Raw genomic sequence first — 57,671 nt, forward strand, 5'->3', positions numbered from 1 at the left:
GTCCGATCGACCGACGGAACAGTACGTCGCCCGCGATTACGTAGCCTTCCTTACGGTTGTAAAAACAGATGCTGCCGGGAGAATGGCCGGGACAGAAGAGCACCTCGAAACTATTCTCTCCCAAACGGACGGTATCTCCTTCGTGAATGAAGTAGTCCGGGGCGGGGGAGGGCGTCATGGGGGGTATGCCGTATGCCTGGACGATCATGGGCGCCGCCTCCAGCACTTGTTCCTCCAGGGGGTGAATGCCCAGTTGCAATCCATACTGCTGCACTACGAAAGCGTTGCCGAACACGTGATCGAAGTGACAGTGGGTGTTGATAAGCTTTACGGGTTTCAAACCAAGTCGATCGATGGTCGCTACCAGTTCGCGTTCCTCGGCCGGGGTGAAGCAGCCGGGGTCGAAAATGATGGCTTCCTTGGTGTCGGTATCGTAGACGAGGTAGGTGTTTTCCTGAACGGGATTTTGGGTGAGGCTGACGACGGTGGTCATGGATCGTAGTTCGGTTGGGGTTTAACGAAGAACGGCAGACCGACCGGCAATCCGGAGAATGCCAGGCGGGTCTGCCGTTTGCTGAAAAATGGTGCTCCCGCGTTCCCGCCAGAGCAGGGCCGCGTGCACGTACGGAGGATCGGCCTAGCTGTTCATGGTTGCCAGGAATTCCTCGTTGCTGGTGGTATTCTTCATGTGGCGCATCAGGAACTGGAAGGCTTCCTCCGGTTTCATGTCGGCCAAGTGGTTGCGTAGGATGAACATCCGCTGCAGGACGTCGCGGTCAAGCAAAAGATCGTCGCGGCGGGTGCTGGAACGGGTGAAGTCGATGCTGGGGTACATCCGCTTGTTGGCCAGCTGGCGGTCGAGTTGAAGTTCCATGTTACCGGTACCCTTGAATTCCTCGAAAATAACCTGGTCCATTTTGGAGCCGGTATCGATGAGGGCGGTCGCCAGGATGGTCAGCGAGCCACCGCCGTCGATGTTACGGGCGGCGCCGAAGAACTTCTTGGGTTTCTGCAGGGCGTTAGCCTCCACACCACCGGAAAGCACCTTGCCGGAACTGGGTTGTACGGTGTTGTAGGCACGCGCCAGACGGGTGATGGAGTCCAGCAGAATACAGACGTCGTGGCCGCTCTCTACCAGGCGCTTCGATTTTTCGAGAACGACGTTGGCCACGCGAACGTGGTTCTCCGCCGGTTCGTCGAAGGTGGAGCTGATGACCTCGGCCTTTACGCTGCGCTTCATGTCGGTGACTTCCTCGGGGCGCTCGTCTACGAGCAGAACGATGAGGTAGGTCTCGGGGTGGTTCTTGGCAATGGCGTTGGCCACGTCCTTAAGCAGGAAGGTCTTACCGGATTTGGGCTGGGCGACGATGAGTCCCCGTTGTCCTTTACCGATGGGCGCGAAGAGGTCCACTAAACGCATGCCGTAGTCCTTACCGTGGGTGGAGCCGGAGAGCGTGAACTTCTCGGTCGGGAACTGGGCGGTCAGGTAGTCGAAGGGAACGCGGTCACGAATGTCCTTCGGGTCGAAGCCGTTGATCTTTTCGACGTCGAGCAGGGCGAAGTACTTCTCGCCTTCCTTGGGGGGCTTGACGGGACCACGCAGGGTGTCGCCGGTACGGAGGCCGAACGACTTGACCTGCTGCTGGCTGACGTACACGTCGTCGGGGCTGGTCATGTAGTTGTAGTCCGGCGACCGGAGGAAACCATAGCCGTCGGGCATCATTTCCAGGATACCCGTGGCGCTGATGATGCCGTCGAGTTTGTACTCCGGTTGGCCGCCGCGACGGTTTTCGTTGCGGTTGCTGTTGCCGCGGTCACCGCCGCGGTCGTTGCTCCGATCGTTCCGTTGCTGGGGCTGATCGTCGTTGCGGGGGCTCCGACGCTCGTTGTTTCCTCCTCCCCGGCGGTTGCTGTCGTCGCGTTCCTCTACGCGGCCGCGATTGCCGTAGCGGTCGTTGCGTTGCTGTTGCTGCTGATCGTCGTTGTTGTCACCGCCCCGTCCGCGGCCACGGCCGCGATTGTCCTGACCGTCGTCGGACTTTTCGTTGTTACGGTTGCGATTACCGTCCTGCTTGTCGTCGGACTTTTCGTTGCGGCTGCCGCGGTCATCCTTCTGGGAAGAAGATTCCTCGCGCATGCTGCGGCGGCCCCGGCTGCGGCCACGGGTGGGTTTGTCGTCGTCGGATTTACCGGACTCGCGGTTGTTGTTTTTGTTATCGTCGTCGCCGTCGTTATCGTCCTTATGGTTGGAGCGGCCGCGGCCCCGTACGGGGCGTTTGGGCTCGTCGGAGGTATCGGCGGAATTGTTGTTGCGGCTGCTGCGGCGGCCCCGGCTGCGGCCGGATTTTTCGTCTTTCTCTTCCTCGGCGGATTCCTCGTTCTTACGGGCGGCGGATGCGGCGGCGGCGGCGCGGCGGTTGGGTACGCGGTCGGTATCGGAGGCGGCCGGCGGTTCGCTGACGCTCTCGGTACCCTTCACGGCCTGCTGTTCGAGCAGGGTGAGGATGAGATCTTGTTTGTTGAGCTTTTTGTAGGACTTGAGGCCAAGTTTTTCTGCATAGTCCCTTAATTCGGGAACCAGCATGCTCTGTAGTTGCGCTATGCTAAACATCTATTGGGATAGTACGTAAGGGGGGGTGGTAGAGAAGGCGGCGTTCCCAATGATCGGGAGGTGCCAAGTGAGAATTAGGAAACCGATGGTTAAGGGCGGGCTTCCCGAGCGGAAGCGTAGAATAGGCCCTTGGTGCGGAAAGGATGAAAGTCGACCGGCGGGAAGGGCAGAAATGCCACCTCCAAGGTCTGCGCGCGGAATCGCTTGCCCCACAAAGCTACAACCTAATTTCGGAATGTGCTGTGCCGGCGGCGACCGCTCTGCAACTAAATACATCTGTCGTAGCATATTGTTCGGCGGGGGAGCTACTTCGGGGTCCTTTTCCGGCTACTTACCTTTGGCCCCTCAAACAACGTAATTATGCTACAGGTACAAACATTGCGCGACGAACGCGACCGGGTACTCACCGGACTGGAAAAGCGCAATATCCCGGACGCGGCCGCGAAGATCGATGAGATTACGGGCCTGGACGACCGCCGCAAGGAACTGCAGGCGCGCAACGACGCACTACTGGCGGAGCGCAACCAACTCTCGCGGGAGATCGGGGACCTGTTTAAATCCGGAAAAAAAGAAGAAGCCGGTACCCTCCGCGACCGGGTCAACACCATCAAGGAAGAGTCGGCCACCACGGAAACCGCTCTCGCCGAGGTGCTGGTCGAACTCGACGACCGGCTCGTGCAACTGCCCAATGTGCCCCACGAACTGGTCCCGGCCGGCGCCACGCCGGAAGACAACGAGGTATACCGGGAGTATGCGGGGGAGCTCCCCACCCTGAGCGATGACGCCAAGCCCCACTGGGAACTGGCCGAGGAGTACGGCATCTTCAGCCTCGAGCTCGGTGTACGCACCACGGGTAGCGGCTTCCCGGTCTTTACCGGTCAGGGCGCTCGTCTGCAACGCGCCCTCGTAAATTTATTCCTGGACCGAAATACCGCCGCGGGCTACACCGAGTACGCTCCGCCCCTGCTGGTCAATGAGGACACCGCCCGCGCCACCGGCCAGCTTCCCGACAAGGAGGGGCAGATGTACCACGTGCAAACCGATGACCTTTACCTGATCCCCACCGCCGAAGTGCCCCTCACCAATCTCTACCGCGGCGACCTGCTCGAACCCGATCAGCTCCCCGTACGGCTCACCGGCTATACCCCCTGCTTCCGGCGGGAGGCGGGCAGCTACGGCAGCCACGTGCGCGGGCTCAACCGGGTGCACCAGTTCGATAAGGTGGAGATCGTACAGGTGACCACCCCCGAAGAGAGCTACGCCAAACTCGACGAAATGGTGGCCCACGTCGGCGGTCTGCTCGACGAGCTCCGGCTGCCCTACCGGATCCTGCGCCTCTGCGGCGGCGACATGGGCTTTACTTCCGCCATGACCTTCGATTTCGAAGTGTGGAGCGCCGCCCAAAAGCGCTGGCTGGAAGTGAGCTCGGTCTCGAATTTCGAAACCTTCCAGAGCAACCGCCTCAAACTACGCTACCGTACCGAGCGGGGCACCCAGCTCGTCCATACCCTCAACGGCAGCGCGCTGGCCCTGCCACGCATCATTGCCGCCCTGCTGGAGAACAACCAAAGCCAGGAGGGTATTCTACTTCCGGAAGTGCTGCATCCCTACGTCGGGACGGACCGGCTGCAACGAATTAATTAAGGCAGTGCTTACTTTTGCGCCAAAGCGAAGAAACAATGGAAGATCTACTCAGCGACCAGCTTGAAGAATCGAAAATGCTCATGGAAGAGGCCATCGAGCACCTCGAACGCGAACTCGTCAAAGTGCGTACCGGTAAGGCCAGTCCGGCCATGCTGCACGGCATTATGGTGAACTACTACGGCGTGCCGACCCCCATCAACCAGACGTCCAGCATCAGCACCGCCGATTCGCGCACGATCACCATCCAACCCTTCGATAAGTCCAACCTGCCCGCCATCGAGAAGGCGATCTTCGAGGCCAACCTCGGCGTGACCCCCCAGAACGACGGCCAGCTGATCCGCATCAACGTACCGCCCCTTACCACCGAGCGCCGCCAGCAGCTAGCCAAGGTCGTGAAGGCCGAAGGGGAGGAAGCTAAGATCTCCATCCGCAACGCCCGCCGCGACGCCATGGAAAGTATCCGTAAGGAAGTGAAGAACGGTTACCCCGAGGACGCCGGTAAGCGCATGGAGGAGAAGGTGCAAGGCTGGACGGACTCCCTGACCAAGCGGGTCGAAGAGGTCGTCGAACACAAGGAGCGGGAAGTAATGACCCTCTAGAACACCACGTGCCGGTAAGCGCCCTGCTCCCGCGTCACGTGCGCCGTAGCGTGGCGCGCCCGCCACTCATCCGCGACGTACGGAGGGTTGGAGCCATCCACCACCACGGGGATGTCGGGGAGCGTATGGGAAAGATTCCCGGGCCGAAAGCCATTACGCACGACGATGAGGTCTACTTCCGGCAGCCCGCTGCTAAGGTTGGCCGGCCGGTCGCGGTCCAGGACCAGCACCCGCCGGTCGAGCAGGCGCAGGAGGGGATAAGCTACCGCCGTCGCCGTAAGGCTGGTATCCGTAGAGAAATCAAGCCGTCCCGTAAAGTCCGCCCCCAGCTGCTCCCGCCACGGAAGTACGTTATAGGTTAATTGATCCGCGGACAGGCTGTCCGTCATCGCCACGCCGCGCCGACCGTCGTACACGTCGATCAGGGTAGTGTAGGGTAGATGGTAGATCGTGAACTGCGGCGGGGCGGGGGAGAGTACGGGGCGCAGCATTCCGTAGCCGGCCAGCAGCGCGACCGTGCCCATGACCGCCCAGCGCGCGCGGTGACTGGGCCGGAAGGCAAGGTAGGCCAGGCAGCCGATCAGTGCGGTCAGAAGAAGGGCGGAGAGCAGGTCGAAGCCGGTAAATTTCAGGGTGGCGCCCGGGAGCTTGCGGCAGTAGAAGATGAATTGGTTCTGTAGACCAACGACCCAGCGCAGCAGGCTACCGGTAGGCTCCAGCAGGCCCCCGGCCGCGCCCACGCCCGCCAGGAAGCCGTGAAACAGGCCTAGCCCGAGGACCAGGTAGGCAAAGACGATCACCAGCGTACCGCTCAGCATGAAGTAGACCGGGAACTGTCCGAAATAGTATAGCGCCAGCGGCAACGTACCTAACTGGGCCGCCGTGGACACCGCTATGGCGTCCCAGGCATACCGCAGGGGGCCGGGCAGGTACACCCACCGCTGGATCCGCCGCGTAAAGAGCGCGATGCCCGCCACCGCCGCGAAGGACAACTGAAAGCCGACCTGGAAGAGTTGCTTAGGTTCCACGACGAGCATCAATAGCGCCGCGATGGCCAGCAGGTTGAAGACGTGGTTGTTGCGGTTCAGAGACTTGCCGAGCACCACTACGGTCACCATCAGCGCGGCCCGCTGGACGGAAGCGCTCAGTCCGGTTACCAGGGCGAAGTACCATACCAGCAGTACGGTGAGCACGGCCCCCAGGATTCGCCACACCCGCCGCGGCGGAAAAAGGAAACGCAACAACTGGGTGGCGATCAGGGCAAGGATACCGACGTGCAGCCCGGACACCGCCAGCACGTGGATGGCCCCGGTATCGGCGTAGGCAGATTTCACCTCCGTCTCCAGGAGATCGCGTTTACCCATGATGAGGGCGGCGGCCACGGCCAGGTCGTCGCCACGGAGGTAAGGTTGCAGGCTGGCGAACCAGGCTTCCCGGGAGCGGTGGCCGATGATCCGCAGGGGATGGCCCGCCTGGCGGCCTATGCGCGTCCACTCGCTGCTGTCGGAGAAACTTTGGTGAAAGATGTTCTGGTTGGCCAGGTAGGCCGCGTAGTCGAAGGCTCCGGGATTGAGGGGGCCGGACGGTGGGGCGATCGGGGCGGCCAGCAGAAGATCGTCGCCTACCGTCACGGTGTCCGCGGGCAGGTAGGCCAGTAATTTCCCGTGTACCGGATGTAGCCGTCCCTCGGTGAGCATGCCGGTGATGCGTAGTTCGGTAGCGGTCCGTCGCTCGCCGGGGCGTACGGTGGTTACGGTTCCGCGCAGCTGAGTGCCGGGGGTGAGGTGGTGACCGAAGTGCCGCCCGTCGTTGGGGGGATGGCGCGCGCTCGCGTACCAGCCGCCGAAGGCGACGATTGTCAGCAGAATAAGGGCGGAGGAAAAGGTCGCCAGTCTGCCAGCGGGGCGGGGCCGCAGGAGCAGTATAAGGGCCAGGGAGCCGAGGCATCCGGTAGTGACCAGAAAAGTCTGCTGGTATCGATAATCCAGTAAGCAGGCACCTAGTATGCCGCAGGCCAGTGCGAGAACGGGCAGCAGGAGGGGCACGCATGCCCACGGAATGGCCGGTCTTTGTGGGTTGCCTGGGGTGCTCACCGGCCGGAAGGTAGTATTTTTGGGCCTTGAACCTGTCCGGTATGCACCAATTAATTACGCTTTTCCTGTGTTTGCTCTGCTCCTGCGTTACCGCCCAGGAACGACTTACGCTGAGCGAAGCAATACAGCGGGGGCTGGAGAACAACTACCAGATTCGCATTGCCGTCAGTGAACTGGAGGTCGCGCGGAACAACAACGACTACGCGCTTACCCAGAAGTATCCCACCATTTCCCTGGGAATTAATCCGGGCGTTGGGTACCGCAATCAGAGCAACCCGGCCAGCATCGTAGTGCAGAGTACGACCACGAGTTACACCGTAGGGCCGAGCGCCTCCCTGAACTGGGTGATCTTTAACGGCGGGCGCATCCGCATCAATAAGGAGCGTCTGAAAACTCTCGCCGATTTGAGTGCCGGTCAGTTGCAATTGCAGATCGAAAACACCGTACAAGACATCATCAACGCTTACTACCAGGCCGTGGTGCAGCGGGAGCAAATCGACGTTCGCGAGCGGGTACTGGCCCTGAGTCGCGATCGTATCGAGTACCAGAACGTACGTAAGGAATTCGGCCAGGGGGGCACCTTTGACGAGTTGCAGGCCCGTGATGCTTATTTATCGGATTCCACGAATTTGGTGGTGCAGCGCGTGACTTACCGCAATGCCGTACGCAACCTGCTCCAGGTCATGGGCAACGACGAGTTGGACGGGGAAGTGGAGCTCACCGACGACCTGGTCTACGATCCGACCGACTACGACCGCGCCGCTCTGGAGGCCCAGTTGCTGGCCACCAACCGCAGCCTCCAGAACCTCCTGATTAACCGCGACCTGGCCGCCCTCCAGACCCGGCTCGTCGAGGCCGAACGTAAGCCCGTCATCGGCTTTGGCGGGGCGGCGGGCTACGACGTAGCGGTGCAGACCGGCACGCAGACCTTCGAGTTCGGGGGAGACCAGCCCGGCCGGCAACAGGAATTGCCCGGCGTGGCGGCCCGTACGCTCTCCGGAAGCGTGGGATTCACGGCCAGCTATTTGCTCTTTGACGGGGGGAACCGTAGGGTACGAACCCAGTCCGCCCGCCTGCAGGAAATTACCGCTCAGCTGGACTACCAGTCGGCCCAGCAGCAACTGCGCGCCGCCCTGCTGAACACTCTGGCCCTGTACGAAAATCAGGCGGAGATCATTGGCATCACCACCCAGCTCATCGAGAACGCCGAGCGCAATATCGAGATCGCCGAGGAGCGTTTCCGGGGGGGCACCATCAACAGCTTCGACTACCGCCAGATCCAGCTCAACTACGCCAATGCCGAAACCCAGCGCCTAAATGCCCTGCTCAACCTGAAGAATACGGAGACGGAGCTGCTGCGGGTGACGGGGCAGATTGTTAGGTGAAGTGGTAGGTTGGTACGGTGGTAAGATGGTACCACCCTACCAACCTACCACCGTACCACGCTACTACCCTACCTTACACCCATGATTGCATACGTCAGCGGCACCGTAGCCCACAAGAATCCATCTTTCGTGGTGATTGAGGCGGGGGGGATTGGTTACCACGTCAACATCAGTCTGTATACCTACACTAAGATCGAGGGATCGGAGACCGTGAAGTTGTTGACCCACTTTCACGTGAAGGAAGACCAGCAGACGCTGTTCGGCTTTTACGAGGAGCAGGAGCGGACCCTGTTCCGGCTACTGATCTCGGTGAGTGGAGTGGGGCCGGCTACGGCGCTGGTGGTGCTGTCGAGCATGAACGCCGACGAGCTGCGGTCGGCGGTGATCGGGGAGGACGTAAGTACGATCCGGAAGGTAAAGGGCATCGGGCCGAAGACGGCGCAGCGGATTATCCTGGACCTGAAGGATAAGATGATCAAGGAAAGCGGGGAATCGCCGACAATGCTTTCCGTCCAGAGCAATACGCTACGGACCGAGGCGTTATCTGCCTTGGTTAACCTGGGCTTTGCCCGGCCCTCCGTACAGCGCGCGCTGAACCGGGTGCTGGCGGCCCACCCCCAAACGGCTACGCCCGAGGACCTGATCAAGCTTGCGCTGCGGGAACTATCCTCCTGATTGCGGCCCGCCATTTTTTTTTGACTACCGCTCGCTACCCTAACTGCATACCGGGGTTTAGGAAGGATTGCATCGTATGAACAAGACACTACCGCTACTCTGTGTTGCCCTGGTTTCGCTTAGCTTTACCTACGTCCCTTACCGGACGGCAACGGACGCCGCGTGGTATGAGTCCGGCACGTACGATCCGTTCCTGAACGTGCTCACGGATACCCTTCCCCCCCTGCGCGACCGTCAGCGCGACTTCATCACCGACCCGAATACCAACCCCGTCGATCTGCAGGATCCCGCCGCGGTGGAGAAGACCGTCGAGTACGATCCGGCCACCGGTCGCTACATCGTGCGCGAACGCCTGGGCGACATCGACTTTCGCCCGCCGACCTACCTCACCTTCGACGAGTACTTCGAGTACCGGGCCAAAGAGGACCAGCGGAAGTACTTCAACAACCTGGCCGGCGTCGGTAACCCCGACGAAAGCGTCAACATCGGCGACCCCCTGGCCGACATCGAGATCGATCCCGACCTGGTGAGCAACCTCTTCGGCGGCACCGAGATCAGCATTCAGCCGCAGGGGAGCGTGGACCTGAGTTTCGGGCTGAACTACCAGTACCAGGACAACCCCTTCATCGTCGAGCGCTTCCGGCGCAATACGATCTTTGACTTCGACATGGACATTCAGATGAACGTCACCGGACAGATCGGCGACAAACTCAAGCTGAATACGAACTACAATACCGGAGCCAACTTCAACTTCGACAACCAGATCAAGCTGGACTACAACAGCGAGGCCTTCGGAGAAGACGACATCATCCGTAAGATCGAGGCCGGCGACGTGAGCCTGCCCCTGCGCGGTACCCTGATCGAGGGCGCCCAATCGCTGTTCGGACTCAAGACCGAGTTGCAGTTCGGTCACCTGCGCCTGACGGCTATCGCCAGCCAGCAACGCTCCCAGCGCGAAAAGCTGACCATCGAGGGCGGCAGCCAGCTGGCCCAGTTCGAAGTCTACGCCGATGAGTACGACGAGAACCGCCACTTCTTCCTGAGCCACTATAACCGGGAAGTGTACGAGCATGCCCTGGAGAACCTGCCGCAGATCCAGACGCTCTTTCACCTGGAAAATATTGAGGTCTGGATCACCAACGATCGTAATGAAGTCCTCGATGTCCGTGACATCGTGGCCTTCGCCGACCTCGCCGAACCCACCCGCCTGACGAACCCCAACGCCGTCGGCAAATTCCCGACGCCCCGCTACCAGGAGATCTGCGACGGCCGCCCCCTTCCCGAAAACGGCGCCAACGACCTCTACGGCCGGCTGGTCGCCGAGGGGGAGAACCTGCGCGACATCGACCGCTCGGTGTCGGTGCTGCAGTCGGCCCGCTTCGGGCTGGAGCAGATCCGCGACTTTGAAAAGGTATCGGCGCGCAAGCTGAATCCCCGCGAATACACCGTAAACCCGGAGCTGGGCTTCATCTCGCTCAACATCAACGTACAACCCGACCAGGTGGTGGCCGTGTCCTACCGCTATAAGTACAACGGAGAGATCTTCAAGGTCGGCGAGCTCTCGGTCAATACCGACAACAGCAGTACGGATACCAGCAACTTCTCCAACCAGGTCCTGTACACCAAGCTGCTCAAGTCCTCCACCCAGCGGGTGAGTGAGCCGGCCTGGGACCTGATGATGAAGAACGTCTACTCCCTCGGAGCCTACCAGGTGAACCAGGAGGACTTCCGGCTCGACGTGCAGTACGAGAACCCCGGTCAGGGTTTCCAGCGCTTCCTGCCGGTCGACGTGGATCTGCCCGGCGGTACCTTCAACCCCATCCCCGGCGTCCCCCTCATCCGGGCCTTTAACCTCGACCGCCTGAACACCCAGGGCGACCCCCAGCCCGACGGGGTGTTCGACTTCGTGCCGGGCATCACGATCAACCCGGCCACCGGGCGCATTTATTTTCCCGTCCTCGAGCCCTTCGGTAGCGACCTGGCCGCCCGCCTGCCCCCGGAGGTAGCCCCCCGCTTCACCTACCAGGAGCTGTACGACTCTACCCTGTTTCAGGCAAGGGAGTATCCGGAGAAGAATCGTTTTGCTATTCGCGGTACCTACAAATCGACCGTACAGTCGGAGATCAGTCTCGGTGCCTTCAATATCCCCCCCGGCTCGGTGCGGGTGACGGCGGGCGGCGCCCTGCTGGTGGAAGGGCGTGACTACACCGTCGACTACAGCACCGGTCGGGTGCGGGTACTAAACGATGCCATCCTCAGTTCGGGGGTTCCCATCAACGTGAGCTTCGAGGACAACACGATCTTCAGCCTGCAGACGAAAACGATGCTCGGCCTGCGCGCCGACTACGAGGTCAACGACAATCTGGCCGTCGGGGGCACCTTCATGCAGCTCTTCGAGCGCCCCTTCACCCAGAAGGTGAACATCGGCGAGGACCCCATCAACAACCGCATTTACGGCTTCGACGCCACCTTTAATAAACCCTCCGGCTGGTTGACCCGCACCCTCGATAAGCTGCCCTTCTTCAGCACCAACGCCCCCTCCAACGTGAGCGTGACGGCGGAAACGGCCATCCTCGATCCCGGGCACAGCAAGGCCATCAACCTGAGCCGGACCGAAAAGGGCGGAATCGTCTACCTCGACGACTTCGAGGGCACTTCCAGCCCTATCGACCTTATGACGCCCGTACAGCGGTGGTACCTGGCCTCCGTACCCCAGAACGACGGCTCGAACAACAACCCCCTTTTCCCGGAATCCACTCAGGAGGGCCTCGTAAGCGGTGCCAACCGCGCGTCGCTGAGCTGGTACCGCATCGACCAGAGCGCCCGCCAGGCCGGAGCCGGGGATGATCAAAACGTTTACACCAGCCGGGTGCCCCAGCAGGAGGTGTTCCCGAATACCGACCTGGGCAGTCAGCGCGGATTGTTCCAGTTCTTTACCTTCGACCTGTCGTACTACCCCAACGAACGGGGCCCCTACAACTTCGACCCCCCGCAGGGGTATCCGGGCTTTACCGCCGGGGCTCTGCCCGACCAGGGGGACCCACTCGTACCCGTGAAGCTGCTCGATCCGAAGAGTCGGTGGGGCGGAATTATGCGGGAAATGACGACTACCGACTTCCAGTCGTCCAACATCGAATTCATCGAATTCTGGATGCTGTCGCCCTTCCTCGACCCCACCAACCCCTCGCAGGCTGCCCCCGACGCCCGGGAGAAACAGGGAACGCTCTACTTTAACCTTGGCAACGTCAGCGAGGATATCCTGAAGGACAGCCGTAAATTCTTCGAGAACGGCCTGCCGACGCCCGTCAACCCCCGCCGGCCCGTGGATCAGACCGTATGGTCGCGGGTGCCCGTCGCCCAGCAGATCACCCAGGGCTTCGACAACGACCCGGAGAGCCGCCGGGCGCAGGACGTAGGACTCGACGGGGCGGACGATGCGCTGGAGCGGACGCAATTCGCGGATTACCTGGCCTCCTTCGCGGGAAGCCCGACCGTACAGCAGCGCCTGGCGGAAGACGTCTCCAACGACAACTTCTACTACTTCAACAGCGACCGCTACGCGGAAAACACCAGTCTACTCACCCGCTACAAGAACTTTAATAATACCCAGGGCAACTCGGCCGCCAACGAGAACACCGCCAGTAACCTGCGCCAGTCGGCTACCAACCTGCCCGACGATGAGGACCTCAACCAGGACAATACCCTCAACGAGTCGGAGAGCTACTTTCAGTACGAGATCCCGCTGGTGCAGTCGCGCCTCAATCCCCGCGAACTCGATCAGGAGACGACCCCCTTCATCACCGACCGCATCGAGGACCCCGCCAGCAGCCGGATCTGGTACCGCTTCCGGGTGCCCCTGAATACGGACGACAAGACGGCCGTCGGGGGCATTCAGGACTTCCGCTCCATCCGGTTCATGCGGATGTTCCTGCGGGAGTTCGAAGCGCCGGTGACCCTGCGTTTCGCCGAGTTCGAACTGGTCCGCAACAGTTGGCGCCGCTACAACCGCCCCTTCCAGACCGGTCCGATCATCGGCGGGGAGGACAATACGGAGTTCTTCGTCGATGCCGTCAACATCGAGGAGAACAGCCGCCGCCAACCCTTCAACTATGTCCTGCCGAACGGTATCCGCCGGGAGAACAGCATCGGCATTCAGAGCCTGCTGCAGAACGAACAGTCGCTGTCGCTGAAGGTGCAGAACCTCCAGCCGAGCGATAGTCGGGCCGTATTCAAGTACACGGATACCGACCTGCGGCTCTACGAGGAACTGAAGATGTTCGTGCACGCCGAGGCCACGGGGCAGAGCCGCTTCGAGCGCCCGGAGGACGGGGAGCTGCGGCTATTCCTGCGGATGGGTTCCGACTTCGAACAGAACTACTACGAATACGAAGTACCCCTCTCGCTGTCGGACACGGCGGGTCTGGCCGGACTCAACCCCAGCGGAACGGCCTACGCGGATTCCGTCTGGCTGCCCGAAAACGAAGTACAACTCCCCCTGGAGATCCTCACCGCCCTCAAGCTGGAGCGGAACGGCAACAACATCTCCAGCGAGGCCACTTACGAGCAGCAGTACTCGCCGGCCGAGGGCATCAACCACACGATCCGCATCAAGGGAAACCCCAACCTCGGCTTCGTGAAGGTCTTCATGATCGGGGTACGCAACGAAAAAGATCTGGATAATAATGGGGTCAGCGCCGAAGTGTGGGTCAACGAACTCCGCCTGGAGGGACTCGACGAGCGGGGCGGGGTAGCCGCCGTAGCGCGGGCCGACGTACAACTCGCCGACCTCGGTAACCTCACCGCGGCCGTCAATTACAGCAGCGTCGGATTCGGTGCCCTGGACAACAGCGTGCTGCAGCGCAACCGGTTCAGTACCGCCGGTTACGATCTGGCGACCAACCTGAGTATGGACCGCTTCCTCCCCTCCAAGTGGGGCGTGCGGTTGCCCGTATACCTGCAGCACAGCAAACAGACCAGCACGCCGGAGTACGATCCCTACGACTACGACATCAAGCTGAAGGACAAACTCCAGCAGGCGGAAACCGGGGAGATTCGGGACAGCATCCGCGAGCAGGCTCAGGAGATCAATAAGATCACGGCCGTCAACCTGAACAACGTGGGCATTGCTCCCGCGACCCGCCGCACGAAACCCAGTCCGCTCGACCCCGCCAACTTCAGCGTGAGCTACGGCTACACCAAGAACGAACGCAGCGACCCCTACATCCAGTCGGAAGTAATCAAGGACCATACCGGTGCCCTCGATTACACCTTCAGCCGCGGGCAGGGTGCCGGACTGGAGCCGTTCAAGGGCATCGAGAGTAAGTACCTGCGCCTGCTGAGCGAGTTTAACCTCAACCTGCTGCCCAATACGATCAGCATCACCAACGTCCTGAACCGTAGCTTCTCCACCACGAGTTACCGCTTCGCCGGGGTGGACGAGCGCTTCAACACCTTCTTCAACAAGCGCTTCATCTGGAACCGGAGCTACGACGTGCAGTGGAACCTCACCCGCAGCCTCCGCCTCGGCTTCAATGCCAACATGAACGCTACCATCGACGAGCCCGACGAGAACGAGCTTGTTCTCCTTCCCGATCAGGAAGCCAAGGACATCCGTCGCGACAGCATCTGGAGCAGTCTGCTCGACGGGGGCAGACCCAAACAGTATAACCACACCTTCAACGCCAGCTACCAGCTGCCGCTCCGCTTCCTGCCCTTCCTCGATTTCGTGGACGTACGGGCACAGTATCTCGGCAACTATTCCTGGGCGGCCTCCCCGCTGCTGATCCAGGAAAAGGGGCTGGGCAACCTGATCCAGAACAGCCAGCAACGACAGTTGACGGCCGACCTCAACTTCGAGCGCTTCTACGATCAGATTCCCTTTCTGCGCGCCATTAATCAGAGTGCCCGCCGCCGGCCCACCCGCCGACCGGGTACCACCAGCGACGAGGAAACCAAGGAAGCCAACAAAACCACCAAGGCACTGATCAGACCACTGCTGGCCCTGCGGCGGGCCCGGCTCAACTACAGTGAAGAATTTACAACGGTCATCCCTGGATTTCTCCCCGAACCCAATCTGTTCGGGCTCAGCGACGGGTGGAACACGCCGGGCTGGGGCTTCGTGGCCGGACTACAACCCACCATCCGCACCCTGGCCGAGGACCAGCGGCAGAGTGACCAGGATTACCTCAACACCCTGGCCCAGGACGGTTACATCAGCGATAATCCCATGTTGAGCCAGGACGTCATTCAGAATTACACCAAGCGGTGGGACGCGAACGCCATCATCGAGCCCTTCACGGACTTCCGCCTGGAACTTACCATGGACCGGTCCTTCACCGAGAACTACACCGAAACGTTCAAGGTGCAGGACAAAGGCCCCAACGAACCCTTCCTGCACAGCGTGCCGGTACGCGACGGATCACTCACCTTCAGCAACGGCGGCGCGCTCAGTCTCTTCAATCAGGATACCACGAGCCTGAACAACCTCTTTGCCACCTTCGAGGCGAACCGGCTCATCATCAGTCAGCGACGGGGGGGAAGTACGCCCCACGCCGACCCCGATCTGGCGGCCCAGGGATATTCCTTCGGATACGGACCTAACCAACAGGAGGTACTGCTGCCGGCCTTCCTGGCCGCCTACCGCGACGAGGACCCCAGTACCGTCAATCTCGACCCCTTCGACGCCGTGGGCGCGCCGAACTGGCGCCTGACCTGGAACGGACTGGATCGGATCGGTGGGTTAAGCGAAATCTTCCGCCGGGTAAACATCACCCACGGCTACCAGTCGAGCTTCAGCATTTCGAGTTACGGGACCAGCCTGGATTACCTCGACGCGATCGAGCGGCAGACCACGCCCCAACTGACCGGCTACGACACGGTAAGTCTCAACTACTACCCCCGAATCGAGATCCCCAACCTGTCCGAGTCGAAGGCCTTCGCGCCCCTGCTGGCCATCGATGCCGAACTGGTGAACGGCCTGTCTGTCAACTTCGCCTACACCAGCAACGAAACCCGGAGTATTAACGTAGTGAGCAAGCTGCTCTCCGAAAGTGTCGGGAAGGAAGTGATCGGCGGATTCGGGATCGTGCTTCAGGACATCCAGATCGGCTTCCTGCAGGGCCGTCAACGCTCCCGCGAACCCGCCACCCCCCCTACGCTGAACAACCGGCAGGGTGGAGGGAATAGCCGCTCGGGCGGGCGCCTCAACGTGAGCGATATGGACATCCAGTTCAACTTCAGCCTGCGGGAATCGAAAACATACGCCAGCCGGCTCCTGCCGCCCACGCGGGAAATCATCGAGGGAAGCCGAATCTTTACCCTGGCCCCCTCCGTGGAGTACCAACTGAATCAGCGACTGAGCCTGCGGGGCTTCTTTGACTACCGCAAGACGACCCCCTTCAACCCCCTGGGCTTCCCGCAGACGGCCGCCAGCGGAGGAATCGTCGTCCGCTTCCAACTGAACTAGCCAACCTCATGACGCGCAGCTGAACCATACTTGCTCCGGGCTATTTACCTTTGCCCCCCCAAAAGCTGATCATGAGTCAACCTCAATTCTACCCCCTGCGCGTCGTGCGCCTCGAACCGGAAACCGACCGGGCGGTGAGCGTCTACTTCGACGTCCCCAGCGCCGACCGGACCGCCTTTAACTACCGGGCCGGACAGTACCTCACCCTCCGTTTTTTCATCAACGGTAAGGAGGAACGGCGTGCCTACAGCATGTGCTCCGCCCCCCACGACAACGAACTGGCCGTCACCGTCAAGCAGGTCAAAGGAGGGATCGTGAGCAATCACATCGCGAACAACGTGCAGGTAGGGGAAGAGATTGACGTGATGCCGCCCATGGGCCGCTTCCTGGCCGAGGTGGACCCCGCCGCCCGCCGCCGGTACTACCTCTTCGGGGCCGGGAGCGGAATTACCCCCCTGATGTCGATCCTGCGCTCCGTACTGGAGGAGGAGCCGAAATCGGAGGTGATCTTACTCTACGGCAATCGCGATGAAGACAACATCATCTTCGACGAGAAGCTGCGGGAACTACAGGATAAGTACGCGGGTCAGCTTACCGTGGAGCACACCCTGTCGCGACCGAAAAAGTACGCGACGAAGGGGCTGAAGGGTCTCTTCAAGCGCAGCCACACCAAGTGGGAGGGCGCCCGGGGACGCATCGACCGCAGAACACTGGTCGACTTTCTGCAGCGCCACCCGACGGACGGACTCGACTGCCGCTATTACGTGTGCGGACCCGGTGAAATGATCGACAACGTAGAGGCCGCCCTGCTCGGCCACGGCATCAACGAGAAGCTCATCCACGTAGAGCGCTTCGTATCCGCTAACAGTGCCCAGCAAAAAAACGGGGAAAGCCGGGGCGGCAAGATCAACGTCAAGCTCAACAAGGAAACCTTCTCCATAGATTTGAAGCCCGGACAGTCTATTCTGGACGGACTGCTCGAGGAAGGGAAGACCCCGCCCTACAGCTGCCTGGCCGGGGCCTGCTCTACCTGCATGGCCCGCGTGGAAAAGGGGGGCGTGAAGATGGACGTCTGCTACGCGCTGGATGAGTCAGAGGTGGAGGAAGGCTACGTCCTGACCTGCCAGTCGCATCCGGTCACGCCGGAGGTCGACATCGACTTTAACGTTTAGGGCGGGCACGCGGGTGCGGTGATTTTACCCGTTGAAACATACGCCGAGACCGTATATTTAGGTGCCCATTCCGCCCTTCCCATGCCAAGTTACGCACGTATGATCCGCACGACGCTTCTGGCGATGCTTACGCTGTCCTTGTTTCCCCAACTGTCCGCACAAACGGAAGAGCGACGGGATACGGTAGTTGCGGCAGCGGAATCCGACACCCGTACGCGCTACGCCAAGGACATGGCCGAACTGGAACGCATGAAGGAAAAGTTCCGGAAACAGCAGGAGGAAAAACAGCGCCGTCGGGACGGCACGGAGGGGCTGAGCGTTTACTGGGAAGCGGAACCGGAAGCCGGTCCGGCGGTCATCAGCGAGCGGGATACGGCCGTTCTGCGGTCCACGGTCCGTTCCGGCCTGTACCCCGATCAACGACCCGCGGCCTACGAGCGGCGCCGGTGGGAAAATACCATAAGCGACAATCTGCCTCCGGAGGGAGCCGCCACGGACGCGGAGGCCGAAGCCTTGCGCGCCAAGTTGCGCGACGTGCGGGGGGAGCCCACCGAGCGAACGGCCAAATCTCCGGTTTCAGCAGCCATCCCGGCGACCCCCACGCCCGCCGGCTCGGTAACGTTCATTCCCAATACGGCCTACCCCAACTCCGCGGGATATGCCGGTCTGGACGCACTGACCGACTACGTTAAAAAGTCCAATACCGTAGTGGAAATCCGGGTGCATACCTCCCGGCAACTGGACGCGCGGGCGGCGCAGTTACTCAGCGAGGAGCGGGCTACAACGATACGTCAGCACCTGATCGAGGCGGGAATTGCCCGCGAGAATTTTCGGGTAGTCGGCTACGGTAATCACCAGTCAGCCGCCGGTGAGCGGGTCGAGATCGTAGAATAGGCCCGGGTTACAATTCAATAATCTTTCCCGAATCGGCAAGCTGGAAACGCCGGGCCGTGCTGCCACTAGCCTGGTAGTCGAAATCCTGACCGCCGCCCTGTCCGCTTACCTGGTAGATCATCAGGGCATCGGTGATGGCGGCGGAGGTTTGCGTCAGTTCGCTGCCGTCGTAGCTGGTGCCGGCGAGAATGAGGCGGTCGATCACCTCTTCGGTCTTGGGATTGATCGTGACCAGGGTGTAGTGGTACTGAGCCAGGTCGGCCCGCCAGTAGACTAAACCGACGTATTCATCGGCATCCGGTAGCCGCATGCAGGCGATGAATTCGGTGAACTCCTCATTGATCTGCGTCGGCTCCATCGGCACGAGAAACTGGTCGATCATCCGCGGGGGCAGGGGCGGGGTTTCCTTGCTGATCTTACGTACGGTTTCCTCGCCGAAGGTGATCGGCAGTTTGAGGGGAGGGAATTGGTCGACGAAGTGGGAAAAGCGGATCTGGGGAGTCATACAAGGGGCTAATGGAAACTACCTAAATGAACGAGAGGGGAATAAGGTTGATGAATGACTACGGGCGCTCCAGCACGAAAGCCAGAGTATTCCACACCACTTCATTACCGCGGGCATCCATGGGCTCGCGCACGGTAAGGGGGTCCGTGAGGTCGAGCAGTTCCCAGCCGTCGCGCAGTAACGGATCCAGGATCTTCATCGGGGGATGATGCGCCTTCCAGTGCTCGATCTGCAAAAAATTGAGGGGGCTGATCGTGATCAACCGGCCACCGGGTTTGAGTACCCTGCGCCACTCCGTGAAGGCGGCGGGCAGGTCGGGCAGGCGATCGATCAGGAAAGTATTCAGCATCAGATCGAGGCTACCGTCCGGAAAGGGGAGATCCTTGGCGTCGGCCAGGGCAAAGTGCACATTGGGTAAACTCCGGCCGGTAAGGGCGACCGTGGGGTAGCCGAACCGGAGCAGGTTAGGATGGAGGGTTTTTCCTTCTTTCCAGTAGTCGGTAGCCTGCCGCACCATCTGGTAGCTGAAGTCGAGTCCGTAACAATCCCAGTCCGGATAGCTTCCCGCCAGGTCGGCAATCTGGCGGCCGACGCTACAGCCGATATCGGCTACGGTAGCTGCGGAAGTGATCGGCAGCCACCGACAAACGTACTCGGCGATCGGTTGCAGGGGGTAGCCGCCGTGAAGATCGTCGGCGAGGTGGAGGGCGGTCTGCCGGGCTACCAGTTCGTCGAAGCGCTCGTAAACGTCGCGGCGGTTCTCGTCTTCGGACTTGAGGTAATACAGGGGAATATCCCGGCGACGGTCGAGCGGGGGAGCGAGCAGGGAACCGAAATCAGGCACTGAAGGAGGTACCGCAACCACAGGTTTCCTTGGCGTTGGGGTTGTTAAAGGTAAAGCCACGGTTGTCCAGGCCGGTAGCCCAGTCAATTTCCATGCCGAGAAGGTACAGGGCATGGCCAGCCTTCATGAGGACTTGCTCGTCGCCCACTTTGAATTTCTGGTCGTCTTCCTGTGGTAGGTCGAATCCCAGCTGGTATTCGAAACCGGAGCAGCCACCGCCCCGTACGCCGATGCGGAGGAAGTGATCGCTATCGACCCCGAGTTCTTTGCGGAGGCGAACGAGTTGCTCCATGGCGGAGGGAGTAATGGAAATTGGGGCGGGCTTGGTGGTGGACTTTACGTCGGCGCTCATCATCGAAAAATAGCTTTACTCCTGGGTTAACAACAACACGGCGGACATGGTTGCTTGGGCGGAAGTCCCGAAGGGGCAAGGTCATCTGACCTATTTTAGCCAACTTGGCGCGGAAGTCAGCCTCCCTTACCATAAACTCACCCTATGGAACTCGTCACCCTGCTACTCTGGATACTGCCCACCGTACTCACGATCGCCCTGATCTGGGCGTTACGCGATGCGCTCACCCGCTTCAGCGAAGCCATCGTGCGCTTAGAGGAACGGACGTCGGGCGACGATGGAGGTAAGGCACAGACCGATCTCGAGGGGCTCCGGTTACAGGCCTGTGAGCGATTCACACTTATGCTGGAACGAATTTCCGTTCCCAACCTGCTGCTGCGCATTCCGCCGGATCCGGCGACCGCACCGAGGGAATACACGGCCGAGTTGTTGCTCAGTATCCGTCAGGAAGTAGAATACAACATCACCCAGCAGATTTACGTCAGCGATTCCCTCTGGTCCATCATCACCCAGTCCCGCGACAATATCAGCCTGCTCATTGCCCGGGCGGCCGAAGGAGCTGAGACCAGCAGCCAAATCGCCAACCGACTGCGTACCATGAGTTCCCGCCAGCCGGAAGATCCGGTGGCACTGGCGCAGGGGGCCATCAGGAGAGAGGCTTCGTCGGTGCTTACAGGGTAAGGGGGTAGTTGGTGAATTGTTGAATGTAAAAACGCCCTAACGACTGGGTCGAAATGGCGTTTCATAAATTTTTGATAATAAAGTGAATCGAGACCGAAAAGGCCAATTCAGTAACTCACCAATTCACTCATTCACTCCTCCCTACACCGCAAAACTCTCCCCGCACCCACACTCCCGGGTAGCGTTGGGGTTGTTAAAGGCGAAGCCGCTGCCGTCAAGGCCGCCGCTGAACTCCAGGGTGGAATTGCAGAGGTACAGGAATGACTTGAGGTCGCAGACAACCGTCTCGCCATTATCCTCGAAGACCTGGTCGCGGGGCTGGAGTTCGTCGTCGAAGTCGAGCTTATACGACAGACCCGAACAGCCTCCGCTGGTGATGGACACCCGCAGGAAGTAATTATCGGGAAGGCTCTTGGCCTCACGGATTTCGCGCAGCCTTTCCTTCGCGCTATCGGCAACGAAAAGCATAGTATTCGAATTTAGTGGGAAGCGACGATCGACTCGACGGTCTGCACGCCGTTCTTCTGCTGGTAGTCCTTGATCGCGCCCTTGATGGCGTCTTCGGCCAGGACCGAGCAGTGGATCTTAACGGGGGGCAGGGCCAGTTCTTCGACGATGGCCATGTTATCGATGGCGAGGGCTTCGTCGACGGTCTTACCCTTGAGCCACTCGGTGGCGAGGCTGGAGCTGGCGATGGCCGATCCGCAACCGAAGGTCTTGAACTTGGCGGCGGTAATTTTCTTGGTGGTCGGGTCCACTTCGATCTGCAGACGCATCACGTCACCGCACTCGGGGGCGCCGACGAGACCGGTACCTACATTCTCGGAATTCTTATCGAGCGTACCGACGTTGCGGGGATTCTTGAAGTGGTCGAGGAGTTTTTCGCTGTATGCCATGGTAATAATTATTGGGAGGGTGAAAAATAAAGATAGGGCGGAGGGGAGGGTTCACCCCCGGAAAGGAGTAAAAAGGTAACAATTCCGGGGGTAAGAAAGATTAGTGCTCCGACCACTCGATGGCGTCGATGTCGACACCCTCCTTGTACATCTCCCAGATCGGGCTCAGGTCGCGCATGTGATTGACGCCCTCGGCTACCTTCTGGATGGTTTCGTCGATGTCCTCCTCCGTAGTGAAACGGCCGAGGCTGAAGCGGAGACTGGAGTGCGCCAGATCATCGCCCAGGCCCAGGGCCACCAGCACGTAGCTGGGCTCGAGGCTGGCGGAAGTACAGGCCGAACCGGAAGAAACGGCAATGTTCTGGTTGAAGGTCATCATGAGACCTTCGCCCTCCACGTGCTTGAAGCTGATGTTAGTTACGTGGGGCATGCGGTGTTCCTGGCTGCCGTTGACGTAGCTCTCCTCGAGCATAGAGGTCAGGGCGTTCTGTAGTTTGTCGCGCAGCTTGCTGAGGCGCTCGGCGTCGGCGGCCATTTCAGCCTTCGCGATCTCGGCGGCCTTACCGAAGCCGACGATGCCGGGAACGTTAAGCGTGCCGGAACGCATGCCGCGCTCGTGTCCGCCGCCATCCATCTGGCTGGTGACCTTCACGCGGGGGTTCTTGCGGTTGACGAACAGGGCACCGACGCCCTTGGGGCCGTACATCTTGTGGCTGGTGAAGGCCATCAGGTGTACGCCGACCGCTTTGGGGTCGACGGGAATCTTGCCGACGGCCTGGGTGGCATCGGACATGAACAGTACGCCGTGCTTGGCACAGATGTCGCCGATAGCCTTCATGTCCTGAATGACTCCGGTTTCGTTGTTGGCCCACATGATGGACACCAGTACGGTCTTGTCCGTGATGGCGGCTTCCAGCTCCTCGAGGTTAATCAGTCCCTCGCGATTGACGTCGAGGTAGGTCACGCTGCCGCCCATCTTTTCCACCTTTCCGCAGGCATCCAGTACGGCCTTGTGCTCGGTCTTGGCGGTGATGATGTGGTTGCCCTTACGCTGGTACATCTCGAAAACGCCCTTGATGGCCAGGTTGTCGGACTCGGTCGCGCCGCTGGTGAAGATGATCTCCCGCTCGTCTACGTTGATGAGGTCGGCGATCTGCTTGCGCGCGGTATCGACGGCTCCCTCCGCGGCCCAGCCGAAGGGGTGGTTGCGGCTGGCGGCATTGCCGGGGTTTTCGTAAAAGTATGGAATCATCGCATCCACGACCCGGGGATCGGTGGGGGTGGTAGCGTTGTTGTCGAGGTAAATGAGGCGCTGGCCCATAGGGAAAGTTATTTCAGACTTGTCTGGATAGATATGCTTTACGTTAACACCCGGTGCTTCGTTTGGTTGCTCCGCCGAGAACTTCCCTGATCTTGCGGTCGTCGCGCCGGTCGGGAGTGAGCCCGCGGGAGGTGCAATACTGCTGATGACGGGCATCGGCGGGGTAAAATGCCGCTACGACCCCGACGTCCGTCGTGGGCGCGTAGCCGGCGCTTTTCAGAGTTTCGATCAGCTGCCGTGCCGCAGCGAGTTGCGCATCGTCGGCCAGCGAAAAGACGGCCGACCGGTACTGTCCCGTGCCCCGGCCCCGGTTCAGTTCGAAGTTGTGGAGGGTAAAAAATTCGGTCAGCAGTGTCTCCGTGGAGATCACCCGGGTATCGTAGAGAACGGCAACGACCTCGGCGTGACCGGTATCCTCCGCGCACACTTGTTTGTAGATAGGATCGGGTAGGTGGCCACCCGCGAAACCGACTCGGGTGGCGATCACGCCGGGGAGCTGGCGGAGGTGGTATTCCCGCCCCCAGAAGCAGCCGCTGCCGAGGAGCAGGCTTGCCCTTCAGGCTTCGTCGGTATCGAGGGAGCCGTGCTCGGTCTCGTACTTTTCGCGGGGAATAAATTTAATGGAAAGACTGTTGACGCAATGGCGGGTATTTTTCTCCGTAAACCGCTCGCCGCTGAAGACGTGGCCGAGGTGACCGCCGCAGTTGTTACACAGAATTTCAACCCGGCGCCCGTCGGCGTCCCGAATGTGTTGAATGGCGTTGGGTATCTCGTCGTCGAAACTCGGCCAGCCGCAGCCGCTGCTGAATTTGTCGTGACTATCGTATAACGGTGCGTCGCAACGGCGGCAGACGAAGACGCCGTCCTGCTTAAAGTTGTTGTACTCGCCGGTGAAGGGCATCTCGGTTCCCTTGCGGGCAATGACGCGCTCCTCCTCGGGCGTAAGGGTGTTCCAGTTTTCTTTTGTTTTCATACCCGGAAAACAATCGGAAAATGGTAAGGTTTGGCTCCCGCGCCCCGCCGCCCCACGTAACGCATGCCAGACGGGCTAAACCCAATTCTCCAATCCTCCGGCGTCCTACCCTTCCTCCTCGATGACAAAGTCGTAGCTCTCCATAATTACGTTGGCGAGCAACTTCGAACAGGCCAGTTCGACCTTATCGTGGGCTTCCTGCTCGCTGGCGGCCTCGAGGGCCATGGTCACGTGCTTGCCGATGCGGACGTCGTGGACCCCCTGAATGCCGAGGTTGGGGAGGTTCTTGACGACGACCTTTCCCTGGGGGTCCAGAAGTTCGGTCTTGGGCATGATGTTGATGTGGGCGAGAAACTTCATAGAGGCTGCTTGGCGGACGAAGGCGGCGGGAAGGCCAGGTTAAGGATGAGGTAGACTCCGACGATGAAGGGAAATGCCGAGGTCCACAGTACGGTCAACAGGCCGATGGCCAGGGCGGCAAAGATATACTTCGTCTCATTGCCGGCCCACCCGAAGCCCTTCAGCTTAAAAGAAAACATCGGGTACTCGCTCACCAAGAGGTAGCTCATGATCAGAATGGAGGGATAAAGTACCCACCGACTGAGGACGTAGGGCGCCCAGTCCGGGTTCGTGGCTACGATGAGCATCAGGCCCGTGGCGTATACCGTGCTGGTCGGCGTGGCCACCCCGAGAAAATTTTCCGATTGCCGGGTATCGAGATTGAATTTGGCTAACCGCAGGGCACTGAAGAGCGCCAGGAAGAGGGCCGGCGCGGCGTACCACGACCAGGTAATAACGAGCGGGGCCGCGGGAGCCGCGTCGGCGGGTAAGAGCAGAAGAACGTAGTAGATCATGGCGGGCACCACCCCGAAGCTGACCATATCCGCCAGGCTGTCGAGTTCCTTGCCGTGCTCGCTGCTGACGTCGAGCGCGCGGGCGACGAGTCCGTCGGCAAAGTCGAACCAGCCGGCCGCGAAGAGGAACCAGAAGGCCGGGATGAAGCGCAGGTCGAGCACGCAAATAATGGCCGCGCACCCACAGAAGAGGTTCAGCAGGGTTACGAAGTTGGGGATCCAGGCTTTCACGGCGGGTAAGTTAAAGTTTGTTGGGGTAAGGACAGTTTACTACGGATCCGGCGTACGGATTCCGTCCGTAGGGGTGTTATCTGTTGTAGATTGCCACCGAAAGCTATGAACCACCTTTACCTACTGGGATGTGCGCTGCTGCTGGCCACGGGCCTGTTCGCCCAACCGGTCAACGACGACTGTGGCGGCGCCATCGCCCTGCCCCGCGATCCGGTGTACTGCTCCGGGCCCGGGGCCTTCAGTACCGGTGGGGCCACCACTTCCCTGGAGCAGGAGGAGTACGCCATCTGCCTGGATGAGCGTACGGAGATAAAGGACGTGTGGTTCAGCTTCGTGGCTACCCGCAATTCCGTCAGTATTCAGGTGACCGGCGCGGTGCCCGGCAACCAACGCGGTACCATCGAGCAACCCCAGTTTGCTCTGCTGAGCGGGAGTTGTGACAACTTTACGAACGTCGCCTGCCGCTCCCCCTTCGTGTCGGGTGGGCAAATCCAGAACGGGGGCAGTCTGATTTACAACAATCTGCAGCGCGGACAAACCTACTACGTCCTCGTCGGCGCCCGCAACGGTAATTCCGGCACCTTCGAACTGTGCGTGGAACAATTCGACGCCGTTCCCGACCCGAGTAGCGACTGCGGCACCGCCGTGCTGTTGTGCGACAAATCTTCCTTCGCAGTCGAGTCGCTCCAGGGCAACGGGCAGGTCGATGAGGATCTGCTGGCCACCGCGGACGCCTGTAACGGTTCCTCCCCGGCGGAGTCGAACAGCTCCTGGTACAAATGGACCTGCGACGAGGCGGGCACCCTGGAATTTACCATCACGCCCCTCGGCGCCGCCCCGAACGAGGACATCGATTTCGTGGTGTACGAGCTGCCCGGTGGCCTCGATGCCTGCAACGATCGGCGGGTCCTGCGACAGATGTATTCGGGGGAGACCAGCGGTAACGGACAGGCCAACATTCCCTGCCTCGGACCTACCGGACTGAGCGCGGCGGACCCCGACCAGACCGAGGGCTGCGGCTGCACCCCCGGTAACAACAACTTCGCCCAGGCCATCGACATGGAGGCCGGCAAATCCTATGCGCTGGTCATCATGAATTTCACCAGCTCCGGCGATGGGTTCTCGATCGAATTCGGCGGTTCCGGAACCTTCCTCGGCCCCGAACCCAATCTGATCTTCAGCAGCGCGGAAGCCTGCGTGGGTGAGTCGGTCACCTTTCAGGATCAATCCACCTCGGTCGACGGCATCGCGTCCTGGTCGTGGGACTTCGGGCCCACCGCCACGCCGCGCACGGCCAGTGGAGCCGGCCCCCACGAAGTATTCTTTACGGAACCCGGCGAGCCGAACGTGTCGCTCGCGATCACCACCAACCGCAACTGCGTGGAGTACGTAACGGCTTCGGAGTTCTCCGTCGTTTGCTGCGCGGATCAGTACTCCGCCGAAGCGACCGTAGGCAACGTGAGCTGCGCGGGCGCGGCCGACGGAAGCATCGACCTGACGGGCCGCAGCCGGATCGCGGATCGCCCCCTCAGTTACCGCTGGAGCACGGGAGCCACCACGGCCGCCATTGACGGACTGGACCTCGGTGATTATACCGTAACCCTCACCGACGGCACGGGCTGCGAAGCCACCTTTACCTACACCGTCGGGGGTGCGCAACCCTTCGTTTTCGATACCCTGATCACTCAGCCGGACTGCGCGGGCGGCACCAACGGAGCCCTGGAATTCCGCATCCTTTCGGGCGGTGGGGGAGGCTACGAATACAGCTTTAACGGCGGCGCCTATTCGTCCGAAACGCGGATAGAGAATTTGCCGGTCTCGACGATCAACGTGCGGGCCCGCGACGCGAACGGCTGCGAGGTCGAGCAGAACATACTGGTCGACGAACTGCAACTCGAACTGATCGAAGGCGCCGCTACCTTCACCGAGCCGACCTGCAACGGAGAAGCCACGGGCAGCATTACGATCAACGTGGCCAACGGTACTCCGGCCTACGGTTACGATTTCGGCGACGGCTACCAATCGGCGGCACAGCGGGGCGGATTCGCGGCCGGCACTTACCGGGTGGACGTGGTCGACGCCGAAGGTTGTACCGGCGCATTCGACATCGAAGTCACCGAGCCCCCGCCCTTGGAGGTGAATCTGCAGGCGGATAGCAGCAGTTGCTTCGCGGCTAACGACGGATCTATTTTCGCCACCGGCGTGGGCGGCCGGCCGGGGTACACCTTCGCGTGGGCGGACGGAACCACCGGCGCCGATCGCGTCAACCTGCCCGCCGGCACTTTTACCGTATCCCTCACCGATAGTCTGGGCTGTACGGTCACCGATTCGGTTACCCTCAACGATCCGGAGGAGATCGTCGCCACCATCGTCGAGCAGGCGGATCTGATCTGCTTCGGACAACCCGTCGGTTCCTTTACCCTGGCGGCAACCGGCGGCTCGCCGGACTATATGTACAGCAGCAACGGCCAAGATTTTCAGGAAGCGCCCCGGCTGGAGGGCTTAGTAGCCGGCGACTATACCTTATACGTCCGCGACCTGAACGGCTGCATCGACAGCGTGGCGGGGAGCCTCTCCCAACCGGAGGAGTTCGTGATCGACGTTGCCGACCGGGTACGGTTGTTCCTCGGCAACGACACCACCCTGCTGGCCCGGAGTAACTACTTTCCCGTGACCTTCTCCTGGGGGCCGGACAGCGTCGCCTGCCTCACGCCCGACTGCGCGCGGGTACGGGTGATGCCCCTGGTGTCCGGAGATTACTTCGTTACGGGGGTCAATCCGGCCGGCTGCGTCGATACGGCCCTGGTCAACTTTCTGGTGATCGAGGATCTGCCCATTTTCATTCCGAATGCCTTCACGCCGAACGGAGACGACGACAACGACCACTTCACCGTCTTCGGCGGGCGAGCGCTGGGCCGGATCGAAGCTATGCGGGTATATGACCGGTGGGGCGGTCTGGTGTACGAAGCCGCGGAACCCTTCCCGGCCAACGAGCCCGAGCTGGGCTGGGACGGAACGGTCAACGGGACAACCGTGAACGGGGGCGTATACGTTTACGTCGTCGAGGTCAGTTACATCAACGGACGCCGACGGGGCTACCGGGGCGATGTGACCGTCGTTCGTTAGGGCGGCGGCGCGCGGGAGCCGACCGATTCACGAAGAACAATGCAGATTGGATGCGCTATCTATGGTTTGTGGGTTTGGTTTTGGTGCTGTGCGGGTGTCCGCGAAGCACCTTCGGTGATCGGCTCTTCGAGATCAACTATCCGGTCGTGGATATTACCATCCCCGCCGGTCAGCCCTCCTTCCGTACCTACGTCGTGGCCCAACCGCAACTCGAAACCGGTTTTCAACAAGCCATGATAGACAATGGGGTAGAGCCTTCCGACATCTATCTAGTGGGGGGCGTGCGCGCGCGGTTGACCAGTCTTTCCGGAGAAGATTTTCGGGAGATCGAGCGGATTGAGTTGCGGGTATGTCCGGCCTCGGAGAGCGACTGTACATTCATCGATCTCATGTTCAGCATCAGCGACCTGGGGGGGCGTCGTCAGCAAGTCGTGAACCTCAATCCCGGCGAAAAGAACTTTCGCAATCTTTTCCTCGAACGGGAAGAAGTCCGCATGGAGCTGGTCATTTTTCCCTTCGACGTGACGACCCAAAACATCGACGCCCGCCTGGAATGGACGATTGGCGCGGTGGGGGGGCTGTAGCTTTTAGGTTGAGCGGCCTTTTAGGTCGAGTGGCTTTTAGGTCGAGTGGCCTCCGGTCCGAGACGAGCCGTGGGTTACCTAAGGTCAAGCGGCCTCCGGTCCGAGACGTCATAGGTCGAGGCGTTGCACGCCGAGGCTCACCCCTCCCAGGTCAAGCGGCCTCCGGCCCAAGACGCATAGTAGGATTTACCATATATAATTTACAGTGTACCATTTGCCATTTGGCTACCGCTGTTTCGTGCGTCGCCTTTTAGGTCGAGCGGCCTTTAGGTCGAGCGGCCTCTGGTCCGAGACGAGCCGTGGGTTATCTAAGGGGGAGCGGCCTCCGGTCCGAGATGTCATAGGTCGAGGCGTTGCACGCCGAGGCTTACCCTCCCAGGTCAAGCGGCCTCCGGCCCGAGACGCATAGTAGGATTTACCATATATAATTTACAGTGTACCATTTGCCATTTGGCTACCGCTGTTTCGTGCGCCGCCTTTTAGGTCGAGTGGCTTTTAGGTCGAGCGGCCTCTGGTCCGAGACGGTTGTGGGTCTCCATGGGCAAGCGGCCTCCGGTCCGAGACGTCATAGGTCGAGGCGTTGCACGCCGAGGCTTACCCTCCCCGGCCAAGCGGCCTCCGGCCCAAGACGCATAGTAGAATTTACCATATATAATTTACAGTGTACCGCTTACCATTTGGCTACCGCTGTTTCGTGCGCCGCCTTTTAGGTCGAGTGGCCTTAAGGTCGAGTGGCCTCCGGTCCGAGACGCATAGTAGAATTTACCATATATAATTTACAATGTACCATTTACCATTTGGCTGCCGCTGTTTCGTGCGCCGTCTTTTAGGTCGAGCGGCCTCCGGCCCGAGACAATTGCTCTGCGTATTGCCACGAACGCACCCCGGATACCCAGTGCTTTGTGGACCTGGGAAGCAAATTTTAAATTTCACATCCCCAATTTCAAATCCCTCTACTCCCGCACCAGCGCCAGGCGCATCCGCTTGATGCGGTCCTCCAGGCTTTCGGAAGAGATTCGTTCGCGGAGACGGTCGACGATGAGGGAGAAACTGAAGGGGGTGGCCTTCCGGGGCTGTTGAAATAGGATCGTCTGCTGATTGATCCGTTCCAGTGCGGCGCGCAGGCGGGCTTCCTGCAGCTGAAAGGTCATGATCTCGTCGTAGGCCTGCTGTAGGAGCAGATTGGTGGGCTCGTAGTCGGTGAAGACGTCGAAGAAGAGTTGGGAGCCGCTCTGCAGGTGCTTCTCCTTCTTTTGCTTGCCGGGGTACCCTTTGAAGATGAGTCCGGCGATGGCGGCGATGTCACGGAAGCGGCGTTTGGCCATCTCGGTGGCGTTGATGCCCGCGTTCAGGTCCGTGGTAAGTTCGCTGAGGTTGAACAGGTCGCTGCCGAGGGCTTCCTCGATGGGTATGGGTTGATCGCTCAGCAGTTCGAAGCCGTAGTCGTTCATCGCGATGGTGAAGGTCAATGGGGCAAACTGACCGATGCGGTAAGCGATGAGGGAGCTGAGCCCTTCGTGAATACCCCGTCCCTCGCAGGGGTACATGAGGAGGTGATAGCCTTCCCGGTCGTGGAAGTACTCGATGAGCAACTCGTTGGTGGCGGGTACGGCGCTGCGGTGGGCCTGAATGTCGCGGAGGGGGGCCAGCTTAAGCAACTCAGCATCGTGGTAGTCTTCGAGTTTGAGCTCCTCCATTGCTTTGCGCAGGTAGGCCGACAGCTGACTCGACAACTGCATACGACCACCCCGCCAACTGGGCACCTTGCCCTTCTTAGCGGTGCTTTTCTTGACGAGAGCCTCGGTTCCCTTGACCTTGACAAACTTGAGGCTGCGACCGGCGAACCAGAAAGTATCTCCGGGCTTGAGGCTGGAGATGAAGTATTCCTCGATGGCTCCGATGTATCCCCCCGACAGGTACTTGATCATCAGGGTGGTTTCGCTCACGATCGCACCGATGCTGAGCCGGTGCATCATGGCTACCCGCTTGCTCTCTACCCGGTATACGCCCTCCTCGTCACGGATGACCTTATGGTATTCGTCATAGGCCCCCAGGCTATTGCCCCCGGTGGTAATGAAGTCGAGGCACCAGGCAAACTCTTCATCGCTGACGGAGGCGAAGCAGTAGGTTTCCCGAATCTCCCGCAGGACCTGTTCCCGGCGGAACCCTCCGCTTACGGCCAGCGTCACCAGGTACTGTACCAGCACGTCAAAGCTGCGGATGTAGGGAATGCGGCTTTCTATGACCTCGTTTTCAATACACCTTCGTAAGGCCGAGGCTTCCAATAGTTCCAGGCTATTCGTAGGGACGAAGTGGATGGTGCTCTTGGCCCCGGGGCGGTGTCCGCTGCGTCCGGCACGCTGTAGGAAACGGGCAACGCCCTTCGGACTACCGATCTGTACGATGGTTTCCACGGGGCGGAAGTCGACCCCGAGATCCAGACTGGAGGTACACACCACCGCCTTCAGGGTTCCCTGGTGTAAAGCATCTTCCACCCAGTCGCGCAGTTCCCGACTGATGCTGCCGTGGTGCATGGCGATGGCCCCCGACAGCTCCGGATCGGCATCTAGCAGACGCTGATACCAGATCTCACACTGGCTACGGGTATTGGTAAAGATGAGGGTGGACCCTGACTGGTATATGATGGGTACTACCTTTTCCAGCAGTTTGATGCCTAGATGACCGGCCCAGGGAAAGGTCTCGATCTCGTCGGGCATAACGGTGATCATCTTCGTCTCCTTGGTGGTCCGGGCTCGGATGATGGTCCGCTCCCGCGTTCCCGCCGGAACCAACACCTCCAGGGCTTCCTCCATATTGCCGATCGTAGCGGAAATGCCCCAGGTGCGAAAGGAATCCCCCCGCAATCCCCGCAGCCGACTTAGGGCCAATTCCACCAGTACTCCGCGTTTGGTGCCCAGCAATTCATGCCACTCATCGGCCACGAGTGCGCGCAGGTCCCCGAAGAATTCCTCGTACCCCTTGCTGGCCAGGAGGAGGTGCAGACTCTCGGGGGTGGTGATGAGGATTTCCGGGGGCTTGTTGCGCTGCTTCGTGCGCTGGGCGGTGGTCGTATCTCCCGAACGGATGCCGACCCGCCACTGCATGCCCAGATCGGCGATCGCGCGCTCGGCGGCGGCCTGGATCTCCCGGGTCAGTGCCCGGATGGGGGTGATCCAGATGGCCCGCAGTCCATTATTGGCTTTGCCGGGATTGTCCGGATGCTCGCCGAGGAACTCGAGCAGGATCGGCAGGATCAGGGAATAAGTCTTGCCGCTGCCGGTAGGGGCATTGACTAGTCCGCTTTTACCCGCCAGATAGGCGCGCCAGGCCTCGTGCTGAAAGGGGAAGGCCGACCAGCCGCGGCCGGTGAACCAGGTATCGGCGCGGTGCAGCAGATCGGTGGGGGGAAGGGGAGCGGACACGGACCTTAAACGGCTGTCGTGCCGGTGGGTTCTACCCTACCGGGGGGGTGAAGCCTTCTGCCCACTAAGTTCATCCGCTTCGAAAGCGTATTAAGTTGTCGCTGGCGCCTTTTAGTACCCCGGAAGGGGCGATTCCGCACTTAATGGCTTAATTATTTGGATTTTTGCGGAGGATGAGCTACAGCGGTCCAACGGGGTCACCCCGTCCGACGGCTATAGCGGTCCAACCGCTATAGCCGTCGGACCGCTCCCGGACCGCTCCCCGCTCCCCGCTCCCGGCCAGCCCCCGGTACCCCGGCACCCCGCTTCCCGCTCTTCACTCCCTACCTTGCACCCGCGCACCGCCGCCCTAAATCACGCCCTATGTTCTCCACCCAAACGTACACCGACCGCCGCCAACGACTGGCTCAATTCCTCGGCAGCGGACTGATCCTCCTGCCCGGCAACGGTGAGGCCGCCATGAATTACCGCGGCAACACCTACCCCTTCAAGCAAGATTCCAACTTTCGCTACTTCGCCGGTCACAATCAACCCGACCTTGTCCTCACCATCGATGCCGCCACGGGCGAAAGCCGACTGCACGGAGATGACCTGACGCTAGACGACGTCGTCTGGATGGGCGAACATCCCAGCACCGCCGAGCTTGCCGAACGCATCGGCGCCTGCTCCGGCACGCTGGAAGAACTCTCGCGGCTCCTCAAATCCGCCAAAAACGTCCACTACCTGCCCCCCTACCGCGCCGAACGCCACCGCCACATCGAGGAGTGGCTCGGCGAAGGCACCACCCCCAGCAAAGCACTCATCCGGGCCGTGGTCGAACTGCGCTCGGTAAAGAGCGCCGAAGAGATCGCGGAGATGGAAAAAGCCGTGCGCACCAGCCTGAGTATGCACGCCGCCGCCCGCAAAACCGCCACCCCCGGCATGACGGAGGCCGAAGTGGCCGGACTCATCGAAGGGATCGCTATTGCCGGCGGAGGCCGCCTGAGCTACCCGGCCATCGTCACCCGCAACGGTCACATTCTCCACAACCACTACCACGGCAACACCCTGGAGGAAGGCGACCTGCTGCTGATCGACGCCGGCGCGGAAACCTCATCCGGTTACGCGGGTGACCTCACGCGCACTTTTGCCGTCGGCCGCGACATGACCGAGCGTCAGCAGACCGTGTACGACATCGTCGACGACGCCAAACGTCGGGTCATCGAGGCCATCCGGCCCGGCATCCCCTACCGCGAACTGCACGACCTTTCGGCCCGCATCATCGTCGACGGGCTGAAGGATATCGGGCTCATGCGCGGCGATACCGACGAAGCCGTAGCCACCGGAGCCCACGCGTTGTTCTACCCCCACGGCCTGGGTCACCTGATCGGTCTGGACGTCCATGATATGGAAGACCTTGGTGAGGACCTGGTGGGTTACGACGACGAAATCACCCGCAGCCCTCTCTTCGGCACCCGCAACCTACGCCTGGGCCGCCGCCTGCGGGAGGGTTTCGTGATCACGGTAGAGCCGGGCATTTACTTCATTCCCACCCTGATCGATCGTTGGCGGGCGGATAAGAGACACACCGAATTCATCAACTTCGCGGCCGTGGACGCCTACCGGAATTTCGGCGGCATTCGCCTGGAGGACGACGTGGTCGTGACGGGCGGCGGAGCGCGGGTGCTGGGTAACCGGGAATAGCGTCAGATATTGGTGCGGGCCTCGATGTCGTCCACGATGACGCCGTAGCTCCGGAACTCTTCTTCGTGAGCCTTCAGCATTTCCCCGAAGCGGGGGTTGACGTCGCGGTCCTCGTTGCGGGTAATGAAGCCGTACTCGGTGCGGGAAAGCAGATTGCTCCACCACATCATCTGGGTAGCACGGACGGGATCCGGAGCGATGCGGTAGTCGGATTCCGGGGCCAGTACACCGTCCGGGCCCTCCCCAAAGCGCAGGCCCAGGCAACTGTACAGCACTTCCCCGATGTCCTCGTACTGGTGTTCGTTGACCCAGGTATGCATGAAGGTGGCGGTGTGGATCACATAGACGCACCAGTCCTTGAGATTCTGCAGGACGCCGGGTTGGGCATCGAGAAAGGTTTCGGATTCCGTGATGGGGGAGAGGATCTTCAATTCGCCGTTTACGGTGCGGCGGGGGAGGGTGGGGTCGAAGCTGTAGCGGGATTCGAAGTAGGTGATTCGCTTCTCCATCATTTTCCGCTCCCGGGCGTCGAGCCGGTCGAGATCGATGCGGGAGCGAAACACCCGCACGCTATGGTTGACCATGTCCTCCGACATACGGTAGATCTCGTACCAGTGCTCCGCGATGGCCTCGAGGTTGCGCTCGAAGAACTCCTCTACGTATTCCCGGGTGATGTTCCAGAACAGGTTTTCTGCTTTTGCGTAGGTATGGGCATCGTTGATCACGCGCATGGGCTCCCGGCCCTTCCAGTCGAGTACACCCATGGTGTCTTCCACCCGTTGCTGTATGCCGAGCCCGGTCAGGGCGGAGGCGCGGGGGATGTATCCATGGCGCTGGGAAACGAGAATGCGATCGGCGGTGTGGTCTACCAGGGAAACTTCCCGCAGATGGGGCTGCATGAGCCAGTTCACCGGATTGAGCCGCAAATTGCGGAAGGCCGCCAGGGCATACTGCTCGGTATTGGTATGGGTGTGCGCGAAGTGGTCGTCGACTTCGGCGACCAGTCCGCCGACTGACCGGGCGACTCGTTTGGCGTACGTCCACCGGGCACCGTCGCCGGGCCGGAACCGGCGCTGCTGCCAGGGATCGCGGTGGTAGGCATCGAGTGCTCCGGTAAAGATGATCTCCACCGGTAGTGGGGTATGATTTCCGGGGCGGATGCTGTACTTGATCTCGGTGGTCGGAAAGGCGAATACATCGTTGTGATCATAACCCTGGTAGCCCCAGTACAACATCCAGTAATGGTGGGGATGGTCGGGGTCCGGCCGGAAGCTTGCCGCGTTCATGCCATTCATCATCCGGGCGCCGAAAAATTCGTCGCCCCGGGTATAACCCTTGAGTTCGGGGGGCAGGGTGTTCTCGATACACGTGGTGAGGTTCAGCGGGTAGTCGGCCTGAATTTGCGGAATGGAGAGCGATTCCGGCGCCGTCGCCAGCTGGGCCAGGTGCTTGAGTTTGGTGAGTTCGATAGGAATGATCTGATCCTGCAGCGCGTCGGTGCGGCCCTGTACGTAGCGCTCGGGAGCGTCGTGGTCGTGATCGTTGATGTACGTGCGCGGAATGGGGGTGTCCCGGCGGTAGGCCCACAGGCCGATCTGGATGTCGCGTAGGTTGTACTCCATCCCCGTAAGTTCCTTTTTCGGCACGTGGATGGACTCGGCGACGGAGTGGACCGGCCGGGGCTGATCCCGTTGGTCATATACAAAAGAGATCTGAGATACTTCGGCCCGAATACGGCGCACCGCCCAGGAGCGGGCTTCCCGCAAATCATAGGGCAAGCGGAAGGTGCCGTCCTTACCGCTTACGCCGGAGGCCAAATGACGCCAGCTGCCCCACCAGGTGCGGGCCCAGATATCGACGGGTAGGTGGTGGATGGGTTTGCCGTGGTCGTAGCGACCCGCGTAAGTGGTGCGGCCTACGAAGGAGGCCCCGGAAAAATTGCGGCCCCGGATCCGGGGATGACGCGGAAAGAGCTGACGCAATAATCGCCGGACCCCCTCGACCGTGCGCTGGTACAGTAGGACGACGTACTCCACGATGATTGTCACGGGACTCGAAATAATCTTCGACCGGCCGACCTCCAGGTGATTGATGCTCCGCAGGCGGGGGGTGAAAAAATTACCGCCATCGGGATAGCGGATCTTGGTCCTATTCAGGCACTCGGCACAAACGTCGCGGGGGTCCACCACGGGGTTGTCTACCTCCAGGATGACCCGCTTGCCGGTAGGATTGTCGGACTGCATGGCGGCTACTTTAGGGTGCTGGGGTAGGAACGGTTGATGATGCGGGGCGGCTTCTCCCAGTCGGAGTAGTTGCGGTTGTCGTTGTCGGGAATCTTCGGTGGATAGCCAAAGAGGGCGTAATTCAGTAACCGGGCCCGGTGAGCCAGGCCGGAATGGGCCCGCATGTAGTTCAGGGAATTATAGTCGTAGACCGACTTGGCCGGTAGGACGCCCAGTGTTTTTGGCATGTTGCGGATGGAAAAAGTGGTCCGGCAGCTTTCCTTCCAGTCCAGGGTTTCCCGGATGTCGATCACCGCCAGGTCGTGCCAGGGGTGTAGGTCCTCGTTCCAGGTCTTCATGTTATTGAAGATCTCCGGATCGTCGTCGGCGGCCGCGGTGCGCAACTGGATTTGCATGAGGTATTTCGCGCCCTCCTTCCCTACCCGGTCCTCGTATTCGTATTTCAGGTAGTTGCGGCCCCGGGGGTCGTGGCGGGGGACTCGTTGGTTGGCCACGTCGGTGGGATCCGGATGGTGGTTGATGCCCGTTTCCGGCTGATCGTCGTAGGGCCGGACGCGGTACTTGGCGTAGCGCTTGATGTTGTCCTCCCCGGTGAAGCGGAAGGGGGTCTTGCAGTAGTACCGCAGATCGTGAAAGGACTTCGGGTTCTCCCGGATTGCTTCCTCGGCGCCGGCCAGGCCGCTGGGGTACTTCCGGTAATAGTCGTGGTACTCAACGCCCCACTTTTCCTTGCGCATGCGGGCGAATTGCAGGAAGCTGGCGGCCGACCAGAAAAGACTTACGGCCCCGGTGTTCATCTGCATATCAAACGGACTCCGCAGGTGATGATCCGAAAACTTGACCGACATGCTGCGAATTCCGCGTACGGCATCGTCGAGGAAAGTGGCCGTCGCGTGGCGGATACGGCAGGGAAGGGTGCGCCCGGCGCGGAAAAATTCGTGGCGCGGTAAGGCGGGATTGTCGAGTATGGTCACCATGCCGCGGGCGGCGATCCCGTTGTCGTGCGACATGCGGCGCTTTCCCACCAACGAAACCAGCAGTGCGATGGCGACCGCGAAGCCCTTGGCGGTGATCCACAGGACCACCCGGTCGCGCAGGCCACCCAGGGTATCGAGCAGGGCGGTATCGACCCAGGAGCGGGCGGGAGGGGGCGGATGGGTCATAGCTGATAGTTTTGGGATATGGCCCTGCGGGTGCTGGGTACGTCCGGCTCTACGAAGTACATATCGATCTCCCCCTTATTCTTGGCCGCGACCTTGCCCCGGTGCACGCACTCGAAGCGGTGGGCGATCAGCTCCCGGGTGGCTCCGGAGATGTTGATCTTGCCAGGAATACCACTTGATTCCATCCGTGCGGCGGTGTTGACGGTATCGCCCCAGATGTCGTAGGCAAACTTCTTGCGCCCGACCACGCCGGCCACTACCGGACCGGAGTGCAGGCCTACCCGCAACTCGAAGTGGGGTTTGCCGCGCTGCCGTTGTTCCCGACCGTGGGCCTGCGTCCAGGCCTGTATTTCCAGGGCGGCGTTGACCATGTCCTCGGCGTGGGTAACGTTGGGGGTGGGCAGACCACCTACGCACATGTAGGAGTCGCCGATGGTCTTGATCTTTTCGATATTGTGACGACCGATGATCTCGTCGAAGGCGCGGAAGTACACGTCGATGCTGCTGACCAACTCCTCGGCACTCATGCCCTCCGCGTGGTAAGTGAAGCCCTTAAAGTCGGTGAACATCACGGTTACGCTGTCGAACCGCCGCGGTACCGTCTGCCCGTGCTGCTTCAGCTCGTCGGCGGTTTCCTGGGGCAGGATATTCAGCAGGAGCTTGTCGGACTTCGCCTTTTCCGCCGCCAGCTCTTCGGTGCGCTCGCGCACCTTTTCTTCCAGGTTTTCGTAGAGCAGGGCATTGTCGATGGAAATGGCGATCTGCCCCGAAAGCAGGGCCAGCAGGTCGATACGCTCGGGCGTGAAGACACCGGTGGCCAGTTTGTTCTCCAGATAAAGGATGCCGACGAATTTACCCTGATTCACGAAGGGCAGGCACAGCACCGACCGCGACTTTCCGGACGACAAATGGGGATCGTGTACGAAGCGCTCGTCGTCGGCCGCGTCGTCAATGACCACGGGCCGCCGCGTACGGCTCACGAACTCAATCACCGAATGGGCTACCAGATCCGATTGCTCTACCGGGATATTCTGCAGCACCCGCGTCCCCGCCCCCTCCACGGAAAAGGCGGCCTGCACCAGCAGCCGACCGTCGCGTTCGAGCAACAGTACCCCCTTATCGGCACCGGCGTTTTCGATGACGATGGACATCAGATTATCCAGCATGCCCCCCAACTGAATTTCGCCGGAGATCGAAGTGGCGGCCTTCAGTACCGTCTGCAGGTCGAGGTTGGTGGTGTGGTTGAAATCCGAGAAGGTCTGGAGGGTATGGGTGCCGGCGGTGACGGTCCCCATGAGGCGTCCGGTGGAAGATACGTAGGACGGATAGCGCCGTTCCAGGTCCTTCAGCTTGGCTTCGGCGCCCCACTCCCGGTAGCTGCTGTAGGCCGATTTAATGTAGAACTCCGCCAGTTTCTCGAACTGCTGTTCCAGGTAGGCCCGCCCCGCCAGTTCGTAGGCCAGGGCCGTCTCGTGGAGGTAATCGTGGGTCGTAGCTCCGGAGATGGCGCGGTCGTAAGCCAGACGGGCTTCTCCGAAGTTGCCCCGGGCCCGGAAGCGTTCGGCCTCCATCAGTTCGGCCTTGTGGAGGTAGTTTTCGGGGGCGTCGCGGGCCCACTTGCGCATCTTGCGGATGTTGGCGGATGCCCGGCGCATGTAGCGGCGTTTGTCGGGCGGCTCGGCCTGACGGTACAGCGAAAGGTATACCAGGGCTTCGTAGAAGTGGTGGTTCGGAATCTCGAATTTGGCCAGCACCGCCTCGAGAAGTTCGCGGCAGCGCTCGGCGTGGCGGGCGGCCCCGGTGTAGTCCCGGAAGTAGCACCCCAGAATAAGTTTGTTGAAGTGGATGAAGAAGGTACCCGTCTGGTCCTGGCGCTCCGCGTTCTGCGCCGTCATCTTCTCCTCGTCGTAGGCCGTACCGGTCAACACGAGGGGATTAGCCGACCTGCCCAGAAAGTTCAGCATTCCCTGGCGGTACACCTCGTTGTAGTTGACGTTCGTCTCCTGTTTCAGTTGGCGGTAACTGCGGCTGTACGCGGCGGTTTCCTCCTCCAAGCGGGGCAGGGGCCGGCCGATGAGGTAAGCGTGGATGCAGTAGATGTTGGAGTTGATGCACGCGAACTCGATGGCCCCCGTTTCCAGGCCGATGTGGTACGACTCCTGCAGCGGGCGCAGGGTGTTGCGGACGTGCTCGTTCCAGTTGATGATGAGGGCGTAGACGGGGCAGTAGATCTGGGTCGTCCAGGCCCGCTCCTCGAACTTCTCCATGAGGGCCAGCCCCAGTTTCCCGTAGCGGTAGCCGGCCTTCATGTCCTCCAGTACGCCGCACATGATCACGCCGTAGGTGGCGAATGCGAAGGCACTCAGGGCGGTATTGCCGTAGCGCAGCGACATGTGGCACATCCGGAAGATGACCAGGGGGAAGAGGTTCGGACGGGCCCAGTAGGAGGAAGACGCGATGTCGGCAATGATGCGCATGGCCGCGACCTTTTCCGGATTTTCCATCACCGGCAACCGCTCCAGCGCGTCGTTCTCTTTGCCGTACAGCTTGAGCTTGGTGCGAACCAGGTCGGCCATTACGTGGGGCAGGCGGGGCTTGGCCGGGAAGCGTTCGCCGAGCTGAGCGAGCACTTCCAGTCCGGTATCGATGGCTTCGTGTAGTTGGTTCTTAGCCTTGAAGGACAGAATGCGGATTTCGTAGGGTTTGACCTTGTCGAGCAGGGCGCGGGCGTGGTCGAGCACTTCGCGAATAAGGGTGTCCATGACCGCGAATTCCCCGCTGAGGTAGTTGCACTCCGCGGCTTCGGTGTGGAGATCGCGACTGAGCGGGTAGTGGTCGGTCCAGCGGTTCTCCGGCAGCAGTTCGATGCCTACTTGCAGGTACTCGGCGGCCCGCCGGAAGGCCGAGGCCTGTTTGGCGCGGCGGCCGGCGGCCAGATTGAGGTCGATGAGGCGGGCCCGCTCTTCCGGATCCGTGATGGCCGGCAGACCGCGGTTGAGCTGATTAACGATGTCGAACAGCCGTTCGTCGTGGCGGGCTTCGGGAACGCTGGCCAGTAAGAGCCGACCGATGCGCGCGTGCATGGGCGCACTGTCGGCGGGGGCAATGAGGGAGTACACCGCCTGCTGGATACGGTCGTGGACGAAAGTATAGGCGTCACCGTCGGGCGCGATCAGTCCTTCGGAGAGGGCGGGGAAGAGGGCCTGGGTCACCTCTTCCTCGGGCACTTCCTCAATCACGGCCAGCGTATCGGCCCGGAAGGCGCTGCCGATGCTGGAGCCGATCATCAGCAATTCCTGCGCCCGCTCCGGCAGTTTACGGATCTTGCCGGCCATGAGCTCCACCACGTTGTCGGTGATGTTCAGGGCCCGAATGTCGTCGACGTTCCAGTCCCAGGTCGCCCGTTGATGGTCGAAGCGCAGGTGTCCTTCCTCGTACAACGAGTGCAGGAACTGCGTGGTAAAAAAAGCGTTGCCGCGGGTCTTGGCGTACACCAGTCCGGTCAGCTCTACCGCCTTCTCGCGGGGTACCGCGGTGGCGTCGGCGATGAGCTGCTGTACATCTTCCCGGCTTAGGTTCCCGATTTCGATGGTCGATACCGCCACGCCCGCCTCCCGGATTTCGGCCATGGTGCGGATGAAGGGGTGGGAGGCGCTGACCTCGTTATCGCGGTAGGCACCGATGCAGAGCATGTAGCGGTTATCCAGGTCCGTCAGCAACATGCGCAGCAGGCCCAGGGAGGCGGAGTCGGCCCACTGCAGGTCGTCGATGAAGAGCACGATCGGCTGGTCGGCGCTCGAAATGGTCTGGACGAACTTGCGGAACACGTAGTTGAAGCGGTTCTGCGATTCCGTGCCGCCGAGTTCGGGGACTTCCGGCTGGGGGCCGATCACCAGTTCCAGGTTCGGAATGACGGCCGTGAGCACCCGGCCCTCCGCGCCCACCGCCCGCTGGATGGCCTGGCGGATGCCGGCCAGCCGTTCTTCCTTTTCGGTAAGTATGAGATCTACGAAGCGGGTGAAGGCCTCGATCAGGGCGAAGTAGGGCACCGCGCGCTGGAACTGGTCGAACTTACCTTCGATGAAGTAGCCCCGCGCCCGGGTGATGGGCTTGTGTACCTCGCGCACCAGCGCCGATTTCCCGGTGCCGGAGTAGCCGGCCACGAGCACGACCTCCATCTCACCCCGGCCTACCCGCTCGAAGGCAGCCAGGAGGTCGGTAACCTCACGGTCCCGTCCGTACAGCTTCTCTACGAGCTGAAATTTAGCCGAATGATCTTCCCGCCCTAGCGGAAAGGATAGGATGGCACCCCCGTCCCGGTAGCTTTCCCGGCAGTGGCACAGATCGTGCAGGAGGCCCCGGGCCGACTGGTAGCGGTCCTCGGCGTTCTTGGCCAGTAGGCGGTCGACGATGCGGGAGAGCGGTTGGGGGACGGCGGGGTTCACGGAGACGACCGGCGGCGGGCGCTGAGCGATGTGGCGGTGTACGAGTTCCAACGGGTCGAGGGTGTCGAAGGGGTGGCGGCCCGTCAGCATCTCGTAAAACACGATTCCGGTGGAGTACAGGTCGGTACGGTAATCCACTACCCGGTTCATACGGCCGGTCTGTTCGGGCGAGATGTAGCGCAGGTTTCCCTCTAGATGCTCGGGATTGCCCAGGTTGTGCTCCCTGAGGTTGATGCGTGAGGCGATGCCGAAGTCGATCACCGTCACCTGCCGGTCGGAATCGTTTACCAGCACGTTGTGGGGGCTGATGTCGCGGTGAATAATGCCGCGTTCGTGGATGCCCGCCAGGGCCCGGGTAAGGGAGATGGCTACCTCGAGGAAGTCCGCCAGGTCTTCCGGCTTCTCCCGGAAGGCGGCCGCCAGGGTAGGGGCGTCCACCCATTCCAGCAACAGGGAATGACGGTTCTTCACCTTTTCCTTCCCGAGGGTACGGCGCACGCCGGGGACGTCCAGGTCGAGGGTGATGTCGTGTTCGTTGTAGAACTTGACGATCTCGCGGGGGGTGGGGAACTCGTAATTAAGGGTTTTGCGGAGTACGGGCCGCCCCCACTCACTCGCGGACACGAAGGAAATTCGTGAGCGCAAACTCTCGTACAATACTTCTTCCACCATCATCAGCGCCTCGTTGCGGGACGGGCCGGAAAATGCTTTTCCTGCCGACTCATCCTTTGCCAATATACGATAACCTGCGTATAGCTGTTGGACCGTCTTTATGGCGGGTTCGCGGGAGCCGTGAAGGCGGGAAATGCCGGCCGGATTACACCTTATCCGTCGCCGCTGCGTTTATCTTGGACCATGCGCAATTTCATCCTGCTTCTCATCCTCCTGTGCGCCGGCCGGCTAGCGGCGCAGTCCAATCAACTCGCGCAGCAGTACTTCATGGACGGCGAGTACGAAAAAGCGGCCGAGCTGTACCTCGGCCTGGCCGAAGAGAACTATAACCCCTTCTACTTCGACCGCTACGTCAGCAGCCTGATGAACCTGCAGCGGTACGACGAAGCGGAGAACGCACTGAAGAAACAAATTCGGCGCATGCCCGACGAACTGGATCTGCGGGTCAAGTACGGTCAACTGCTCGAACAGAAATTTGACGATGCCGCCGCCGAGCGGCAGTACCGGGAGGCGATCAAGAACCTACGGGGCGATCAAATCCAGATCACCCAACTGGCCAATGCCTTCATCCGACTGACGAAGTACGATTACGCCATCGAGACCTACGAACGGGGCGATAAACTGCTTAAGGGGAACGTGTCCTTTGCCTTCAACCTCGGTGACCTGTACCGCCGCAAGGGTGATATCGAACCCATGGTCTCCCACTACCTTGATGCCCTGGTGGAAGATCCCCGGCGGGGACGCAACGTGCAGACCTACTTCCAGCGCTACCTCGATACCGAAGGGCTGGAGGAAGCCCAGAAACAGCTGTACGCCCGCATCCAGGAAGATCGCAACGATATCCCCGTGTACCCCGAAATGCTCGGCTGGATCCTCATTCAACGCAAGGATTACCGGGGGGCCCTACGGCAGGCGCGCGCCCTGGACCGCAAGTTGGGCGAAAACGGGGAGCGCGTCTTCGATATCGGTACGCTGGCGTCGAACGCGGACGATTACGAAACGGCCATCGCGGCCTTCGACTACATCGTGGAAAATAAGGCCCCGGCCTCTCCCTACTACCTGGAAGCGAAACGGGAGGGCCTCCTCACCCGTCGGCGGGCCATTACGGACGGATACGCCTACACCGAAGCCGATCTCCGCCTATTAGAAACGGCCTACCTCGAGTTTTTGGAGCAGTTCGGGAACAACCCCGCCTCGGCACGTATTGCCGTGCAACTGGCGGAGCTGGAGGCGCTTTACCTCAATGATCTGGACAAGGCGATCGACATTCTTCAGCGCGTAGTCGAACTCAACGGCGTGGACGAAACCGTACGCGCCCGGGCCAAGATCGCCCTGGCCGACTATTACCTGATGCAGGGCGATGTATGGGAGTCGACCCTGCTGTACAGCCAGGTGGACAAACAATTTAAGGAGGACCTGTTGGGGCACGAGGCCCGTTTTCGCAATGCACGCCTGAGCTATTTCCGCGGCGATTTCGAGTGGGCGCAGTCGCAGTTCGACGTACTCAAAGCATCGACCTCCCGCCTGATCGCCAACGATGCTCTCGACCTCTCGGTCTTCATCATGGATAATCTGGGCCTCGACACCAGTGCCGTGGCTCTGCAGACCTACGCCGATGCCGAGTTGCTGATGTTTCAGAACCGCTTCGACGAAGCCTTTGCCACCCTGGACGGTCTGGTGAAGGACTTCCCCGGTCACGATCTCGAGGACGACGTCGTATACCTCCGCGGACGCCTGTACCAGAAATTGCGGAAGTACGAGGAGGCCGCCACCCAGTACCAGAGCGTCGTCGATAATTACCCCAAGAGCATTCGCCTCGACAACGCGCTCTTCGCCCTGGCCGGCCTATACGAGAATAAACTTGACGATCGCGCGAAGGCCCAGCAACTATACGAGACGCTCTTCATCGATTACAGCAGTAGCATCCTTGCCGTTGAGGCCCGGAAGAAGTACCGCGAACTGCGGGGGGATCCGGTCCAGTAGCCGCAGGAAAGCGTGGATTGATAATCCCGTACTCATTCCTTATTTTTAGGAGAAACACCTCCGGCATGTCCTCTCTCGGCCTTAACTCCCGCTATTTTTCGATCGGGCTCGTCCTGTCGATCCTCCTTTCGCTACTGGCCTGGGGCTTCCGGGAAGCACCGGAAGCGGCGCGACGGACCTTCCGGCACGATATCCTGCACCGCCACGAGCAACGGGGTATGGAACTCTACTTTAGGGAAAGTTGGCGCGCTTGCGCAGAGCCGTTCGTACAGCGGCCCCGGCTGCCTCCGGAGGATAAACTTGCCCTGCCCGTCTACCCCGGTTGTGAGGAAAAGTCGCGTTACGAAGAGCGGGTGACGTGCGGGATTCGCCGCTTCGCCCGCTTCATCGAGGACACCCGGACGGACCCGCCGGGATCGAAGCGTGAGCTGGTCGTCGTATCCTTTCGCATCAATAAGACAACCGGCATTATGGAGGACGTACGGCTGCGGCGTTGCGAAGACCGGCGCAACGGCCGCGAAGCCCTGCGGGTGATCAATTTGCTGGTGGAGCGCGGGGTGCGATGGTCACCGGCGAAGCGCAAAGGTGAACCGTTCAGCATGGAGCTGGCCGTGCCGATCGGCTTCCACGGGGCGGGATGCGGCAAGTGAGCGGACCGCCACCTAAGTCCCGCAACTGAATACCAGGATCGCTGTTAATAGAACACGACCTACCCTTTAGAACCTCGTGCGTAAACTATTCGTCTTTCTGGCGCTCGCCCTGCTGGTGGCGTGTAATAAATATTTGCCCCTCGGTGAGGTATCCACCGGGGAGGGCCCGTGGAAGTCGAAGGTGGTCCCCCCCAGTCCCCAACCCGCGGATGGCGACCCCGTCGCCGGGCTGGATTACCTGATCCACGGGGACTACATCGGCAGCGGCATTCCGATCGAAATTATGCGCAAGCAGGCGGCAAAAATGGATCTCGACAGCCTGTACCCCCGCAATGCACTCAACGAGGGGATTCCTTACTACATGACCGCCTTCGTCGCGCCGAATGGCGCCGAAACCGTGAACGGCAACTGCTTCACCTGCCACGCCGGTGAGGTAGACGGGCAGCTGGTCCTGGGGCTTGGAAACAGCTTCGCGGAGTGGGAAAAGAGTATGGTCCCGATGGGTGCCGTCATGCGGATGGGGATGGCCCTGAAGTACAAAAAGGACGCTCCCGAAACAGAGGCCTTCGTGGATTTCGGTCGCTACTTCCGGGAAATGGCACCGACGGTGAAGCTCAATCAGCCCGGCGCCAATCCGGCTTTCCGCCTCGCCGAAGCGTGTATGATGCACCGGGATCCCGAGGATCTTACCCACGTAGCGGATCCTCTGTACGAAATGTGGGAGTACAACATCGGTACCGACACCCCCCCGCTGTGGCACGTCGGAAAGAAGAACGCGCTGTACTACACCGGCACGGGCCGGGGAAGCATGCCTAAGTTGTTGCTGCAGGCCAGCGTACTGGGCGTGCCGGACAGCAGCCATACCCGAAAATCGGTGGAGGCGTTCCGGGATGTGTACGCATTCCTGAGCCAGCTCGAACCACCCACCTATCCGGGAACCATCGATGAGCCGCTGGCGCGCGAGGGAGAGCTGATCTTCAACGATAAGTGTGCCGGCTGCCACGGCACCTACGGCGCCGAGGAAACCTACCCTAATAAGATCATCAACGTGGAGGTCGTCAAGACCGACCGGCTGTACGCGGACTACATTCAGCAGTCGGCCATTGTGGATTGGTACAACCGCAGCTGGTTCGCAACCAGTGAGCCCCAATCGAGATTCGAGCCGTCGTCGGGGTACGTGGCCCCGCCCCTGGACGGCATCTGGGCCACGGCACCCTACCTGCATAACGGCTCCGTGCCGACCGTATACGAATTGCTCAACTCTTCCGCGCGCCCGGAGCGGTGGACCCGCGACGGAAAATCAACCTCCTACGACCACCGTAAATTGGGATGGCTGTACGATCCGGAGCCGAGAAACAAACCGTGGACCTTCGATACGACGGTACCCGGCTACGGTAACGGAGGACACACCTTCGGCGACAAGCTTACCGAAGATCAGCGGTGGGCGGTCGTGGAATATTTGAAAACACTATAGCTACCCCCGGCGCCGACGGGCGCGTTCCGGGCAGGCAACTTACCTTCCGTTGGTCACGTTGCTTTATCACCACATAACCCCTTCCCCATGGAATCTAAACGTCAGCGGCAGGTTGCCGAGCTCATCAAGCGCAATTTCAGTATCGTTCTCCAGCAGGAAGGCTCCTACATCTACGGCGCTCAGCCCCTGGTAACGGTCATGGACGTGCAGGTGAGCCCCGATCTCAGCGTCGGAAAGGTCTACCTCAGCATCTGGAATACCGACAATAAGCAGGCCGTAATCCTCCAGATGGACGAAGAGCACACCCGCCTCAAAACCGCGCTGGCTCACCGACTAAAGCGTCACCTGCGCCGGCTTCCGGAGCTTTCCTACTTCATGGACGAGACCCTCGACGAAATGAATAAGGTGGATACGATATTCGACCGTCTCTACGCCGAGGACCAGATGCCCGAAACCGAAGAGGTCCCCAAGAAGGAGTAACTTCCCTAGTATGCTGAGCAAACGCCATATCGGGAACGTCATTAAGTGGCCCCTCGGGTTGCTGGCACTGATGTGGATCGTGTTCATCATCGACTACTACCTTACCGGAGGACTGCTGAGCGCGTACTACGGCTTGCACACCCGCGAACTGGCCGGCGTGCCCGGCATCCTACTGTCGCCCTTTTTCCACGGCGGCTGGGGCCACCTGCTGAGCAACAGCGTTCCCTTCGTTTCCCTGACGGGACTGCTCGTCTTTTTTTACGCCCGCCTGTGGCCCCGCGTACTGGCCTCGCTGTGGATCGGTACGGGCGCACTCGTGTGGGTGCTGGGCCGCTCCGTGACCCACATCGGAGCAAGCGGAGTCGTATATGCCCTCGCCGCTTTCCTGGCCTTCAGCGGCATCTTCCGGCGTGACTTCCGGGCCGTGGCCGTCTCGCTATTGGTCCTGTTCTACTACGGCGGTATGATTGTGGGCATCCTGCCCGGGCAGGAAGGCGTCAGTTGGGAAAGCCACCTGCTCGGCTTAGTGATGGGCATCTTTGGCGCCTACGTCTACCGATCCGAACTGGAAGAGCATGAGGTCAAAGCCCGCCAGAAGAAGGCTACGCGGGAAGACCGTAAGAAGGAACCCTTCTTACGCGACGACACTTTCGCCAAGACCAAGGAAGAACGCAAGAACGAGGCTTTCTGGGAAAAACTGAAGGAACTCAGCGAGCGGGAACGCCTGGAGCGGTAGTCACCGGTGTAGGACCGTTGGACGGGGTGGGACCGTTGGACGGGGTATGACCGTTGGACGGTGTATGACCGTTGGACGGGGTGGGACCGTTGGACGGGGTGGGACCGTTGGACGGGGTGGGACCGTTGGACGGTGTAGGACCGGTGGACGGTGTAGGACCGTTGGACGGGGTGGGACCGTTGGACGGTTCTCCAAGCAATTCTTCGCTCCCGCGCGCCGCCGCCATTCCGCCTACTTCGGGATTCCGAGGGCAGTTACTATGCGGTGAAAGATTTCCGTGTTCTCGAAGACGCCGGTGAAATTCCGGGCGCCGGGCCCGTAGGCGAACAGGGGGACCATCGTTCCCGAGTGATCGGCGCTGAGAAAGTCCGCCCGTACTTCGCCCGCCGTAGAGCCGCCGGCAATGCCCAGTCCGCCGGTTTCGTGGTCGGCGGTAATGATGACCAGGGTTTCTCCGTCGGCATCGGCAAAGCGCAGGGCCTCACCGACCGCCCGGTCGAAATCCAAGACCTCCGTGATGATGGTCGATATGTCGTTGGCGTGGCCGCCATTATCGATCTGGGCGCCCTCGATCAGCAGGAAGAAAGGACGTTCGTCCTTGCCCAGGACGGATAATGCTTTCGCTACACTCTCGGGCAGGAAAGCTCCGCGACCGTGCGCCACAGCCGGCATTTTGTCGGTGCCGTTGAGGACGGCCAGGGGGCGATCAAGGATTTCGAACCGATCCAGGGTGGTAGTCGTAAAATGGGTGGCAACGGCTTTTTCGAGCGATTGTCCGCCGGAGATGAAGAAGGACAGGTTGCTGCGGACCAGGTCTTCGAGAATCTTACCGGAATCGTCCCGTTCCGGCGTATGGGCATAAAAGGCGGCGGGAGTGGCCCCGGCAATGCCATCGGTGGTGATGATGCCCGTCCGGTAATCGTGAGCCCCGAGTAACTCGACGATCGACCGCAACGGTTGCCCGGCCGTATCCACGCCGATGGCCCGGTTGTTGGTCTTCACTCCGGTAGCCATGGCGGTGCCGGCCGCGGCGGAATCGGTAACGGGGTCGTCGGCCGCCGCGGTGCTCACCAGGCCGATGTGGTTGATACTCGTGAGCGACAATTGTCCCCCGTTAGCCATTCGTGCCGCCGAAATTTGCGCCAGTCCGTTGCCGTCGCCGATCATCAGAATCACGTTGCGGGGGGATGCGGAAGCGTCGAACTCGTACCTGGGGACATAAGGCGTAACGGGACGATCCGCCACGTACGTATTTCGATGGAGCTGATCGAGAAAAGCCCGGGCCGCCGTGGGCCGGTCGGTGTTGATGTAGTCCAGGCCGAGACGGGCAAAACTCGCCCAGGCCGTCCTGGTGTCGGGCGTGGCCCAGAAGCGGAAGGGGACACCGGTGCTTTGCGCCCGTCGGATCACCGAATCCACCCGAACCTGATCCCGGGCGGTCATCCTGCCGTAGCCGTTCCAGACGGAGTACCGGCGGAAGCTCTGACTGATCATCGCCACTTTCGTAAAATCAAGGCGGTCGAGATCGTCCAGGTTCTGGTGGTCGAAGGAGATGAAGTCAGGATAATTGGGATAATCTTCCGGAGGTGGGCGGTTGCCGGAAATGATGAAGGTGACCCGATCGTTCCGCGTCAGCCGGGGGTACTTCGTGATGGCGGTGACCACGCGATCCAGGGTAGCGTAGGCTTCGGTCTTGAGGTCGATGAGTAGTCGGACGGGGCGTAGCTGCCCCCGCTCCGCCAGACGGGCGAGTTCTTCCAGGTAGGTGTTGGAGAAGGTGACGGTGGGATCGATCTCCTGCGGGGCGTGGGCAACGTATAGCGTATCATTTTGCAGCACTAAATCCACCTCGATCGAGGCGGCACCACCACTATACGCCAGCCAGAAGGGCACCTCCTGGAGGTAATCGTTGTGGGAGTGGACCCGGTATTCCGGCTGGGCGAGCAGGGGCGTGGCGGATAAGAGCATCAGGCCTGCCAGCCACCAGGAGTAAGGAGTAATCATGTAGCTCATCGGTATTTCACTAAGGTAGTTCGTGACGGGCGTCTGCGGATCACCCCGTTCACGACCGCTTGCGGGGAGCGGAGCCGAACTTTCACTAAAAAATGAAAGTCCCCCGACAACTACGCTCCCCCTCGACCGTTTTCCCGGTATGAATACCGCCGAACTGCTGGAAAAGGGCCTTAACCGCGAATGGCTCACCGCCGAGGAAGGCGTGTGGCTGCTGGAAAATGCCGCGACCACCGAACTGATGTACGTGGCCGATAAGTTGCGCTTCGCGGCGGTGCCGGAGCGGACCGTGACCTGGATCATCGATCGCAACAGCAATACGACCAACGTCTGTATCGCCAACTGCAAGTTCTGCAATTTCTACCGGCGGCCCGGCCACGAGGAATCCTACGTCACCAGCATCGAGGAGTACAAGCAAAAGATCGAGGAGACCTTCGCCTTCGGAGGAGAGCAGTTGTTGCTGCAGGGCGGGCACCACCCCGATCTGGGATTGAAATTCTACTGCGACCTGTTCAGTGAACTGAAGTCGCTGTACCCCCGATTGAAATTACACGCCCTCGGTCCGCCGGAGATCGCCCACGTAGCCAAGCTGGAGGGCATGAGCCACTACAACGTGCTCAAGGCGCTCAAGGAGGCCGGACTCGATAGCCTGCCCGGCGCCGGCGCGGAAATCCTGAGCGACCGGGTACGCCGCCTGATCTCCAAGGGGAAGTGCGGCGGGGAGGAGTGGCTCGACGTCATGCGTGCCGCCCACCAGCTCGACATCACGACTTCTGCCACGATGATGTTCGGCCACATCGAAACGAACTGGGAACGCATGGATCACCTCGTACGTATGCGACAGGTACAGAGCGAAAAGCCGGCCCACGCCAAGGGGTTCCTGGCCTTCATTCCCTGGCCGTTCCAGGACGAGGATACTATTCTGAAAAAGATCAAACGCGCCCGCAATACGGTGACCGGTGATGAGTACATCCGTATGATCGCCCTCAGCCGCATCATGTTGCCGAACGTGGTCAATATTCAGGCGAGCTGGCTGACGGTGGGTAAGCAGGTAGCGCAAATTTGTCTGCACGCCGGCGCCAACGATTTCGGGTCCATAATGATCGAGGAAAACGTAGTAAGTGCCGCCGGAGCCCGCTGGCGGTTTACGGCCGACGGAATCCAGGAAGCCATCCGGGAGGCCGGGTTCCGGCCGCAGCTCCGTACCCAGCAGTACGAGTACCGGGAACTGCCGGACAACATACGGCAACAGGAACTGGACCGGGCGGAGCTGATCGTGGACTAGTACCGTAGTTTTGGGGCATGACCGGTACCCTTTACCTCATTCCCTCCACCCTCGGGCCGGGGGCCATCGACACCATTCCAGAACGAACGCTGAGAATTACCCGGCGAATCAAACACTTCGTGGTCGAAACCGGCAAGGTCGCCCGCGCCTTCCTCAAGGAGGTCGAGCTTGACCATCGGCTGCAGGAATGCACGTATTACGAACTGAACAAGCGGACGCGCGACGACGAGTTGCCGGCCTTTCTGGAAGCGGCGCTGGGAGGACAGGATGTGGGTCTGCTGTCCGATGCCGGCGCCCCGGGCGTAGCGGACCCGGGAGCCCGCCTGATCCTGCTAGCCCATCGCTCCGGTGTACGCGTGGTGCCGCTGTCCGGACCGTCGGCCATTTTGCTGAGCCTCATGGCGGCCGGGCTGAACGGTCAGTCGTTCACTTTTCACGGCTACCTGAGTCCCAAACGCCCGCAACTGGCCAAAGACCTGCGCCGCCTGGAAGCCGACAGCCGCCGCCACCGGCAGACCCAGCTCTGGATCGAAGCCCCCTACCGCAACCAGGCCACCGTGGAAGTCGCGGTGGAAGCGCTCACGCCAACCACCCTCTTTTCCGTTGCCGTTGATCTGACCACGGAGACGGAGTGGGTACGTACGGCACCCGTCGCGGAGTGGGGCGGGGGCGCGGGAGCGGAGATTCAGAAACGGCCGGCCATGTTCCTGCTCCTCGCTACCGTGTAAAAGTCCTGTCGGAATACCGCCGATTATAGGCAGCAAAGCCATCCACCCCTAACCCGACATAACTACCCGGCCGGACACGGCGTTATCTTCATCATCCTTCGTCTTACCACGGTAAATCGTTTTCCCATGGCGTTACGCCTGACCCTGCTGTTCAGCCTGCTTTCCGTTTCCCTCTTCGCCCAATTCGCCAGCCCGATCTCCTGGAATTTCGAGCACCGTGCCCTGGGAGAGGACCGTTTCGAACTGATCGCTACGGCAAGCGCGGAAGACGGCTGGGCCATCTACAGTCAGCATACGGACGACGGTGGGCCCGTGCCGACCACCTTTTACTGGACGGAGGGCGACCACTACGAACGCATCGGGGAAGTGAAGGAGCAGGGGCACCGCAAGGAAGGAATGGACGAGTTGTTCGGCGTGAACGTGATCAAGTACCTAAGCGACCAGCCCGTAACATTTACCCAGACGGTGCGGGTCACCGATTACACCACCCCGATCACCGGCGAAGTGGAATTCATGTGCTGCGACGACGAGCAGTGCCTCCCGCCTACGACCGAGGAGTTTGCTTTCTCCGTGACTCCGCCGGCTCCCGTGGCCCCGCCCAGAGAGACGACGGCGCCGGAAAAAGAGGTAGCACCCGCCACCCCCACCGCGGAAGTAGTCGATCAACCCCAGGAGGAGGTGCTGGCGACCTACCGCGCCGCAACGCCCCCCCCGACGGAAGAAGAGCCGGTCGGCTGGACACTTACGGTGGAAACGCTGGAGGGAAGCCGCTACCGCGTGTCGATGACGGGTACCATGATCGACGACTGGACGGTGTACAGCACTACGGTGGATCCCGTGATCGGGCCCATTCCCACCGAGTTGGTGATCGAGGAGGGCGAAGGCGTAACGCCCCTCGGGGAAGTAACCGAAACGTCGGCAACCCTGAAGAAAAAGTACGATACGACCTGGGAGGCCGTGGTGAGCAAGATCGACGGCGGCAGCGTCACCTACTCCCAGGTCGTGCAACTGGAGGAGGGGGCTACCCTGAGTGGCTACCTGACCTTTCAGACCTGCAACGACGAAATGTGTCTGCCGCCCCGCGACCTGCCCTTTACCTTCGATCCGGTGGCCGGAGGAGTTACCCTGGATGGCTACGGGGCGGAGGATGTAGCGTTCGGGGGAGACATATTCGCGACCGAGGACCCCCCGGCGGACGATTTGATATTCAATACCGAGCCGGCGGGAACCTGCAGTACGGGAGAGGCCGTCACCCGGGGACGTAGCCTGTGGGGCATTTTCGGACTGGGCCTGCTGGGCGGGCTTTTTGCCCTCATCATGCCCTGTATCTTCCCGATGATCCCGTTGACGGTGAGCTTCTTCACCAAGAGCGGGGGAAGCCGGGCCGAGGGCATTCGGCGGGCGGGGCTTTACGGCTTCTTCATCTTTCTGATCTACGTGCTGCTAAGTGTTCCCTTTCACCTGGTGGCGGGCATCGATCCGTCGATCCTGAACAGCATCGCCAGCAACGTGTGGCTGAACCTGATCTTCTTCGTGGTCTTTCTCGTCTTTGCCGGTAGCTTCTTCGGCTTTTATGAGCTGGTACTGCCCCAGAGTTGGAGCAATCGGGCCAGTCAGGCCGAGGGGACCGGGGGGGTGACCGGTATCTTCTTCATGGCGCTGACGCTGGCGCTGGTGAGTTTTAGTTGCACCGGACCGATCCTGGGAAGCCTGCTGGTCGAAGCGGTCAGTGACGGCGCGTGGCCCCTCACGGCGGGTATGGCGGGCTTCGGCGTGGCGATCGGCCTGCCCTTCGCCCTGTTTGCGGCCTTCCCCGGGGTATTGAACAGTATGCCAAAATCCGGCGGCTGGCTGAATAGCGTGAAGGTCGTGCTGGGCTTCGTAGAGGTCGCGCTGGCCTTCAAATTCCTGAGCAACGCCGATCTGGTGGGCGACTGGAATCTCCTCCGTATCGAGCCCTTCCTACTGGTGTGGATGTTGTGCTCGCTCGGCATTGCGGCCTACCTTTTCGGTTGGATCAGCTTTCCCCACGACAGTGGCAAGCGGAAGGTGGGGCCGGTAGCCCTGGTCATTGCCGTTGCGGGGGTGGTGTTTACGGCCTACCTGGCGTACGGGTTTACGACGAACGAAGAAACGGGAAGCTACCGCTCCCTGAATTTGCTGAGCGGAATCGCGCCGCCGGTATGCTACAGCTACCTCAATCCCTGCGACTGCCCCCAGGGGATCACCTGCTTCAAGGACCTCGATGCCGGACTGGCCTACGCCCGGCAGGTGAATAAACCCGTAATGCTTGATTTCACCGGATATACCTGCGTGAACTGCCGGAAAATGGAGGAGAACGTGTGGAGCGAAGATCGAATCAACCGACTGCTGACCGAAGACTTCGTACTCATCAGCCTTTACGTCGACGATCGTAAGGAACTGCCCCCGGCCGAACACCGGGAAGTGGCCCGCCTGGACGGATCGGGGCGCACCCAGAAGATCGACCAGGTGGGGGAGAAGTGGCATTATTTCCAACAGCAGGTATTCCAGCACGCCACCCAGCCGTACTACGCACTGGTTTCTCCGGATGGTCAATTGCTTAATCCGCCGGTGGCCTATACACCCGACGTAGAGGACTACGAAACCTTCCTACGCTGCGGGCTGTCGACTTTCGAGCGCTTATCGCGGTGATAATAGGTGCGATGTAAGCGGGGTAAAACAGGACGGCCGGGAGATGAGTTTGTTATAACATATGTGTATTTTGAAATATTACGCTCCATTATATCCATATATATAGCGAGTAGGAATATATTTGGTGTAACACTATTGAACTACACCTTTTAATTACACCCCATTTTGAAGCTTTCTACGCAGACGGCCCCGGCCGTCCATACCCGAGGTATGCCCGTTACCGGGCAGGCCCAGAACGATTTATTTCACATAGTATTCAATATCAACCGTGGTGGAATGGCCGGCTTCGGCGCGACCCTGACCTCACTCATCCGCCACTGTAGTGCCACGGATCAGCTGATGATGCACATCATGTGTTCCCGGCTGGACGAACGGCATAAGGAACTGATCCGGACGACGCTGCACAACCTGGGCTATCGTGGGGGCGTACGCCTGATTGACTACGATGCCGATCGCGCGTTTCGTCATTTACCGGCCCTGCTGGGTGATCTGACAACCTATGGCCGGCTCCTGATACCGGACTACGTCGATGCCTCCCGGGTCCTGTACCTCGACAGCGATCTGATCGTATCCTGTGACGTCTTGACCCTGAAGGCCGTGGAACTCGGCGACCACCTTCTGGGGGCCATCACGCGATCCACCGTCGCATATTCCCTGGATCAGGACTGCCTGTTGGGTATCGGCTGCGAGGCGGATATGCCGTACTTCAATGCAGGGATCTTGCTGATTGATCTTTCGCGGTGGCGACAACTCGATATCGACGCCCGCTGGCGCGAGATCGCCTCCTCGCAGGCGGAAAAACTGACGTGTTGCGATCAGACCCTGCTTAATGCCATATGCCGGGGGAATTTTCACCGCCTACCCCCGCAATACAATACGCCCAGTCTGGCCAACCGCGGCGACGACGAACACTTCCGGGGAGGCATCCTCCATTTTCTGGGTTCCCCTAAGCCCTGGGACCCCGGCGGCAGACAACTGCACCGTGGGTACGCCGCGTGGAAGGCACACAGCGACCTCAGCTGGGAACACGAATTTCACCGCTTTGGCCTGGGCAGGCTGCGCCGGGGCTGGCAAATCCGACGTAGTCTGCTCCGCACCATCCTGCAACGGTGGCGAAACTCCGGGTAGGGGGCCAACCCAATCGGCGATAGACTGTTCTTCAGGCCATGAAGCCGGTTATTCACGCACTATTCTACGGTCTGATCGCAACGGCATGTTTGGCCTGCGGTCATGATCACGCCAACGGCGTTGACCCCGAACACGCTCCACCCTACCTGCAGCACCATCCCGTAGACGAAGAGACGGGCTATTACCTTACCGATAGCCTCGGCTACCCGGGCAATCATCCCTTCGACCCGGAAACCGGGGTAGTTTCTCCGGAGCCGGTGCGGGATTGGGCGTACGTCGATCAGGCGAACCGTTCCTTCGGCAGCGCCGACCTGCGGGGGAAGGTATACGTTGCGGACTTCTTCTTCACTTCCTGCCCGACGATCTGTCCGAAGGTGGCCAGTCAGATGCTGCGACTGGAGGAGGAGTTCAGCGACGATCCCGACTTTATGCTCGTGTCCTTCACGGTCGACCCCAAACGGGATACGCCGGAGCGCATGACGGAGTATGCTAATAAGCTGGGTATCCGGGACATGGACCGGTGGCGGTTCATCCACGGGGACAAATTCGAAATCTACGATCTCGACGAGGATTACCTGAGCGTGGCGATGGAGAACGATGCCGCGCCCGGCGGATTCGACCACAGCGGTTATCTGGTGCTCGTGGACCGCGAGGGTTTCGTGCGGGCCTACGCCAGTGGACTTGTGGAGGAGGAAGTAGACCACCTTATGGAGGATGCCCGCCTGTTGCTGAACCGGAAGGCGCGGTAATTCATCAGAGATTGCGCAGTTCGCGCCAGAGATTTTCCCGGGCCTGTGCTTCGTATTCCCGCCGTCCGAAGGCGGTATGATAAATGTGTGGCCGGTCGAGAAAGGTGGTGAGGATTTTATTGCGCCCCGTCCGGTAAACGAAGCCCGGTATCATCCAGAATTCCTTGCGAACCGCGGCGGTGTACCGATCGTAGGCATCCGGAGTACGGGCCAGTACCGCCAGATCGAGGTCGATGAGGAGAGCTTCGTCCCCGTCGTCGACCGGGGAGGGCTGGTGTGTTTTGGTGGATAAAATGAGCTGGCGGCAGCGGTCGGTGCGGCCGGCGTCGATGGCCGGATCCCGGCGGAGCATTTTAACGGCCGACTGGGCGCTGCGGGCCTCGTTATCGTTACGCGTGGGCTGATAGACGATGTCGTGATAGATTAACGCTACGCCGAAAATAAGCGGATCGGCGGGTGGCGGACCGCCGGCGGCCTCGTACCGTTTCCGGTGTAGAAGCATCTCATCGAGGTGACTCAGATTATGGTAAGGTCGACCCGCGTAGGCACGCTTGATGTTCTTCCAATCCAGGAGCGGACTGGACAACTGAGCCTGTACATCGAAAAAATAAGCTTCGATCACGGGGTACGATTTACCGGTGGTAGCGGGAAGGCGTACCTTTGCCGCCAGGGAACTAACTGAATAGACTGCCAGATGCCTGGTAGCGCACCAAAGTAAACATATGTCGGTCAAAATAGACGAAAGCTTACGTCAACGGATCCTACAATTTATCAACGAAGCGCTGGCCGAGGACGTCGGTGCCGGCGACTTCACCAGCGAGGCTACCATCCCGGTGACCAAACGCGATACGGCCCGGTTGCTCGTGAAGGACGTGGGTATTCTGGCCGGCGTGGAAGTTGCCAAGATGATCTTCAACGCGGTCGACCCCACCATGGAGTTCGAGCAGCTGATGGAAGACGGCGACCTGATGCACGTCGGCGACGAAGCCTTCCTCGTCACGTGCAACACGCGCGCTCTGCTCCAGGCCGAACGACTGGTGCTCAATACCATGCAGCGGATGAGCGGCATCGCCACCCTGGCCAACCGCTACGCCTTCGAGGTTGAAGATCTGCCGGTGAAAGTACTTGACACCCGAAAAACCACGCCCAACCTGAGGTTTCTCGAAAAGTGGGCGGTGCGCCTGGGCGGCGCCCATAATTACCGCGACGGCCTGTACGACCGGATAATGATCAAGGATAACC

At 60.6% G+C, this 57,671-nt stretch carries 41 protein-coding genes (2 of these 41 only partly in view); 22 read left to right on the top strand and 19 right to left on the bottom strand.

Translation table 11 applies throughout. The annotated features are described in order from the left end of the window. Both NMA52_RS00685 and rho read right to left on the bottom strand, forming a co-directional pair. Positions 1-493, bottom strand: partial view of an MBL fold metallo-hydrolase gene (locus tag NMA52_RS00685; RefSeq protein WP_254825701.1) — the 5' portion only. 149 nt of this gene lie to the left of the window's left edge; the window shows 493 of its 642 coding nt (coding positions 1-493); it begins with the start codon at positions 491-493; its stop codon lies beyond the left edge, outside the window. A gap of 144 nt (positions 494-637) precedes the next feature. Then, complete coding sequence (gene rho / locus NMA52_RS00690; protein WP_256534068.1) at positions 638-2,611, bottom strand: transcription termination factor Rho; 1,974 nt, start codon at positions 2,609-2,611, stop codon at positions 638-640. 360 nt (positions 2,612-2,971) lie between these two features. Here rho and serS point away from each other — a divergent pair, with 360 nt between their 5' ends. Both serS and frr read left to right on the top strand, forming a co-directional pair. Next, positions 2,972-4,255 carry a serine--tRNA ligase gene (serS, locus tag NMA52_RS00695; RefSeq protein WP_254825703.1) on the top strand — a complete coding sequence of 428 codons (1,284 nt, stop codon included), beginning with the start codon at positions 2,972-2,974 and terminating at the stop codon, positions 4,253-4,255. Between the two features lie 35 nt (positions 4,256-4,290). Continuing rightward, the gene (frr, locus tag NMA52_RS00700; protein WP_254825704.1) at positions 4,291-4,854 is read left to right on the top strand and encodes a ribosome recycling factor; all 564 of its coding nucleotides are present in this window, start codon (positions 4,291-4,293) and stop codon (positions 4,852-4,854) included. On the opposite strand, the gene NMA52_RS00705 is transcribed toward frr, so the two are convergent. Next, positions 4,851-6,899: a ComEC/Rec2 family competence protein gene (locus NMA52_RS00705; RefSeq protein ID WP_254825705.1), complete on the bottom strand. Its 2,049-nt coding sequence runs from the start codon at positions 6,897-6,899 to the stop codon at positions 4,851-4,853. The two genes, frr and NMA52_RS00705, sit on opposite strands and share 4 nt — an antisense overlap. Positions 6,900-6,988: 89 nt before the next feature. Here NMA52_RS00705 and NMA52_RS00710 point away from each other — a divergent pair, with 89 nt between their 5' ends. From NMA52_RS00710 to NMA52_RS00730, 5 genes are all read left to right on the top strand, one after another. Then, positions 6,989-8,332, top strand: coding sequence for a TolC family protein (locus NMA52_RS00710; RefSeq protein WP_254825706.1), 1,344 nt, complete (start codon positions 6,989-6,991; stop codon positions 8,330-8,332). 81 nt (positions 8,333-8,413) lie between these two features. Continuing rightward, positions 8,414-9,007, top strand: coding sequence for a Holliday junction branch migration protein RuvA (gene ruvA / locus NMA52_RS00715; protein WP_254825707.1), 594 nt, complete (start codon positions 8,414-8,416; stop codon positions 9,005-9,007). A gap of 76 nt (positions 9,008-9,083) precedes the next feature. Continuing rightward, a complete protein-coding gene (sprA, locus tag NMA52_RS00720) occupies positions 9,084-16,472 on the top strand; it encodes a cell surface protein SprA (RefSeq protein ID WP_254825708.1) in 7,389 nt (2,462 codons plus the stop codon). Positions 16,473-16,543: 71 nt separating this feature from the next. Then, positions 16,544-17,644 carry a ferredoxin--NADP reductase gene (locus tag NMA52_RS00725; protein ID WP_254825709.1) on the top strand — a complete coding sequence of 367 codons (1,101 nt, stop codon included), beginning with the start codon at positions 16,544-16,546 and terminating at the stop codon, positions 17,642-17,644. A gap of 99 nt (positions 17,645-17,743) precedes the next feature. Continuing rightward, a complete protein-coding gene (locus NMA52_RS00730; protein ID WP_254825710.1) occupies positions 17,744-18,538 on the top strand; it encodes an OmpA family protein in 795 nt (264 codons plus the stop codon). 7 nt (positions 18,539-18,545) lie between these two features. Here the strand turns inward: NMA52_RS00730 and NMA52_RS00735 are convergent, their stop codons facing one another. From NMA52_RS00735 to NMA52_RS00745, 3 genes are read right to left on the bottom strand one after another with little or no spacing between them, the layout of a single operon-like run. After that, positions 18,546-19,043, bottom strand: coding sequence for a hypothetical protein (locus tag NMA52_RS00735; protein ID WP_254825711.1), 498 nt, complete (start codon positions 19,041-19,043; stop codon positions 18,546-18,548). A gap of 58 nt (positions 19,044-19,101) precedes the next feature. After that, positions 19,102-19,887 carry a methyltransferase domain-containing protein gene (locus NMA52_RS00740; RefSeq protein ID WP_254825712.1) on the bottom strand — a complete coding sequence of 262 codons (786 nt, stop codon included), beginning with the start codon at positions 19,885-19,887 and terminating at the stop codon, positions 19,102-19,104. After that, positions 19,880-20,239, bottom strand: coding sequence for an iron-sulfur cluster assembly accessory protein (locus tag NMA52_RS00745; protein ID WP_254825713.1), 360 nt, complete (start codon positions 20,237-20,239; stop codon positions 19,880-19,882). The genes NMA52_RS00740 and NMA52_RS00745 overlap by 8 nt, the downstream gene beginning before the upstream one ends. Positions 20,240-20,383: 144 nt before the next feature. Between NMA52_RS00745 and NMA52_RS00750 the strand changes: the two genes are divergently transcribed. Next, positions 20,384-20,920 carry a hypothetical protein gene (locus NMA52_RS00750; RefSeq protein ID WP_254825714.1) on the top strand — a complete coding sequence of 179 codons (537 nt, stop codon included), beginning with the start codon at positions 20,384-20,386 and terminating at the stop codon, positions 20,918-20,920. 141 nt (positions 20,921-21,061) lie between these two features. Here NMA52_RS00750 and NMA52_RS00755 read toward each other — a convergent pair whose 3' ends face one another. The 7 genes from NMA52_RS00755 to NMA52_RS00785 form a co-directional block, all read right to left on the bottom strand. Beyond that, positions 21,062-21,388, bottom strand: a complete 327-nt coding sequence (locus NMA52_RS00755; protein ID WP_254825715.1) for an iron-sulfur cluster assembly accessory protein — start codon at positions 21,386-21,388, stop codon at positions 21,062-21,064. A gap of 11 nt (positions 21,389-21,399) precedes the next feature. After that, entirely contained in the window at positions 21,400-21,816 is a 417-nt protein-coding gene (iscU, locus tag NMA52_RS00760) for a Fe-S cluster assembly scaffold IscU (RefSeq protein WP_254825716.1), read from the bottom strand. Between the two features lie 100 nt (positions 21,817-21,916). Next, positions 21,917-23,137 carry an IscS subfamily cysteine desulfurase gene (locus tag NMA52_RS00765; protein ID WP_254825717.1) on the bottom strand — a complete coding sequence of 407 codons (1,221 nt, stop codon included), beginning with the start codon at positions 23,135-23,137 and terminating at the stop codon, positions 21,917-21,919. A 43-nt stretch (positions 23,138-23,180) separates the two neighbouring features. Further along, complete coding sequence (gene msrA, locus NMA52_RS00770) at positions 23,181-23,684, bottom strand: peptide-methionine (S)-S-oxide reductase MsrA (protein WP_256534095.1); 504 nt, start codon at positions 23,682-23,684, stop codon at positions 23,181-23,183. Between the two features lie 9 nt (positions 23,685-23,693). Next, positions 23,694-24,110 (bottom strand): methionine-R-sulfoxide reductase, encoded by a 417-nt coding sequence (locus NMA52_RS00775; RefSeq protein ID WP_254825719.1) that lies wholly within the window; start codon positions 24,108-24,110, stop codon positions 23,694-23,696. A gap of 105 nt (positions 24,111-24,215) precedes the next feature. After that, positions 24,216-24,470, bottom strand: coding sequence for a phosphoribosylformylglycinamidine synthase subunit PurS (gene purS, locus NMA52_RS00780; protein ID WP_254825720.1), 255 nt, complete (start codon positions 24,468-24,470; stop codon positions 24,216-24,218). Further along, complete coding sequence (locus NMA52_RS00785) at positions 24,467-25,195, bottom strand: CDP-alcohol phosphatidyltransferase family protein (protein ID WP_254825721.1); 729 nt, start codon at positions 25,193-25,195, stop codon at positions 24,467-24,469. The genes purS and NMA52_RS00785 overlap by 4 nt, the downstream gene beginning before the upstream one ends. 105 nt (positions 25,196-25,300) lie before the next feature. On the opposite strand from NMA52_RS00785, the gene NMA52_RS00790 reads away from it, so the two are divergent. Together NMA52_RS00790 and NMA52_RS00795 are read left to right on the top strand one after the other, a co-directional pair. After that, a complete protein-coding gene (locus tag NMA52_RS00790; protein ID WP_254825722.1) occupies positions 25,301-28,321 on the top strand; it encodes a gliding motility-associated C-terminal domain-containing protein in 3,021 nt (1,006 codons plus the stop codon). A 68-nt stretch (positions 28,322-28,389) separates the two neighbouring features. Next, a complete protein-coding gene (locus tag NMA52_RS00795; RefSeq protein ID WP_254825723.1) occupies positions 28,390-28,905 on the top strand; it encodes a hypothetical protein in 516 nt (171 codons plus the stop codon). A gap of 953 nt (positions 28,906-29,858) precedes the next feature. On the opposite strand, the gene NMA52_RS00800 is transcribed toward NMA52_RS00795, so the two are convergent. Then, the gene (locus NMA52_RS00800; protein WP_254825724.1) at positions 29,859-32,327 is read right to left on the bottom strand and encodes a ligase-associated DNA damage response DEXH box helicase; all 2,469 of its coding nucleotides are present in this window, start codon (positions 32,325-32,327) and stop codon (positions 29,859-29,861) included. A gap of 363 nt (positions 32,328-32,690) precedes the next feature. Between NMA52_RS00800 and NMA52_RS00805 the strand changes: the two genes are divergently transcribed. Beyond that, entirely contained in the window at positions 32,691-34,010 is a 1,320-nt protein-coding gene (locus tag NMA52_RS00805; protein WP_254825725.1) for an aminopeptidase P family protein, read from the top strand. Positions 34,011-34,012: 2 nt separating this feature from the next. On the opposite strand, the gene NMA52_RS00810 is transcribed toward NMA52_RS00805, so the two are convergent. From NMA52_RS00810 to NMA52_RS00820, 3 genes are read right to left on the bottom strand one after another with little or no spacing between them, the layout of a single operon-like run. Then, a complete protein-coding gene (locus NMA52_RS00810) occupies positions 34,013-36,253 on the bottom strand; it encodes a hypothetical protein (RefSeq protein WP_254825726.1) in 2,241 nt (746 codons plus the stop codon). A 5-nt stretch (positions 36,254-36,258) separates the two neighbouring features. Next, positions 36,259-37,416, bottom strand: coding sequence for a hypothetical protein (locus NMA52_RS00815; protein ID WP_254825727.1), 1,158 nt, complete (start codon positions 37,414-37,416; stop codon positions 36,259-36,261). Further along, positions 37,413-42,506: an adenylate/guanylate cyclase domain-containing protein gene (locus tag NMA52_RS00820; protein WP_254825728.1), complete on the bottom strand. Its 5,094-nt coding sequence runs from the start codon at positions 42,504-42,506 to the stop codon at positions 37,413-37,415. Before NMA52_RS00820 ends, NMA52_RS00815 begins: the two co-directional genes overlap by 4 nt. Positions 42,507-42,716: 210 nt before the next feature. Between NMA52_RS00820 and NMA52_RS00825 the strand changes: the two genes are divergently transcribed. From NMA52_RS00825 to NMA52_RS00845, 5 genes are all read left to right on the top strand, one after another. Next, positions 42,717-44,516, top strand: a complete 1,800-nt coding sequence (locus NMA52_RS00825) for a tetratricopeptide repeat protein (protein ID WP_254825729.1) — start codon at positions 42,717-42,719, stop codon at positions 44,514-44,516. Positions 44,517-44,581: 65 nt separating this feature from the next. Next, positions 44,582-45,166 (top strand): energy transducer TonB, encoded by a 585-nt coding sequence (locus tag NMA52_RS00830; protein WP_254825730.1) that lies wholly within the window; start codon positions 44,582-44,584, stop codon positions 45,164-45,166. Positions 45,167-45,242: 76 nt separating this feature from the next. Further along, positions 45,243-46,640 (top strand): c-type cytochrome, encoded by a 1,398-nt coding sequence (locus NMA52_RS19015; protein ID WP_254825731.1) that lies wholly within the window; start codon positions 45,243-45,245, stop codon positions 46,638-46,640. A gap of 87 nt (positions 46,641-46,727) precedes the next feature. Continuing rightward, on the top strand, positions 46,728-47,120 hold the full coding sequence (gene rbfA / locus NMA52_RS00840; protein WP_254825732.1) for a 30S ribosome-binding factor RbfA: 393 nt from the start codon (positions 46,728-46,730) through the stop codon (positions 47,118-47,120). Between the two features lie 10 nt (positions 47,121-47,130). After that, positions 47,131-47,856 carry a rhomboid family intramembrane serine protease gene (locus tag NMA52_RS00845; RefSeq protein WP_254825733.1) on the top strand — a complete coding sequence of 242 codons (726 nt, stop codon included), beginning with the start codon at positions 47,131-47,133 and terminating at the stop codon, positions 47,854-47,856. A 231-nt stretch (positions 47,857-48,087) separates the two neighbouring features. Here the strand turns inward: NMA52_RS00845 and NMA52_RS00850 are convergent, their stop codons facing one another. After that, a complete protein-coding gene (locus NMA52_RS00850) occupies positions 48,088-49,869 on the bottom strand; it encodes an alkaline phosphatase (RefSeq protein WP_254825734.1) in 1,782 nt (593 codons plus the stop codon). A 139-nt stretch (positions 49,870-50,008) separates the two neighbouring features. On the opposite strand from NMA52_RS00850, the gene mqnC reads away from it, so the two are divergent. From mqnC to NMA52_RS00875, 5 genes are all read left to right on the top strand, one after another. Next, the gene (gene mqnC, locus NMA52_RS00855) at positions 50,009-51,151 is read left to right on the top strand and encodes a cyclic dehypoxanthinyl futalosine synthase (protein WP_254825735.1); all 1,143 of its coding nucleotides are present in this window, start codon (positions 50,009-50,011) and stop codon (positions 51,149-51,151) included. 17 nt (positions 51,152-51,168) lie between these two features. Then, entirely contained in the window at positions 51,169-51,879 is a 711-nt protein-coding gene (locus tag NMA52_RS00860) for an SAM-dependent methyltransferase (protein WP_254825736.1), read from the top strand. 126 nt (positions 51,880-52,005) lie between these two features. Next, on the top strand, positions 52,006-54,552 hold the full coding sequence (locus NMA52_RS00865; RefSeq protein WP_254825737.1) for a thioredoxin family protein: 2,547 nt from the start codon (positions 52,006-52,008) through the stop codon (positions 54,550-54,552). A gap of 165 nt (positions 54,553-54,717) precedes the next feature. Further along, positions 54,718-55,680: a glycosyltransferase family 8 protein gene (locus NMA52_RS00870; RefSeq protein WP_254825738.1), complete on the top strand. Its 963-nt coding sequence runs from the start codon at positions 54,718-54,720 to the stop codon at positions 55,678-55,680. A 38-nt stretch (positions 55,681-55,718) separates the two neighbouring features. Continuing rightward, positions 55,719-56,429, top strand: coding sequence for an SCO family protein (locus NMA52_RS00875; RefSeq protein WP_254825739.1), 711 nt, complete (start codon positions 55,719-55,721; stop codon positions 56,427-56,429). Between the two features lie 4 nt (positions 56,430-56,433). Here the strand turns inward: NMA52_RS00875 and NMA52_RS00880 are convergent, their stop codons facing one another. After that, entirely contained in the window at positions 56,434-57,051 is a 618-nt protein-coding gene (locus NMA52_RS00880) for a hypothetical protein (RefSeq protein ID WP_254825740.1), read from the bottom strand. Positions 57,052-57,151: 100 nt separating this feature from the next. Here NMA52_RS00880 and nadC point away from each other — a divergent pair, with 100 nt between their 5' ends. Further along, positions 57,152-57,671, top strand: partial view of a carboxylating nicotinate-nucleotide diphosphorylase gene (nadC, locus tag NMA52_RS00885; protein ID WP_254825741.1) — the 5' portion only. Its footprint extends 347 nt past the window's final position; 520 of the gene's 867 nt are visible here — the first part of the coding sequence; the start codon lies at positions 57,152-57,154; its stop codon lies off the right edge, out of view.

Source organism: Lewinella sp. JB7, from assembly GCF_024297185.1.
Taxonomy (GTDB): Bacteria; Bacteroidota; Bacteroidia; order Chitinophagales; family Saprospiraceae; genus Neolewinella.

Excerpts from the sequence above, each read along its gene's own strand:
- rho (WP_256534068.1), bottom strand. The coding sequence starts at position 2,611 with ATGTTTAGCATAGCGCAACTACAGAGCATGCTGGTTCCCGAATTAAGG.
- serS (WP_254825703.1), top strand. The coding sequence starts at position 2,972 with ATGCTACAGGTACAAACATTGCGCGACGAACGCGACCGGGTACTCACC.
- frr (WP_254825704.1), top strand. The coding sequence starts at position 4,291 with ATGGAAGATCTACTCAGCGACCAGCTTGAAGAATCGAAAATGCTCATG.
- NMA52_RS00710 (WP_254825706.1), top strand. The coding sequence starts at position 6,989 with ATGCACCAATTAATTACGCTTTTCCTGTGTTTGCTCTGCTCCTGCGTT.
- ruvA (WP_254825707.1), top strand. The coding sequence starts at position 8,414 with ATGATTGCATACGTCAGCGGCACCGTAGCCCACAAGAATCCATCTTTC.
- sprA (WP_254825708.1), top strand. The coding sequence starts at position 9,084 with ATGAACAAGACACTACCGCTACTCTGTGTTGCCCTGGTTTCGCTTAGC.
- NMA52_RS00725 (WP_254825709.1), top strand. The coding sequence starts at position 16,544 with ATGAGTCAACCTCAATTCTACCCCCTGCGCGTCGTGCGCCTCGAACCG.
- NMA52_RS00730 (WP_254825710.1), top strand. The coding sequence starts at position 17,744 with ATGATCCGCACGACGCTTCTGGCGATGCTTACGCTGTCCTTGTTTCCC.
- NMA52_RS00735 (WP_254825711.1), bottom strand. The coding sequence starts at position 19,043 with ATGACTCCCCAGATCCGCTTTTCCCACTTCGTCGACCAATTCCCTCCC.
- NMA52_RS00745 (WP_254825713.1), bottom strand. The coding sequence starts at position 20,239 with ATGAGCGCCGACGTAAAGTCCACCACCAAGCCCGCCCCAATTTCCATT.
- NMA52_RS00750 (WP_254825714.1), top strand. The coding sequence starts at position 20,384 with ATGGAACTCGTCACCCTGCTACTCTGGATACTGCCCACCGTACTCACG.
- NMA52_RS00755 (WP_254825715.1), bottom strand. The coding sequence starts at position 21,388 with ATGCTTTTCGTTGCCGATAGCGCGAAGGAAAGGCTGCGCGAAATCCGT.
- iscU (WP_254825716.1), bottom strand. The coding sequence starts at position 21,816 with ATGGCATACAGCGAAAAACTCCTCGACCACTTCAAGAATCCCCGCAAC.
- NMA52_RS00765 (WP_254825717.1), bottom strand. The coding sequence starts at position 23,137 with ATGGGCCAGCGCCTCATTTACCTCGACAACAACGCTACCACCCCCACC.
- NMA52_RS00775 (WP_254825719.1), bottom strand. The coding sequence starts at position 24,110 with ATGAAAACAAAAGAAAACTGGAACACCCTTACGCCCGAGGAGGAGCGC.
- purS (WP_254825720.1), bottom strand. The coding sequence starts at position 24,470 with ATGAAGTTTCTCGCCCACATCAACATCATGCCCAAGACCGAACTTCTG.
- NMA52_RS00790 (WP_254825722.1), top strand. The coding sequence starts at position 25,301 with ATGAACCACCTTTACCTACTGGGATGTGCGCTGCTGCTGGCCACGGGC.
- NMA52_RS00805 (WP_254825725.1), top strand. The coding sequence starts at position 32,691 with ATGTTCTCCACCCAAACGTACACCGACCGCCGCCAACGACTGGCTCAA.
- NMA52_RS00810 (WP_254825726.1), bottom strand. The coding sequence starts at position 36,253 with ATGCAGTCCGACAATCCTACCGGCAAGCGGGTCATCCTGGAGGTAGAC.
- NMA52_RS00815 (WP_254825727.1), bottom strand. The coding sequence starts at position 37,416 with ATGACCCATCCGCCCCCTCCCGCCCGCTCCTGGGTCGATACCGCCCTG.
- NMA52_RS00825 (WP_254825729.1), top strand. The coding sequence starts at position 42,717 with ATGCGCAATTTCATCCTGCTTCTCATCCTCCTGTGCGCCGGCCGGCTA.
- NMA52_RS00830 (WP_254825730.1), top strand. The coding sequence starts at position 44,582 with ATGTCCTCTCTCGGCCTTAACTCCCGCTATTTTTCGATCGGGCTCGTC.
- rbfA (WP_254825732.1), top strand. The coding sequence starts at position 46,728 with ATGGAATCTAAACGTCAGCGGCAGGTTGCCGAGCTCATCAAGCGCAAT.
- NMA52_RS00845 (WP_254825733.1), top strand. The coding sequence starts at position 47,131 with ATGCTGAGCAAACGCCATATCGGGAACGTCATTAAGTGGCCCCTCGGG.
- NMA52_RS00850 (WP_254825734.1), bottom strand. The coding sequence starts at position 49,869 with ATGAGCTACATGATTACTCCTTACTCCTGGTGGCTGGCAGGCCTGATG.
- mqnC (WP_254825735.1), top strand. The coding sequence starts at position 50,009 with ATGAATACCGCCGAACTGCTGGAAAAGGGCCTTAACCGCGAATGGCTC.
- NMA52_RS00860 (WP_254825736.1), top strand. The coding sequence starts at position 51,169 with ATGACCGGTACCCTTTACCTCATTCCCTCCACCCTCGGGCCGGGGGCC.
- NMA52_RS00865 (WP_254825737.1), top strand. The coding sequence starts at position 52,006 with ATGGCGTTACGCCTGACCCTGCTGTTCAGCCTGCTTTCCGTTTCCCTC.
- NMA52_RS00875 (WP_254825739.1), top strand. The coding sequence starts at position 55,719 with ATGAAGCCGGTTATTCACGCACTATTCTACGGTCTGATCGCAACGGCA.